The following is a 57,671-nucleotide window of genomic DNA, read 5'->3' as shown; positions in this document are numbered from 1 at the left end:
AGGGAATTGTTGAAGATTGTGTTAATGCTGTTGGGGTAGACTTAAATGTTGCAACTCCATCGCTTTTAAGCTATATAGCAGGTATAAATAGTACCATAGCTCAAAATATAGTTTTATATAGAGAAGAGAATGGAAAGTTTAAAAATAGAAAAGAGCTTTTAAAGGTAAAAAGGTTAGGTAACAAAGCATATGAGCAATGTGCAGGTTTTTTAAGAGTAATGGAAAGTACAGAACCATTAGATAATACATCTGTTCATCCAGAGTCTTATAAAGTTACAAAAGCTTTAATGAAAAAATTAGGATTCTCTGAAGAAGATTTAAAAAATAAAGCTATAAATGATATAGATAAAAAAATTGAAACTATAGGTATTTCTAATATAGCAAATGAATTGGAAATTGGAGAACTTACGTTAAAAGATATAATAAAAGAACTTAGTAAGCCTGGAAGAGATCCAAGAGAAGATTTGCCTAAACCTATATTTAAAAGCGGAGTTATAGATATAAGCCAATTAAAATCAGGCATGATATTAACTGGAACAGTAAGAAATGTATCAGACTTTGGTGCTTTTGTTGATATTGGTGTACATCAAGATGGATTAGTTCATAAAAGTCAGATGGCAGATAGATTTGTAAGACATCCTTTAGATATAGTAAAGGTTGGAGATATAGTTGAAGTAAGGATACTAGAGGTGGATGAAAAAAGAGGAAGAATATCTTTGAGTATGAAAAAGGAAGATAATAAATAAAAAATAATATTGTCATTTAGAGATTATAGTTATATAATAAAGTTAAAATAAAATTTAATTATCCTTCAGGGCAGGGTGAGAATCCCTACCGGCGGTAAAGCCCGCGAGCCTATTATGGGCATGAATCGGTGAAACTCCGATGCCGACAGTATAGTCTGGATGAAAGAAGGTAATGGTTTGGTTTGTTACGCCCTGATACTTATTTGTGTCAGGGCTTATTTGTTCTAAGCCACATACCCTGAAGAAAAATATCGAAGGGGGATATTTTCTTATGAGAAATCAATCAGTACAAACAAACAAAAGGTTAGGAACACTAATAAAAATTTCGTTTTTATCAGCTATGGCATTTTTACTTATGCTTATAGAGTTACCCTTACCAATATTTCCAGCATTCCTTAAAATTGATTTAAGCGATTTACCAGCATTAGTAGGTGCATTTGCATTAGGACCAGTAGCAGGAGTAGCTATAGAATTTTTGAAAAACATTTTAATAATTCTTATTAAAGGAAGTGCTACAGCTATGGTTGGAGAGGTTGCAAACTTCTTTATAGGTTCTATACTTGTGTTTGTATCAGGGTATATATACAAAAAGAGAAATACTAGAAAAAATGCTATTATTGGGTTGATTTTAGGTACAATATTTATGACTATAGCAGCATCAATAATAAATTATTTAGTGCTAATACCTGTTTATTCAAAAGCTTTTGGAATGCCATTAGATGCTATAATAGGAATGGGAACAGCAATAAATTCTAATATAACAGATTTATCAACATTAATAGTATGGGCTATAGTTCCATTTAATTTAATTAAAGGATTTATAGTATCTTTTGTAACAGTTGCAATATATAAAAAGATATCAGTGGTTCTTAAAACAAGTATTAATGAAACAACTAAGAAAAAAGTAGCAAGATAATATGATATGCTAAAATAACGAAAAGATCAGCTGAAAAAACAGCTGATCTTTTTAAATTCCATGTTTCCACATTATTATGGCATCTTCACCATTATCAGAGTAATATTTTTTTCTAACGCCTTCATTTTTAAATCCAAATTTAGAGTAAAGTGCCTGGGCAGCTATATTAGAGAATCTTACCTCTAATGTCATTGCTACTCCATTACATTCCTTACAAATATTAATAAGAGATGATAAAAGAGCACTTCCAATACCAAGACCTCTAAATTTAGAGTGAACCGCAATATTTGTAATATGTCCCTCATCTACAATAAACCACATACCACCAAATCCTATGATTTCATTATCAACTTTAGCAAGCACATATTTAGAAAATGGATTTTTAAGCTCTTTTTCTATAGATTCTCTACTCCATGGAATTTTAAAGCTTAGTTTGCTTATTTCAGTAACATCATCAATATATTTATCAGTAAACTCTATAATTTCAACATTAATCATCAATACTCATTCCAGTCTTTTTTTCATATTCTCTTTCAGCTTGAGATTTTCTTAAATATAGGGGAGAAGATGCATTTAAATCATCACTTAAGCCTTGCAATAAAAGGTTTATACCTATGTATCCAAGGGAAGAAGATCTAGTTAAATTAAGATGGCTTGGAGCAAATACACAGTTTGGAACAAGATTTTTTAGTTTTTCAGAATGTTTTTCAGTACCATCCCCAACAAAAAATACAGTTTCGTTATATGAATTTAGTATTTTTGAGAGTTCCTCCATGGATAAAATCATATATTCACTTAAAGGGGATAAAATATTGTCACTAAATTTATAAATTCCACAATAAACATTACCTCTTAAAGCATCCATAATTGGGCAAACTATACCGTTGGCACCAAATATATTATTAGCTAAACCATCTAGGGATGACACTGATATATATGGCTTCTTAGTTGCCATTGCCATAGATTTAATTGTAGCCATTCCAATTCTAAGGCCGGTAAAAGAACCAGGACCTTTAGACACAACAAATCCATCTATATCATCTATAGACATATTTAAATTTTCAAAAAGATTTTCAATCATTGTCATTAAAATAACCGAATGTTGTTTTTTATAGTTAAAATTCATTTCACCTATAAGCCCAGTATCACTTAAAATAGATACACTAGCTGCTTCAGATGATGAATCAACGCTTAATATTTTCATAAGTTTAAATCTCCTTTATATAATTATATCTTTTTCCAAAAGATTCTAAGATTATTTTTCTTACATTATCACCTAAATGAAGTTGCTTTTCAATTTTTATAAGTAAATATTCTTCAGGGATCAGTTCTTCTATATAATTAGCCCATTCTATTATAGATACGCCGTCACTAAATATATACTCGTCAAAACCTATAGCATAAATTTCATCAGGATCATTAACTCTATAAACATCAAAATGGTATAATTTTAATCTTCCACTATCATATTCATTAACGATGTTAAATGTGGGACTTGTAATATTGTCACTTACATTAAGACCTTTTGCAATTCCTTTTGTAATATGAGTCTTTCCAGTTCCAAGATCTCCAATTAAACAGAATATATCTCCTGAGTTAGCCTTTTCACCAATTTTTCGACCGATTTCTAAAGTTTCTTCAACATTGTTTACTATTAGTTCCATATTTCCTTTAGGCTTAGCCTAAAATTCACCTCTCAATACTGTATTTATAAAACATCAATCCTATATAATTATTACCTCATTACATAATTTTATATTAAAATATAACAATCTGTCTAATAATATTAATAAAACCATTAAGAAGTATTAAAAATATTACTATATAAGCTACAAAGATAGTTTTAATATGTCCACAGAATCTTTGCATATAAGATTTTGGTTAGCGGAGTCATATAAAATTTTAAAGGCTTTGTCGTCATTTAAACCTTTTTTGTATGGTCTATCCTCAGAAAGAGCTTGATATATATCACAAACAGCTAAAAGGCGGGCCTCTTTACTAAGTGAATTTTTAGATAACCTTTTAGGATATCCTGTACCATTTAATTTTTCATGGTGGTTAGAAGCCCAATCACATATATCTTCGATATCTTCTATTCGCTCTAAAATTAAATTAGTATAGTATGCATGAGATTTTATCAAATAAAATTCTTCAGGGGTCAATTGACCATTTTTATTTAATATACTTTTGGGAATAGCTAATTTTCCTATATCATGAAGAAGTCCTGATATCTTCATTTTAATACATTTTTCAAAATCATAATGAAGATGATTTGCTATTGAAAAAGAAAGATCTCCTATATCTCTAGAATGTTTTCCAGTAAAAGAACTGTGCATGTCAACAATTTCACTGAAAATATAAGAGATATCAAGAAATTCATTTAGTGTAATATCAAAATTAAACTCAGGAGTGAATTTTTTAAATATGAAATCATAATTAGATATATTGTCTAGGTTAAACCAGAAGACATCTTTTTTACTAAGTGATAAAAATGCTTCTATAATTTTAGAAGAAAAGATTTTTTGATTTTTAGATACCCAGTTTATTAAATTATCTTTTAATGCAGGAGATGTACTTTCATAATAGGTCGTATCAATAATGTCAGATAATCTTATTATTTGGCTTTCAATAGGTATTAAATCGCCTAGTAATTTAAATGGTCCTGTGCCATTAAAGTTTTCATGATGATACATAACTATATCTGATAAATCATTAAATTTAGGAAATGTGCTTAAAATTTTAGCACCACTTTTGCAATGGTCACTTATAAATGTTGAGCCATCAGTATAGTAATTATTTGCAGAATTTATACCAATATCATGAAGCATTGAGCCTATATAAACTCTATTTCTAATTTTAGAACTTATATTTAATTCGTTGCAAAGTTCCATGGCAATATATGTACATTGCATGGAATGATTAGAAAGTTTTTTATATTCATATTTAACTCTTGAAAAATCTTCTATAACCTTAATTTCAGAAGCTTTTTGGGCTAAATCTAGTGTCATAGCCAAGGCTGAAAGTAAATTATTTGCTCTAATTTTCATAACTATACCTCACATTTTTGATATAATAATTAAGAAAAAATATTATTTTAAATACTAATATTTCGTAGTATAAGGCACATTCAAAAAATAACAAGTCAGTATGTTAGTCTATTTTGTGCCATACTTTGTCAGCGATATTAGCCCATAGTCTATGCTATGAACTAATATCACTTCCTTGTCTGACACAAAATATACATGGCATCTTGGACTTGTTATTTTCTTTCATGTGCCTAAGTAAATTTTAGCATGTATAGAATCATTTAACTATATAAGAATTATGTTTTGATAATAAAGTTTAGGAGGATGCAATATGAAAAGGACTTATAAAATATTAATAGCATTTTTAATGACTAATATTATTGTTTTATCTTTAGTTATATCTAGCCATTATATATCAGAATACAGGGTTAATAAATTAGAAGGAGAAAAAACTAGAGAAACTTATCTATCTATAGTTACTACTAATAAGTTTGTTTATAACATGGTAAAAACTATAACAGGAGATATGCATGACGTAACATATATGTCTAAAGAAGAAAATGAATTATGGGATTTTAAATATACTGATGATAGTGTGAAAAATATAAGTAAAAAGGATTTGTTTATTTTTTCAGGCGCTAACTATGAACCATGGTCATTAAGTTTTGTAGAAGCATTGAAACGAGATAAAGTTACAGCTATAAATGCATCAAGAGGAATAAGAACACTTAATTATTCTGAGGGGATAAAATATAATGATAAAATTATAAAAGAAAATCCATATTATTGGATGAATCCAGAAGAATATAAAACAGCGTTGGTAAATATAAAAAATGCAATAGCAGAAAAAGATCCAAAGAATTTAAATTTTTATAATAGTAATTTTGATGAGGAAATAGAAAAGGTTAATGAGTTTATAGGAGAATGCAAAAAAATAAGTAGTTCTGTAAGTGACTACACTTTTTTATTAAAGGATGAGAGATTAGAATATTTATTGAAATTTATGGGTGTAAAATATATTAATATATCAAATAAAGAAAAAGAAACAAAGTTATATGTAAAAGAAAAAATAAATTTAAATCAAGACGAAAACAGTAGAGAAAATATTAAAGTAGCATATATTTATATATTAGATGATGATTTTAAGACAGATGAGAAGATTATAAATGAATATAATATGAAACCCATAAAACTAAAAAGTTATGATGGTGAAAACAAATATATAGATTTTATGTATGAGAATTTATATAAAATAAATGGATTAATGGGAAATAAATAAATTGATAGAAAATAAAAATAATTACAAATAATTTGAATTTAAAGTTAAATTAAAGTATAATATCAATATATAAATGGATATGTAGAGGGAAGGGGATGAGAAGTATGTTAGTAAAAAGTATAATGTTATTAGAAGAAAAACTTATAACTGTAACTCCTAAAACTTCAATAGGTAGAGCGCTAGAAATAATAAATGAAAATAATTTTTTATCAATACCTGTAGTTGAAGGTGACAAGTTTTATGGCACTATATCAAAAGAAAGAATATATGCTTTTTATTTTGAAAAATGCCAGGACAAACAATGTTTCTTATCAGACTTTAATGTTGAATCAGTAATGCTAACAAACATACCAACAATAGATTTAACCAGTGAAGTTGAAGAGGCTGTTCGTATACTGGAATTAAGAAATATAGCTTTTGTAGCAGTTGTTGATAGCAAAGGAGTATTTCAAGGAATTTTAACACATCATGCAGTATTTGAACAATTTACAAGAGTGTTTGGAGTTAACAAGGGTCATAGACTAGCTGTAATAGCTTATGATGTGCCTGGACAAATATCTAGATTATCAAAGATATTATCAGAAAACAATGCTGATATAATAAGCTTTGTTGTTGTTGATCCTAATAGTGTTTTAGAAGTAAAAGAAATTGTTATAAGAATGGATACTGATAATATAGAATTAATAAAACAGAAGGTATCATCGGCTGGATTTAAGATAATATAAATTTTTATTCTTTGGAAAATTATATATATTTTATGAATGTTTATTCATAAAATACTAGCAGAACACGTAGTTTGTATGTAGATTTTTAATTGCAACATATATATGTTAACAATCTTGAGACGTATATATGTTGCAAGTGACAAGTTGATAGTGACAAGTGAAAAGTTAAGAAAACCTGTGATTTTGAACCTCAACTTGTCATTTGCAACTGCAAACTTATCACTTAAAAATGGTATAGGTACTTTTAAAATAAGAATTTTATGATTGATTTTCAAAAAATATATTGCAAAAAATATACTTTAATTGTATAATATATATTGTTCATAGGGGTATAGCTCAATTGGTAGAGTAGCGGTCTCCAAAACCGTTGGTTCCGGGTTCAAGTCCTCGTGCCCCTGCCAAAAAAACAGTAGATATTTAATATCTACTGTTTTTTTATGCAAATAATTACATAGCGTACCCATGACTTCTTATTTGTTTATGGAATATTACAGTAGTTAAACAACTAAATAAACTGATTAATTGAGATTATGATTTTCATAAAAAATGCAGTGCATTATAAATAAAAGTAATTATAAGAATATTGTAATATTAATAAAATAACAAAGTAAAACCATTACTTTGTTATAGATGTGAATTAAAATACGAATTTTTGATAAATTAATAATAAAAAAACAATAAGGGATTGGCTAAAACTTTAAAAAAGGTATTGAATACTTTAAAAGTGGTATGTTATAATACATATATAAATTCAGATAATTAATGTTAAAGGAGAGTTAAATCGTATGATATTTATCTTAATTACATTTAGTATTATCTACATAATGAATAAAAAGAGAAAAAATAAAAGCTTTTGCGCAATTTCGTATATTTTAGGTGAAAAGCAACAAGTACAGTGTGCCTGCGGAAAATGTAGCCAATGTATGTAATTTTGCAACATAAGTATAATATAATCTAGAAATAACTTAGCTTCTCAAATTAATATTGAGAAGTTTTTTTTATAGTCTCATAGTGTTATATAATAGAACGGCAATGGTATATTAAATGTTTAAACTTAATTATTGTTTTAGTGGAGTTTTATAGTTTTATTAATATTAATTTGATTAACATATTAATAAAATTAAAAAAAGTTTTAAATACATAAAATTGTATTAAAAGACAAATAAGTGTGAAAAGCGGATTATAAGACATTTATTTAGATTAAAATAGAATAATATGACAAGAAGAATTTTAGAAATAGATATATAATTTATAATATAAGGAACTTGAGAAGTAAACTTAACATATAAATTAAGAGGAGAGATGAAAAATGGTAGAAACTCTAGAACAAAATGAGCTGATAAATTCATTTAATAATTTAATTCCATACTTTAAATATTATTTTGAAGAGGAGATAGCATTTACAATTTCTAATACAGAATATTTTTTAAGAGGTGTTGACAGTGAAAATATTAAATTAGGTGTAAAATATGGTGATAAAATACCAGTTGGATGTGCTGCTTATGAATGCTTAAAAGCACAGAAACCTATATCAATAACAGTACCTAAAGAAGTATTTGGAGTTTCAGTAAAAGCACAAGGGGTTCCAGTAAAAGAGAATGGAAGAGTAGTAGGAACTATAGTAATAGCTAAAAGTTTAAAAAGAAAAAAAGAAATGATTGGTCTGGCGGAAAATTTATCATCTTCTTTAGCAGAAATAACTAAAGCACTTCATAGTATAAATAAAGGGATTAGTGAAGTAGCATCACTAAATTCATCTATAAAAACTAATGTAGATATGACATATGTGGAAGCACAAAATACAAATGATGTTATAGGTTTTATACAAAATATATCAAAGCAAACTAATTTGTTAGGGTTAAATGCAGCAATAGAAGCATCTAGATCAGGAGAATTTGGAAAAGGATTTAGCGTAGTTGCTAATGAAATAAGAAAACTCTCTACATCAAGTAGTGAATCTATAAAACAAATAAGTGATGTATTGAATAGTATACAGGGATCTGTTGTTGAAATAGCAGGTAAAGTTAATAAATCAAATAATATTTTTGAAGATCAAGTTGCATCAATACAAGAACTTACAGGTGGAATAGAGAAACTAAATAAATCTGCATTAATTCTAAAGAATATAACAGATTCAATTTAATGTAAATGGACAATCTATTAAGAAAATAATATATATATGCTGTAATTAAAGATCTACATGCAATTCAAGTATGGTTCTAACAATTTTATGAATCAACATTATTACGACATATATACATATAATGATTTGTAAAAGTTGAATCATATATAATTATGATTAATATTACATTTACATAAATAAAAATGAGGAGATGCTGAAATGAAAATTACAACATTGATAGAAAATTCTTTATCACAGGATAAAAGTTTAAGATGTGAGCATGGACTAAGTTTTTATATAGAAACAAAACAGGGTATAATATTGTTTGATACTGGTAAAAGTGGAGACTTTATAGAAAATGCAAATAAATTACACATAGACTTAAATAAAATAGATTATATGGCATTAAGTCATGCACATTATGATCATTGTGGTGGTGTAAGAAAATTATTTGATAACTTTAAAATAAAACCTGATTTCTATGTAAGTGATAAATTTTTTGAAAATAGTAACAAATATTATCATTCAACAGATAATAAAAAATTAGATTTTTCTTGTGATGGAAAAGAATACAGATATATTGGAATAGACTTTGATAAAGAATATATAGAAGGCAAAGGAATAGACATAAGGTGTATAGAACATAGTACAACTGAAATTGCTGAAGGTATATATTTATTTAGTAAATTTAATAGAGAGAATCACCTTGAAAAGATCAATGAGAGTATGAAGATTAAAGTTGATGGTAATTATGTAACCGATAACTTTGATGATGAGATTGCACTTGGAATAGATACGGATAAAGGTTTAGTAATATTATTAGGTTGTGCTCATCCTGGAATATTGAATATGGTAGAAAATATAATGAAGAGTACAGGTAAAACTGTATATGGAGTTATAGGCGGAACACATTTAGTTGAAGCTGATGAAGAGAGAATTAGAAAAACTATAAAAAGACTAAATGAATTAAATATAAGATTAATAGGAGTGTCCCATTGTACAGGAGAAAGTGCATGTAATTTATTTCAAGAAAAATGTGACAATTTCTTTAAAAATTCTACAGGAACAAGTGTAGAATTATAAAAATATTACATAAAAGACTATAAATTTAAAAATATATACATTTTTTGTTGAACATTTTTTTTATGTGATATATAATCTAAGTAGAAATTAAATATTCGAGATTTAGGTACTTAATTATTAAGTTTAAAAGGGAAAGTAGTGAAAATCTACTGCAGCCCCCGCTACTGTTTACGGCGACAAATCTTTATTACCCCACTGGTTTTTAACTGGGAAGGGCAAGAGGAGGATGACCCGAGAGTCAGGAGACCTGCCTAATATCATATGCTAGACTTCGGAGGGAAGGTTAATAGTAATATTGTATAGTATAACTATGCTTTGAACTATGTATATTTAACCTTACCGTTTTTTGGTAAGGTTTTTTTATTTGCAAAATTTAAAACGTTTCCTAAGAATATAAGTAAAAGCTTATGTTATTGTTTGTACAATTATAAAAAATAACTTTTGTATATGATATATATTAAAGATAGGGAGATTGAAGAATATTATGAAATTATTAAAAGAAACTTTAGATAATATTAGAGGATTAAACGAGACACAATGTAAAAAAGCTAAGGACTTTATAGACAATTTATCCAAGCCTATAGGTAGCTTAGGAGTTTTAGAAGATATAGTTATAAGATTATATGGGATAAAGGAAAAAGAAGTAAAAAATATAAATAAAAAATCAATAATAATTATGTGTGGTGACAATGGAATAGTAGATGAGGGTGTATCAGCATGTCCTCAAGATGTAACTACAATAGTTATGGAAAATTTGACAAAAGGTATTACTGGAGTATGCGCTCTTTCTAAATATTATGGAAGTGATTTAACCATTGTTGATTTAGGTGCAAAAAAAGATTTGGATATAGATAAAATAATAAATAAGAAAATAGCTTATGGAACAAAAAACATGTCATTAGAGCCAGCAATGACGAGAGCAGAAGTAATTCAGGCTATTGAATCAGGGATTGAAACTGTAAAAGATTTGGTTGAGGATGGTTATGATTTATTAGGAACTGGAGAAATGGGAATAGGTAATACATCAACATCAGCGGCTATTTTAAGTGTTTTATCAGGAAAAGATCCAGAAACAGTTGTAGGAATGGGATCAGGTCTTACATTAAAGCAATATGAACATAAAAAATATATAATAAAAAAAGCTATAGATATTAATAAACCTAATAAAGAAGACGTTTTGGATGTTTTAAGTAAAGTTGGAGGGTTTGATATAGCAGGTCTTTGTGGAACATTTCTTGGAGCAGCAAGGTATCGGGTTCCTATAGTTATAGATGGATTTATAGCATCATGTTCAGCATTATGTGCATATAGACTAAATCCTAAAGTTAAAGATTATATATTTCCATCACATCTTTCAGAGGAGATTGGAGCAAAATATGTAATGGAAGAAATGGAATTAGAGCCATTGGTTAATTTGAAAATGAGATTAGGAGAAGGATCAGGATGTCCTTTTGCTTTTAATATAATAGAAAGTGCATTATATACAATGCATAATATGGCATCATTTCAGGATGCAGGAATTATAAAAGATGACTATATAGACATAAGAGAAGGTAAATAATATGAACTTTGCTAATATAGCATTAATTTCTAAAGATATAAAAGTTTTAATTATTGGTGGTGGAAAAGCATCTTTGATAAAAACAAAAGCTTTTATTAAAAGAGGATGCAAAGTATCAGTGTGTTCTTTAAACTTTTTAGATGAGCTTTATAAAATTAAAAATGAAAATTTGAAGTTAATACAAGGGTCATATGAAAAATCAATGATAGAAGACAAACATTTTGTTGTTATAGCTATAGATGATGATAAGGTAATTAATGAAATAATTACAGAGTGTAATAATAAAGCTAAGCTTTATTTGAATTGTAAGGATTTTAAAAATGGCAATTGTATAGTACCTTTTCAGGTGGAAAGCAGCACAGTTAATGTTGCGATTAATACAAAAGAAGGGAATCCTAAAGTGTCTAGAATGTTATCACCAATAATATTGAGTATATTAGAGGAAAAAAATGATTTGATAATACTGATAAACAAAGTTAGGCAAGAGCTAAAGGGTCATCCTAAAAAAGGTGAAATTTTAGATTATCTTGTTAGTAAGGAATTCCAAGAAGAATTTAGGGATGGCAATGGTAAAGAAAAACTCAAAGAGGTGTATGAGAAACTAGGATTAAAGATGGAGGAGCAATAATGACAATTAAAATAGGTACAAGAAAAAGTAAATTAGCAGTTGTTCAAACGGATAGAGTCATAGAGATTATAAAGAATAAACATGGTATTGAATGTGAAAAAGTAAAGATAGTTACAGAAGGAGATAAAAGACTAGATGTAACTTTAGATAAGATAGGTGGAAAGGGAGTTTTCATAAAAGAGATAGAGCATTCTCTATTAGATGGAAGAGTTCATGGAGCTGTGCACAGTATGAAAGATATGCCATTTGATATTCCTACTGGGTTTAAACTAGCAGCTACACCTGAAAGAGAAGATGTTAGAGATGCGTTTGTTTCTATAAATGGAATGCATTTTAAAGACCTTCCAAGTAAAGCTAGAATAGGTACCGGAAGTATAAGAAGAAATGCTCAACTTAGAGCTCTAAGACCAGATATAGAGATTATACCTATAAGAGGAAATGTACAAACTAGGTTAGAAAAGATAGAAAAAGAAAATTTACATGGAATAATACTTGCTGCAGCAGGACTTAAGAGACTTGGTATGGAGTGTATAATTAAAGATTATTTTGACCCATATGAGTTTGTGCCAGCTATAGGACAAGGAGCCTTAGGAATTGAGACTTTAGAGCAGGGAGAAAATAATTATATATTTGAAAGTCTTAATGATGAAAAAGTGCGTTTTTGTGTTGATGGAGAAAGAAGCTTTATGAGAACGCTAAATGGTGGATGTCATGTTGTCATAGGAGCATATGCAACTCTTCAGGGAAATAAGATGAATATTATTGGTACATTTCAAGTAGGTAATAAGCTAGTTAAAAAGGATATAGATGGAAATATTGAAGATAACATAAAACTTGGCAAAGCGTTAGCAGAAAAAATAATTAAACAGCTTTAATTAAGAAAGGAGAATTTAAAATGGCTAAGGTTTATATAATTGGTGCGGGACCAGGAGACACAGAACTTCTTACAGTTAAAGCACAAAGAGTTTTAGGTAAATGTACAGCAGTTTTATATGATAGGTTAGTTGGTGGAAACATACTAAAGTATTTAAATGATGATTGTGAAATTTACTACTGTGGAAAAGAGCCAGGATGTCATTATAAAACACAAGATGAAATAAATTCAATGATAGTTGAATTGGCGAAAAAAGGACACGTTGTTGGAAGAATAAAAGGTGGAGATCCTTACGTATTTGGACGTGGCGGAGAAGAAGTTTTATCTTTATTAGAAGAAAATATACAATTTGAGGTTATACCAGGAATAACTTCAGCTATATCTGTTTTATCATATGCAGGAATACCTGTAACCCATAGAGCTATATCTCAAAGTTTTCATATAATAACTGGTATGAGTAGTGTTTCTTCAAAGGTAAATTGGGAAGCTCTTGGAAAAATAGATGGAACATTAATATTTTTAATGGGTGTTGAGAACATAGGCACAATAAGCAGTAATTTAATTAAGTATGGAAAAGACGAAAATACACCTTGTGGAATAGTTAGAAGAGGAACTACAGCAAATCAAAGAAAACTTATAACAACTTTAAAAGATGCAGAAAGAATGATTAAAGAAGAAAATTTTAAATCACCTTGTATTATAGTTGTTGGAGATGTGGTTCAATTTAATGATAAATTTAACTGGTATGAGAAGAAAGAATTATTTGGAACTAATCTTTGTATAACAAGGCCAAAAGGTCTAGGAGACAGTCTATCTGAAAAAATTAAAGATTTAGGTGGAGAAGTTACAGAAATTCCTGCTATAGAAATCAAGAAAACGCCAGAGGTACTTGATGATATATTGGATAAATTAAATACATATGACTATATTGTTTTAACAAGTATAAATGCTGTTAATATATTTTTTAATTATTTAGTACAAAAAAATATTGATATAAGAACAATAAAAGCAGATTTTGCTGTTATAGGAAATGCAACAGAGGCTGTATTGAAAAAAAGAGGAATTATATCAAAGATAAAAGGAAAAGATTTTACAGGAGAAGGACTACTTAATGCATTATATCCTGAAATCAATAAAAATCATAGGATATTAATTCCATGTTCACTTTCAAGTAGAACTTTATTAAGAGATGAACTTGAAAAAAGAGCAATGGAGGTTAATTGTAAATATATATATGAGCCAATAATTCCTAAAAGGATAAATAATAGAGCTTTTGATGATGTTAATGTGGTTTTGTATACTAGCCCATCAATAGTTAATAATATGATTAAAATATTTGGTCTAGAGTCACTTAAGAAAAAACAATCAATAGCAATAGGACCAATAACACAAAAAGTTTTAGAAAACAATGGAATAGACTCAATTATATGTGATAGGCCTGAAGAACAGGCAATAATAAATACTTTAATAAACTTTGGGAGGAATACAAAATGTTAAAGAGACCTAGAAGATTAAGAGAAACTGAAAGTTTAAGATCAATGGTAAGAGAAACTCACTTAAGACCAGAGGATTTTATATATCCTATATTTGTCGTTGAAGGAGAGAATATTAAGGAAGAAATAAGTTCTTTACCAGGAGTTTATCATTATTCAGTTGATTTACTTGAGGAAGTAGTAAAAGAATTAGATGAATTTAAAGTAAGAGGAATAATGGTATTTGGATTACCAGATCATAAGGATGAGTGTGGATCAGAATCATTTAATGATAATGGAATAGTTCAAAAAGCTGTTAGAAAACTAAAGGAATTGTCTGAAAAATTAGTTGTAATAACAGATTTATGTATGTGCCAATATACAAGTCATGGACATTGTGGAATATTACATGGACATTCAATAGATAATGATGAGACATTAGAATATATAGCGAAAATAGCAGTATCTCATGCAAAAGCAGGAGCTGATATGATAGCACCTTCAGATATGATGGATGGAAGAGTATTAGCAATGAGAGAAGCTTTAGATAAAGAAGGATTTAAAAATGTATCAATAATGGCATATAGTGCTAAATATGCATCAGCATTCTATGGCCCATTCAGAGCTGCTGCTAATTCAGCACCTCAATTTGGTGATAGAAAAAGCTATCAAATGGACCCAGCCAATTCAAGAGAAGCTATGAGAGAAATTGAACTTGATATAGAAGAGGGCGCAGATATAGTTATGGTTAAACCAGCTATGGCTTATATGGATGTAATAAGAATGGCAAAAGATTCTTATCCAAATGTTCCACTTGCTGCGTACAATGTTAGTGGAGAGTACGCTATGGTTAAGGCAGCAGCTCAAATGGGATACATAGATGAAAAATCTATAGTATATGAGATGCTTTTAGGAATGAAAAGAGCAGGAGCTGATATGATAATAACTTATTATGCTATAGATATGGCAAAATGGCTTAAAGAAGAGGAATAAAATATGGAAATTTACTTAGTAAGACATGGTGAAACCATAGAAAATTCAAGAAAAACTTATTATGGATCATTAGACTGTATTTTAAATGAAAATGGGGTCAATCAGGGATTAATTCTTAAAGAAAAACTAAGTAATATAAAATTTGATGCCATGTATTCTAGTGAAAAATTGAGAGCTAGAAAAACTTTAGAATTAATAGGATATAACAAAAATATAATACTTGATTCAAGACTAAATGAAAGAGATTTTGGATGTTTTGAAGGAAAAACTTTTAAGGAAATAAATGAAGAATTTAAAGAAGAATATGATGAATGGATGAGTAACTGGAAGGGATTTACACCCCCTTCTGGTGAAAATTTCTATGACTTTTATGTAAGAGTTAAAAACTTTATGGAAGAACTTAAAGAAAAACAGTATGAAAGAATAATAATTACAACTCATGGAGGAGTTATTAGAGCTATATACTGTTACATATTAGATGGTAATTTAGATTATTATTGGAAGTTTGCATCAAAAAATGGTGATATAACAAAGATTAAATTTGAAAACAATTATTTTTACATAGATAGTATAGTGCCACTAGTTTAACATGTTATAAATATAGGCACATTAGAGTTTATTACAAAAGAATTAAGTTTAAACAAAGGTGAGGTGGATTCTATATGTCAAAGATTACGTTAGTAACTGGAGGAAGTAGAAGTGGAAAAAGTTCATTTAGTGAAAAACTTTTAAAGCATACAGATGATGTTTTATATATTGCTACTGCTATAGTTACAGATAAAGAAATGGAAGATAGGATAGAAAGACATAGAAAAGGAAGAAATCATAAATGGGAGACATTAGAAAGTTATGAAGATTTACACGAAAAAATCTCTAACTACACGGAAAAATATATTTTGTTAGATTGTGTAACTGTTATGACAACTAATATTATGTTTTCAAAGTATACTGATTACGAAAATTTATCACAAGAAAAAATAGATGAAGTTTGTGAATATATAAAGCTTCAATTTAGAAAACTAATAGATAAAGTAAAGGATGAAGATAAAGAAATTATCATGGTAACAAACGAAGTAGGTTGGGGATTAGTACCTGAATACAAATTATCTAGAATATTTAGGGATATAGCAGGGTTTGTAAACCAACATATAGCAGAATTAAGTGATGAAGTATATTTGGTAAGTTGTGGGCTCCCTTTAAAACTTAAAGGATAGGAGAATTTATAAATGGAAACAATAGTTATTCTACAAATTTGTTTATTAGCATTAATATTTGTACTAGGAGGAATAAGAAATAAGAAGTATCCGTTCAATAATTTTTTACTGATACTACAATTTATAACAAGATTACCATTGAAGATAAGCTTAAGTTGTGAAAAAGAAAATTTTAAAAGCGGTACATTATATTTTCCAGTAGTGGGAATAATAATAGGATTTATTCAATATTTAGTTTTTATAATATTAAAGCCAATTATTCCAATTGAAATAGTGGCAATATTTACAGTTTTAACAGGAGTACTAGTTACAGGAGGGCTTCATATAGATGGATTAGGTGATACATGTGATGGATTCTTTGCTTTTAAAGGTGAAGAAAGAATTATTGAAATAATGAAAGATAGTAGAGTTGGTACCTTTGGGGTATTAGCTGTAATATTTGACATGATTTTAAGAATAAGTGCTATATCAGTTATAGGGGAAAAAGGTTTAGAGGTTTCCATAATAGCTGTGCCATGTATAACAAGGGCATTTACTATTTTAGCATGTTATATTGGAAAGCCAGCAAAACCTAAGGGTACTGGAAATCTATATATAGCTAATACAAATTTAACATATTTAATTGGAGCAATATCTATAGGGTTCTTAGTAGGAAATTTATTATTAGGTATAAAGCCAGTAGCTATATTAATGGCAAGTGCTTTAATAATTACAATTGCATTTAATAAATTTTCTAAGGTTAGAATAGGTGGCCATACAGGAGACACAATAGGTGCAAATAATGAATTAGTAGAAATTATTTTATTTGTATTATGTGCTAGCTTTTTAATCTAAAATATGTAGATTATTTTAAAATTATTAAAATGTTTTAAAGGAGATAAAAAAATGAAGCAGGGGATATTAGTAGTAAGTTTTGGGACAAGTTACCCAGATGCACTAAAAAATTCAATAGAGAATATAGAAAATAAAATAAGAGATAATTTTAAAGAATATGAAATTGTAAGAGCATTTACATCACATATGATATTGAAAAAAGTAAAGAATAGAGATGGAGTTCATATATTCAATGTAGAAGAAGCTTTAGAATATATGAAAAATGAAAAGTTTGAAAAAGTTATAGTTCAACCGTTACATCTTATAGCTGGTGAAGAATATAATTATGTAACAAAAGTTGTTAATGCATTTAGAGATAAGTTTAAATATATTGAGCTAGGTAGACCGGTATTTTTTTATCAAGGCATAGAACATTTACCACAAGATTATTCTATTTTTATACAATCTATAAAAGATATATTACCAAGAGAACAGGGAACGGTTTTTTTAGGACATGGAACAACTCATCCAAGTAATGCTTCATATGGATGCCTTCAATATGTGCTTGAAAATCAGGGATATAACAATGTATTTATAGGTACAATAGAAGGGTATCCAGGATTTAAGGAAGTTTTAGAAAAAGTTAGAAGAAGAGGTTTAAAGGAAATAACATTAATACCATTATTGGTTGTCTGTGGAGATCATGCAAGAAATGATATGGCATCAGATGAGGAAGATTCATGGAAGTCCATGTTTGAAAAAGAAGGTATAAAAGCAAATATATTATTAAAAGGTCTTGGAGAAATAGATAAGTTTGCAGATATATATGTTGATCATATAAAAGATGTTATCCAAGGAGAGATACTTGGAGAAGGTGAAACTAAGAAGGGAGATATATAATATGGCAAAAATAATGGTACAAGGAACTGGATCAAATGTTGGAAAAAGTATTTTAGTAGCAGCCCTATGTAGAATATTTAAACAAGATGGTTTAAGTGTATGTCCATATAAATCTCAAAACATGGCATTGAATTCGTATATTACAATGGATGGCAAAGAAATGGGCAGAGCTCAAGTGCTTCAGGCATATGCAGCAGGAATCGAACCACAAGTATATATGAATCCAATACTTTTAAAACCATCTTCAGATCATAATTGTCAGGTAATAGTAAACGGCGAAGTATATTCAAATTCTTCTGCAAAAGAATATCATAATTTAAAACCTAAATTTTCAAATATGTTAAAAGAAGAATTTGAGAAAATTGAAAAACAATTTGATGTAATAGTAATGGAGGGTGCAGGTAGCCCAGCAGAAATAAATCTTAGAGATAGAGATATAGTGAATATGGGAATGGCAGAACTTGTAGATGCGCCAGTTGTAATAGTTGGAGACATTGACAAAGGTGGGGTTTTTGCATCATTAGTTGGAACAATGGTACTTTTTAGTGATGATGAGAGAAAAAGAGTAAAAGCAACAATTATTAATAAATTCAGAGGAGATATAGATATATTAACTCCAGGAATAGAAATGCTTGAGGAAAGAACAGAAGTACCTAATTTGGGAGTAGTTCCACATTTTAGGCTTCAATTGGAAGAAGAGGATGGTGCTGTTGAAGAGATAAATACAGAAATAAAAAATAAAATAGATGTAGCTGTAGTTATGTTACCTCATATATCTAATTTTACAGATGTTGATGCTATTAAAGCAGAGGAAGATATATCTGTAAGATTTATAACTAGCCTAAATGAATTTAAGAATCCTGACTTACTAGTTATACCAGGAAGTAAAAACACAATAGGAGACTTAAACTATTTAAGAGAAAGTGGGTTAGAGGATAAAATAAAGCATTATGAAAAACAAGGTGGTATGGTACTTGGAATTTGTGGAGGATATCAAATGCTTGGAAAAACATTAGATGATCCACATAATGTTGAAAGTATGAGTGAGACAACAGAGGGACTAGGAATATTAGATGCTCATACAGTTTTTGAAAAGAAGAAAATAACTACAAGAGTTAATGCAGAATTACTTCCATATGGTGCAGAAAAATTATCAATGGATACAATAAAAGATGATTTATATGGATATGAAATTCATATGGGAACTACAACATACGGAGAAAAGGGTAAGCCTCTATTTAACATAACAAGCAGAAATGGTGAAGCTGGAACATGGGAAGATGGAGCTATAAATGAAAAAGGAAATGTAATGGGGACATATATACATGGAATATTTGATGGAATATCCTTTAGGGAAGCATTAATGAACAAACTTAGAATCAATAAAGGATTAGACCTTAAGAAGTCTGGAAGGTATGAAGCTTTAAGAGAAGGAGAGCTTGATAAGCTTGCAGATATAGTAAGAAAAAGTTTAGATATGAATAAAATATATGACATTATAGGGATTAAACCTAAACAATAACAGTAGAAATTAACAAAGGAGGGGAAGAGTCTATGGGTTTTATTATAGATTTAATAATAGCAACAATATTAGATTTTATTATAGGAGATCCATATTGGTTTCCTCATCCTGTTATTTATATAGGAAAGTTAATAAGGTTTTTAGAGAATAAGGGAAGAGAAAAAATAAGTAATAAATATAATTTGAAAAAATATGGATTGTTTATAGTTATAACTGTATGTTTACTTACATTTTCAATACCATATGTATTACTGTTAATTTTAAAACCATTTCCTTATGTATATCATTTGGTGAATATATTGATTTTGTGGACAACTATAGCAGCTAAATGCCTGCATGTTGAAGGAAAAAAAATTTATTATTCACTAGAAAAAAATGATATAGAAGATGCAAGAGTGAAGCTTTCATATATAGTTGGCAGGGATACTACTCAGCTTAGTAAGAATGAAATAATTAGAGCAGATGTGGAAACAATTGCCGAAAATGCTTCAGATGGAATTATAGCTCCATTGTTTTATGCCATGATTGGTGGAGCACCTCTTGCAATGATGTATAAAGGTATAAATACAATGGATTCAATGTTAGGATATATGAATGAAAAATATAAGGATATAGGATTTTTCCCAGCAAAAATAGATGATGTGTTAAATTTTATACCAGCCAGACTCACAGGAGCATTAATGTGTTTTGTAAGTCCAATAGTAAGAGGAAATATAATTAATTCATTTAAAATAATGATAAGAGATAGAAAAAACCATAAGAGTCCTAATTGTGCTTATCCTGAAGGTGCTTGTGCAGGAGCATTAAGAGTACAGCTAGGAGGAACAAACGTGTATTTTGGAGAGGTAATGAAGAAGCCAACCATAGGAGATAAAATAGTAGAATTAGATAATATTCATATAGATGATTCTATAAAACTAATGTATGGAACAGAAATTTTATTTTTAATAGTATATACAATATCGTTATTATTAATAATTAATTTATAGAACGAATCTTCATTTGGGTGGTAGCTATGAGATAAATCAAAATAATTTTAGAAATTAGGTGATTTAATGAGTAATGAAGAGTTTATACATGGTGGGGATATATACACACACGGAATATTAAAGGGAAAAAAACTTATTGATTTTAGCTCAAACATAAATCCATTAGGAGTTCCAAGTGGATTTAAAGAAAATATAGAAGAAGCTTTTGAAATGGTTGAAAGATATCCAGATATAAAATATAGGGAATTAAAAGATAATATAATAAAATATTTATACAAATATTGGGGTACAACATTAGAACATAAAAATTTGATATTAGGTAATGGTGCATCAGAGATTATAGATTTATCTATAAGAAGATTAAAAAAGGTTGTAATACCTGCTCCTGCTTTTTCTGAATATTCTATTTCATGTGAAAAGTGGGGATGTGAAATTATAAATTCTGCATTATTAAGTAACATGGATTACGACTATGAAGATATAATTTTGAAATTGGAAAAAGCAGATGGAGTAATACTTGGAAATCCTAATAACCCTAATGGCGGAATTTTAAACAATGATAAATTTAAAGAAATTTTAGATTTATGTGAGGAAAAAAACAAGTTAGTTATAGTAGATGAAGCTTTTATAGAATTTGCAGAAGAAAATGCCACTGTAATAAATTATTTAAAAAAATATAGAAGTTTAATAATAATACGTGCGCTAACTAAATTTTTTGCAGTTCCAGGAATTAGATTTGGATATGGAATTACATTTAATGATGAAGTGATTAAATATATGAATGAGAATCAAAATCCTTGGAATATAAATTCTTTTGCAGAATTATGTGTGAAATATGCTCTTATAGATGAAGAATACATAAATAATTCTAAAGCATGGATAAGGGAAGAAAAAGAATATATGCTTAAGGAATTAAATAACATAAATATAATTAGGAAAGTTTACATAACACATAGTAATTATATATTATGTAAGCTGAAAACATGTGATTGTGAGGAACTTTATAGCTATTGCTTTAAAAATGGGATAGTAATAAGGCGAGCAAATAATTTCATAGGTTTAAACAATGAATATGTAAGGTTTGCTATTAAGAATAGGGAATTAAATGATAACTTAATAAATACGCTAAAGGCTTTTAAATAGTTTTAATATTAAGGAGGTTTTCTATATGAAATCTTTGGTTATAGCCTCTAATGGAAGTGGGGGAGGGAAAACCACATTTACATTAGGATTAATGATGGCTTTGAAAAAAAGGGGATATGATGTCCAAGGATATAAGGTTGGTCCGGATTATATAGACACAGCATTTCATAGTGAGATAACAGGAAAAACTTCTAGAAACTTAGATTTATTTTTAATGGGAGAAGAAGGTGTAAAATCCAGTTATTCAAGAGGAAAAGGTGATATTGGAGTAATTGAAGGTGTAATGGGATTATATGATGGGAAAGGGATAGATACTAGCTATTCAACATACCATTTGTCAAAAACATTAGATAATATGCCAATAGTACTAGTTATAACTCCTAAGGCTCAAAGTGTTACATTATGTGCTGAACTTAATGGATTAAAAAATTTTAGAAATGCCAATATAGTAGGTGTTGTTTTAAATGGAGTAAGTGAAAAGTATTATACATTATTAAAAGCTGCAATAGAAATGAATTGTGATATTAGAGTTTTAGGTTATTTGGAAAAAAATGAAGATCTTAAACTTGAAAGCAGGCATTTAGGACTAGTACAGAGTGTAGAAGTTGACGATTTGATTGGAAAAATAGAACTTTGTAGCAATCTTATTGAAAAAACAGTTGATTTGGATTCCATTATAGAAAGCTTAAAAGAGTTTAAATACTGTAGTGATAAATTCCATCTAAAAAGTATTGGACTTAAAACGGCTGTAGCTTATGATGAGGCATTTAGGTTTTATTATAAAGAAAACATAGAACTTTTAGAAGAACTTGGAGAGATTCAATATTTCAGTCCATTAAATGATGAAAAAATACCAGTGGATATAGATTTTCTTTACTTAGGTGGAGGTTATCCAGAAGTATTTAAGGAAAAACTGCAAAATAATATTTCAATGAGAAACAGCATAAAAAATGCATTGGAAAATGGTTTGAAGTGTTATGCAGAGTGTGGTGGACTTATGTATCTAACAGAAGAAATAGATGGCTTTAATATGGTTGGATTTCTAAAAGGAAGATCTTTTATGACAAAAAGATTAAATAGATTTGGATATGCTGCTGTAAATATGGAAAATTATAAACAAAGTGAAAAAGTTATCAACATAAATTGTCATGAATTCCACAAATCAATGGTTGAGTTGTGTGAAAACAAAGTATATTCAGTGGAAAAGCAAGGTTATAATGGTGATAAAATTAATTGGACATGTGGATATTATAAAAATAATACATTAGCTGGATATCCTCATATACATTTTTTCGGAAATATAGATTTTATAAAAGCACTAGTTGGTGTTAAGGGGGAGTAAATAATGAATTATGTAAAGGTACCAATGGATATAGAAAAAGGAAGTTTTGAAATTATAGGTAAGGAAATGGGGCCTCATAATTTTAATGATGAGGAACTGCAAATTATAAAGAGAGTTATACACACTACAGCAGATTTTGAGTATAAAGACTTAGTTAAAATAAATAATAATGCAATAGAAGTAGGTAAGAACTTATTAAAAAAAGGAGTAACAATATATACTGATACTAATATGGCATTATCAGGAATAAATAAAAGAGCATTAAAAAAATTAAATTGTAATGTAAAATGTTTTGTTGATTTAGATGATGTTCACAAAATAGCTAAAGAGAGAGGTATAACACGCTCAATGGCTGGAGTTGAGAAGGCTGTAGAAGATAAAGTAGAGATATTTGTATTTGGAAATGCACCAACAGCTTTATTTAGATTAATGGAGCTTATGGATGAAAATAAAGCAAATCCAGGTCTTATAGTAGGTGTACCAGTAGGATTTGTTGGAGCTGAAGAGAGTAAGAGAAAATTAGAAAAATTAGATATACCACATATAACTATTAGAGGAAGAAAAGGTGGAAGTACAGTAGCAGCTTCTATAATAAATGCTCTTATGTATATGGTTGTAGAAAGATAATAAAGGTAATAAAAATATGTTAGATCTATATGTAAATAGCAATGGAAAAAAGTTAAGATGTGGATACACAACAGGTTCATGTGCTACAGCAGCAGCAAAAGCAAGCACCTATATGTTATTTAATGACGAAGAACTAAAAGAAATAACTATAGATACACCTAAAGGGATAAAATTAACAATACCAATAAAAAATATCAAAAGAGCAGAAAATTATGTGGAGTGCTGCATTATAAAAGATGGAGGAGATGATATTGATGCAACCCATGGATTAGAAATATGGGCAAGAGCAGAAATATCATGTAATGGATATATACTCCAAGGTGGTAAGGGTGTTGGAACAGTTATGGGGGAAGGCCTATATATAAAAAAAGGAGAGCCGGCTATAAATCCAGTGCCACGACTTATGATAGAAGAGGAAGTTAAAAGGGTTACTCCTAGAGGAAAGGATGCTAAAATAACCATTTTTGTTCCTAGAGGAGAAGAAATTGCTAAGAAAACATTTAATCCAAGACTTAATATAGTTGGAGGAATATCAATACTGGGAACTTCAGGAATTGTTTATCCTATGTCTGAAGATGCAATCAAAGAATCTATAGCTATAGAAATAAAACAGAAAGCATTAAATTATAAAAACTTAATACTGGTTTTTGGAAATATGGGAGAGAATTTATGTAAAACACTAGGCTATAAGGAAGATAATATAGTTGTAATCTCAAATTATGTTGGGTTTGCTTTAGATACATGTATTGGAGAAGGGGTAAAGTCAATAAAAATAGTTGGGCATATAGGAAAGATGAGCAAAATAGCCTTTGGATGTTTTAATACCCATAGTAAAGTATGTGATGTAAGATTAGAAGTTTTAGCTTTAGAACTTACACTTTTAGGATATGATAGAGAGCTTATAGAAAAGGTACTGAAAGAAAAAACAACAGAAGGCGCTGTTAAGCTTTTAGGCCATGGGTATAAACAGTTATACGAAAATATAGGCACTAAAATCAAGGAGAGAATAGAACTTAGAGCTTACAAGGAGCTTAGTGCAAGTGTGATTATGTATTATGGATCAACAGACCCTAAGATATTATGTACATTAGTTTAAAAGTAAGTTACAAATTTTTTGAGTGACAAGTGGCAAGTTAATGATGAAATTTTCTTAGGAAGATTTTGAGGATAGGTGAATTGTTATGGTTAATATTGTTGGGATAGGACCAGGAAATAGAGATTATATATTACCTAAAGCTATAAGTGTTTTAAATAATAGCGATTATGTAATAGGATTTTCAAGAGCAGTTGAGTCTATAGAATTTTTAAACTGTAATAGTATAAAAGTTAAGTCACTAAAAGAAATACTATCAATAATAGAAGAAAAGAAAAATATTAATATCAGCATTATTGCATCTGGAGACCCTACCTTTTATGGAATAACAAATTATATAAAGAATAATTACCAAGGAAATATAGAAGTTATTCCAGGAATAAGTTCATTTCAGTATTTAACATGTAAAATGGCATGTAGTTGGAATGATGGTTTTTTAGGAAGTCTTCATGGAAGAGAAGCTAAATTCATAGAATGTGTAAAAAACAATAAAGTATCAATTTGGCTTACAGATAATGAAAATACACCAAATTTTCTTTGCGAGAAATTAGATAAAGAAAATATAAATTGTAAAGTAATTGTAGGGGAGAATTTATCTTATAGTGATGAAAAAATAACTGTAGGAAATCCAAGGGATATTAAAGAAAATAAGTATTCTTTCCTTAGTATTATGATAGTAGAGGTGGAAGATTGATGTTTATAAAAGATGAAGAATTTATAAGAGGAAAGTGTCCAATGACAAAAGAAGATATAAGAATTCTTTCTATTGCAAAACTTAATTTGCAAAGGGATTCTAAAGTTCTAGATATAGGATCTGGAACAGGAAGTATGACAGTACAAAGTTCTAAATTTTGCAATGAAGGAATTGTTTATTCAATAGAAAGAGATGAAGATGCTATAGATACTACATTAAGGAATTTAGATAAATTCAAATGTAATAATGTTGAATTTTTGCAAGGTGATGCCATAGGTTTTCTTAATGGTTTTATAAAAAGTGAAAAGTTCTTAGAGTGGTTTGATAGTATATTTATAGGCGGAAGTGGTGGAGATTTAGATGAAATAATTCACTGTTGTCATAGACTTTTAAAGGACAAAGGTACAATAGTTTTAAATTTTATCACATTAGATAATGCATATAAAGCTATTGAAGTATTAAATGGACTAAACTATAAGGTTGATATAACTTTGGCTAATATAAGTAAAAATAGAGAGCATACATATATGATGATTTCAAACAATCCAATATTTATATTACAAGGGATAAAAGAGGAGGAGCATTAATATGGGGAAATTAATAGGAATAGGTGTAGGACCAGGGGATAAAGAACTTATAACATTAAAAGCATTGAAAGCTATAGAAAATGCAGATGTAATAATAGCACCAACTGCTATGGAAAATGGTGTTAGTATTGCATTGGAAACAGTTAAAGAATATATAAAGCCTAATACAGAAGTAATGATTAAGCATTTTCCTATGGGAAAAGATGATAGAGAAGAAAAAGCATATGAAGCTTATAAAACTGTAGAGGAATTAGTTGAAACTAAAAAGACAGTTGTGTTCTTAACTATAGGAGATCCATATGTTTATAGCACATATATTCATATGTTAACTCATATGGAAAAGAAAGGATTTGATGTTGAAACAATACCAGGAATAACTTCATTCTGTGCAGCAGCTAGTATAATAGATAGACCTTTGGTTATAGGAAATGAGCCGTTGTTAATAATACCGGCAAATAGGGTTAAAGACATAAGAGATGAAAAATATGTTGTAATAATGAAACTTTATAAGGAAGAAGAAAATGTAATAAGCTTTTTAGAAGAAAAAGGTTTTGATTATGTTTATGTGAGTAGAGCAGGTAGAGAAGGACAAAGGGTACTTAAGAATAAAGATGAAATATTAAAATTAAGAGATTATATGTCATTAATAATAGCAAGTAGATAGGAGGACAAAAAATATGGTTTATTTTATAGGTGCAGGTCCAGGGGATGTAGATTTAATAACAGTAAAGGGAAGAGATATTTTATCAAAGGCAGATATAGTAATATATGCAGGGTCCTTAGTTAGCAAGGAGCATATGTCGTTTTGCAAAGGGAATTCAAAAATATATAATTCAGCTGAAATGACATTAGAAGATGTTATAGAAGTTATGAAAAATTCAAGTAATGAAGGTAAAGATATAGTTAGATTACATACAGGAGATCCTGCTATATATGGAGCAATAAAAGAACAAATGGATGAGCTTGATAAGTTAAATATAGATTATAAAGTTATACCAGGGGTTAGTTCATTTTCAGCAGCAGCTTCTAGTATAAAAAAGGAATTTACACTTCCTTCAGTTACACAAACTGTTATATTAACAAGGGTTGAGGGAAGAACTCCAGTACCAGAAACGGAAGATTTAGAAAGACTAGCATCTATAGAAGCATCTATGGCTATATTCCTTTCAATATCAATGATAGATAAGGTTGTTGAAAAGTTAAGAAGAGGATATAAAAGGAATGTAAATATAGCAGTAATAGAAAGAGCAACATGGGAAGATGAAAGAGTCATCATTGGAACATTAGATGATATAGCTGAAAAGGTTAAGGAAGCGGGAATTACAAAGTGTGCTCAGATTTTAGTTGGAGATTTTATAAATTGTGATTATGAAAAAAGTCTTTTATATGATAAAAAGTTTACTCATATGTTTAGACAAGGTGTTGAATAGGAAGTGTTTCAAAAATGATAGGCGTTATAAGTGTAACATCTAAGGGAGATAAAATAGCGGAAGATTTAAAGAGTCATATGAATATCATGTTATTTTCAAAAAAACAAATTACAGATTTTAACTTAATGAACATAACAGAAAATCTAATGAAGACTTGCAGTGGAATTATATTTATAAGCTCAACAGGTATTGCAGTAAGAGCCATAGCTCCATACCTAAAAGGAAAAGAAAAAGACCCAGGTATTGTGGTTGTGGATTGTAATTGTAATTATGCAATAAGCTTAGTGAGTGGTCACATAGGTGGTGCAAATGAGCTTGCAATAGAAACTGCAAAAATACTAAATATAAAACCAATAATAACAACAGCTACAGATGGATTAAATGTTATAGCGCCAGATGTTATAGCAACAAAGAATAACTTAGTAATAGAAGATTTGAAAAAGGCAAAGTATATAGCAGCAAGACTTGTGGATAACAATAAGATTTTTTTCAAAGATGACATGAATAAAATCCAAATTCCTAGTGGGTATGAAAGTACTGATATTATAAAAAACAATGCTGTTTGGATAACTAATAAAGCTAGGACTAAGGGTTTTATAAATGATGAAACTGTTTTAAGACTCATAAGAAAAGATATAGTTATAGGAATAGGTTGTAGAAAAAACATTGAATCAGAAAAACTCATAGCTTTTGTATACAAAGCTTTAGAAGAAAATAATATTGATAAAAGAGCTATTTTAAAAATTGGATCTGTTGAAATAAAGAAAGACGAGAGAGCAATAAATGATCTTAGCTGCATTTTAAAGTGCCCTTTTCAAACATTTGCTATAGAGGATATAAAGAAAATAGAAGATAAATATGAAGGTAGCGAATTTGTTTTAAAAACATTAGGAATTAAATCGGTATGTGAACCTTCAGTTGAACTTATGGGAGGCAAAATAATAGTTTCCAAAATAAAGTATGAAGGAATAACTTTAGCTATAGGACAAATTTAAGGAGGAAGTTTAAAATATGGGAAAACTTTATGTTATAGGGATTGGACCAGGTGGAATTGACCATATGTCATTAAAAGCACAGAAGGCAATAGAGGAAAGTAATATAATCGTAGGATATACAAAATATATAGAAATGGTTAAACCTCTTCTTCAAAATAAGGAAATTTTTTCTACAGGAATGAGGGGCGAAGAAAATAGATGTAAGGAAGCTTTAGACTTATCTAAGGACAATGTAGTTTCTCTTATAAGCACAGGAGACAGTGGAATATATGGTATGGCAGGACTTATTTTAGAAATGAGAAAAGATGAAGAGGTACATGTTATACCAGGAATTACAGCTTCTAGTGCAGCTGGGTCAGTTGTAGGGGCTCCATTAATGCATGATAATTGTAACATAAGCTTAAGTGATTTAATGACTCCTTACGAGGACATAAAGAAAAGAGTTAAATTAGCTGCAGAAGGTGATTTTGTAATATCTTTGTATAATCCCAAAAGTAAGGGAAGACCTCATTACTTAAAAGAATGTATAGAAATTATAAAAGAATATAGAAAAGAAGACATACCAGTTGCAGTGGTTAAAAATGCATTAAGAGAAGGGGAAGAAGCTACAATAGTAACACTAAAAGATTTTAATGATGAAATTGTAGATATGTTCTCTATTGTTATAGTTGGAAACTCAAAAAGTTATATAAAAGATGGGCGTTTTATAACACCTAGAGGATATAACATAAGAGGCGAGGAGTAATGATAGGATTTATCCTAGGTACTTCCGAAGGAAAAAAATTATTATCTTTAATAAATAAGTACACTAGTAATATTATAATTTCTACTGCAACTTCTTATGGTGGTGAGCTTTTAAAGGATTATAAATTTAAACACTTAAACACAAAACCTTTAAATGAAGAAGAAATGATGACATTGTTTAAGAAGTTCGATGTGAAAGTTTTAGTGGATGCATCACATCCATATGCAAAAGAAGTAAGCAAGATATGTAATAAGGTGTGTAATGCTTTAAATATAGAGTATATAAGATACGAACGTCCAAGCATATTGGATGGGATTATAAGTGAAAATTTAATTAGAATTACTGAATATAGTGATTTGGGAAAAATACTTAGCAAGATAAATGGGAATATATTAAACACCACAGGAAGTAGAAATATAGAAAAAATAATGAAATTAAATATTAAAAATAGAATAATACACAGAGTACTTCCATCAGTAAAGGTAATGGAAGAGTGCTTTAAATTAGGTGTTAAAGTTGAAGATTTAATTGCTATAAAGGGACCAGTAGGATATGAACTAAATAAGGGGTTTATAGATGAATATAATGCAAAAGCTTTAATATCAAAGGACAGTGGTAGTCAAGGTGGGACCTATGAAAAGTTTAAAGCAGCTAATGATAAGAATATAAAATTTATACTAATTGAAAGAGAAAAAGTGCATTATCAGAATGTATTTAATACTGAAGAAAAGGTTGTAGAGTATATATTGAATTCTACAAAAACATTAATTTAACTAAATAAAACATATTTTTATAAAGAATAAACCATATATTAAGGTGAATTTAAGGTAAAAAATGTTGAATTAGTAAATAAAATGTTATATTATGTAAAGAGTTGAATAATATACAATAAATGCTAATGGGTTAAATAAAATGAAGTTTTAAAGAGTAAATGAAGAACGAAGTTCTTTATAATAAAATAATTTTCAGGGGGAAGATCAATGAAAAAAATTTTTTATCCACTATTTGTTATGGCATTAGCCTTATCAATACCAACTAATGCATATGCCATGCATATAGCAGAAGGGTTCTTATCCGTAAATTGGTGCCTATTTTACTTTGTATTAGCAGCACCATTTATATTCTTTAGTTTAAGGGATATAAATAAGAAGACTAGTAAAAATAAAGAGCTTAAAATGTTATTGGCTTTAGTTGCAGCATATGTATTTATGCTATCTGCTATGAAAATACCATCTGTTACAGGAAGTTCATCACATCCAACAGGTACAGGTCTTGGAGCTATAATATTTGGACCTGTAGTAATGGGATCAGTGTCTTTAGTTGTTTTATTATTTCAAGCAGTATTACTTGCTCATGGCGGTTTAACTACCTTAGGTGCAAATGTTATTTCTATGGGAATAGTAGGACCATTTATAGCATATGGAATATATATGATATTTAGAAATAAAAACAAAAAGGTAGCTGTATTTCTAGGAGCAGCATTAGGAGATTTAGCTACATATATTGTAACATCTCTCCAACTAGCTTTAGCGTATCCAAGTGCTACGGGAGGTATCATGGCATCATTCGTAAAATTTGGAACAATATTTGCCATAACTCAAATACCGTTAGCTATAGTTGAAGGACTTGTATCAGTAATGGTTTATGAATTCATAACTAAACATTGTTCAGATGAACTTGTAGCTTTGGGGGAGGTATAGAAATGAAGAGGAAAAACTTAATTTTAATACTTGTTTGTGTATTACTTATAATAGCACCATTTATTGTGGCAAAAAATGGGGAATTCAATGGTGCTGATTCCATGGCAGAAGACTTAATAACAGAAATAAATTCAGACTATGAACCTTGGGCAGAAAGCTTATGGGTGCCACCATCAGGAGAAGTTGAAAGCTTTTTATTTGCATTTCAAGCTGCTGCAGGCGCTGGATTCATAGGATATTACGTAGGGAAGAAGAAGTATGATAAGGGAAATAAACCTGTATGCCAAAAATAGTAAAGGGAAAATAATACATCCATTAGAAAAACTTATATTAATTGCTATAGCTCTTGTATTTAATGGATATACAAAGAATATAAATTTTCTAATATTAAATATAATATTATTTAGTTTTTTAAGTTATAGATTAAGAAATCCAATTAAAATTGTATTTAAATTTATGTGTATAGCAATATTATTTTTTGTAATGTCATCAATAACACTTATATTTACTTACAGTATACATGAAATTAGTATCATCTTTTTAAGAGTACTAAGTGGATCTATAATAATAAGCTATTTATCACTGACAACACCACTAGATGATATAATATATGTCTTTTATAAAATACCAATATTTAAAGATTTAAGTGATATAGCAAAATCTATGGAAAGATTTTTAATATTGATAGAAGATGATTTTCAAATAACATATAAAGCTATAAAATCAAGAGGTGGTTTCAATGGTTTTAAAAGAGGAATAAGTGACTTTGGAACAATGTGTGGAGTTGTATTGAAAAATTTATTTCACAAATGGCGAGATATAGATCTAGGACTAAATAATAGATGCTATACTGGTAATATAAGTTATATAGGGATTGATTTTAATTTATCAAAAATTAGGATTGGATTAATAGCTATATATTTTATTTTAAGTATTATTGTTATCTCTATATAATATGGAATCATTATTAAAAACTATTGACAATGATGGACAATATATTGTATAATAACAAATGTACTTAGGGGTATAGCTCAATTGGTAGAGTAGCGGTCTCCAAAACCGTTGGTTCAGCGTTCGAGTCGCTGTACCCCTGCCACAAAGACAACGAATTTAATTCGTTGTCTTTTTTTATTTACAAGAAAGTATAAAAATTTTGATAAAACCTATGGTTAAAGGGCTTTTGAATTAAGAATTTGCAATTGACAATATTGAATGAAATCTTATTAAAAAAATCTGTGATTTTCAATAACAACTGTCAATTCTTATTATAGCGTGACGTAGATGCTTTATTCTGGAATATAATAGTGAAAACTTTTTCTAAAAATATTGAAATTAATTAAATAATATAATACAATAAGTTGTATTGTTAAAAAATAAATAAATAAGTATGTTTGTATAGTAATTTGTAAAATTATATATATTGTAAATGCAATTTGATTGCAAGTAAATGTTTACAAAAGTGTTGAATTATTAAAATTCATATAAAATAACATAAGAAAATGAGGAGATGAACAAATGAAAATATTTTTAGCAGAACTTTTAGGTACGATGATATTGATTTTATTAGGAAATGGTGTTGTAGCCAATACGGTTCTTAAAAAAAGTAAAGGAGAAAATTCAGGATGGTTAACAATATGTTTTGGATGGGCATTAGGTGTAGCGATACCGGCTGTAATGTTTGGATCAGTTAGTGGAGCACATTTTAATCCAGCATTAACAATTGGACTAGCTGTTATAGGAAAATTTGCATGGAGTAGTGTACCAACTTATTTGGCTGCACAATTTATAGGAGCATTTATAGGAGCGGTATTAGTATTTACTTATTTTTATCCTCATTATAAAGAAACGGAAGACAAAGGAGCTAAGCTTGCTACTTTTGCTACTGGACCAGCTATAAAAAATACAGTTTTCAATTTTATAAGTGAATTTATAGGAACAGCAATATTAATTTTTACAATATTAGGAGTTGGAACAGCAAATGTAGCTGAAGGAGTAGGACCAATAATAGTTGGAGGAATAATACTTGCTATGGGAGTATGTTTAGGAGGAACTACAGGATATGCCATAAACCCATTTAGAGATTTGGCACCAAGAATAGCTCATGCAATATTACCTATACCAGGAAAAGGTGATTCAGATTGGGGATATGCATGGATACCAGTTGTAGGACCATTATTAGGAGGAGTAGTTGGAGCTATTTTATTTAATTTAGTTTTTTAAAATAATATTAAAATATATAAATATAGTTAGAAAGAAAGCTATGAAATTTACTTTGAATTTCATAGCTTTTATCTTTTATAATAAAATATACTGATTTTACAAAATATGGTATTATAATTATAAGGGGTTGATGGATATGAATTATAATTGTAAAACTATAAAATTAAATAAAAATATTATATTTATAATTATATGCATTTTGGTGCTATATAGCTTTGGATTTTTATTAGGCTATTTATATATTGAATATAAATTTATTGATAAAAATTCACAAAATATAACTTCAAGTAAAAATGAACAATTAAGTGATGATAGTGTACTTGATTTAAAAGAAAATACAAATAAGGATAACAATAAAGTTTTGTGTGAAGATGCATACAAGAAAGATGGAGAAAAGGTTGCATACATAACTTTTGATGATGGTCCAAGTAAAAAAATTACACCTAAGATTTTAGATATCTTAAAAGAAAGAAAAATAAAAGCAACATTTTTTGTTTTAGGACAAAACATTGAAGAAAACAAAGAGATATTAAAAAGAGAATATGATGAGGGGCATTCAATAGGAAATCATTCGTATAGTCACGAATTTGGTACCATCTATAATAATTTAGATGCATTTAAGAAAGAAGTTGAGAAGACTAATATGATACTAGAAAAAACATTAGGAGATGACTTTAAAACTAGACTTTTTAGGTTTCCAGGTGGTTCATTTGAAAATTATAAAAATAAATTTAAGGATTATATAAAAGAAAATAATATGATCTATATTGATTGGAATGCATTAACAGGTGATGCAGAAGGACAAAATGTATCTAAGGAAAAACTTTTAGATCATCTAGTAAAGGATGTTGAGGGTAAAGAAAAAATCGTTATATTAATGCATGATGCAGCCACAAAAGAAACAACATTAGAAGCTCTACCAAGTGTTTTAGATTATTTGAAAAATAATGGGTATATTTTTAAAATCCTAAAATAAAATCATTCTTGTTTTTGTCATTTATTAATTTTAATTCATTATGGGAAAAATAGTTTTTTTAATTAATTTTACAAAAATAAATATATGCAATTAGAATATAATATATAATGTTTAATGAAATAAACAATAATAATGTAAAAATAAACCATAAAAGTCTGAAGAAGATTGAAAGTGGAGGGAAAAAATGGAACATATATTTAAAAAGATAGATTTGTATTTTATAGCTTTATTTGTAGATGTTTTTATAATAGTTAGTTATTCATTTTTTTTCTTAAATGAAAAAAATATAACTAATTTTATTATGTTAGGAATTTTATTTATAAGTATTATATATACTTATTTTTCGGGTATTATTAAAGGACTTTTAGCAAGCGGGATTATAGTTTTTATTTATGCAACCTATAAATTATATGAGAACTTTTTAAATCTAAAATACACAGAAAATTATGATTACATCTGGGTTGTTTTTATACCATTATCAGTTTTTATTGTAGGAAAACTAGTTGAAAATATTAATATTATCCAAAATAAAAGTTTAAAGTTAGAATCTGAGTATAAAGAATTGGTAACCATAGATAAAAATACAGGCTTAAGCAATTTAAGAGGTTTTTATTATGATTTAGATAGAGAAATAAGTAGAGTTAAAAGACATAAAATTTCTTTAACTTTGATGATAATAAAAATATCTTATTATGATGAGTTGAAATCGGTTCTTGGGGAAGAAAGTTTAAGAATAGTGGTTGAAAAAGTTGTAGCGGGCATAAAGGAATCCACAAGAAATGAGGATATACGATATAACTTAAAGGAAAGTACATTTGCAATACTTATGGCAGAAACAGATGTTAAGGGAGCAGAAATTGTAGAGGATAGAATAAGAGAAAAAATAAAAAACCTAAATCTATATATAAAAGAAAATAAAAAAAATATTGATTTAGAGGTTAAGATAGGAGCAGTTCAGTATTCAGAAAAAATTAGTGGTGCATTGGAGTTTAGAGAATTAGTTGAAAAGGAATTAGAATATGATGTTTAGAAAAAAAATTATATATTTAATCATGTTTACTTTGATTTGCTCTATATTTTTAAACTCAACTGAAGCTATTAGTAAAACTAAAAAACAAGATGTACTTATATTAGTTGATGAAGATAAGAAGTTAAGTGAGTTAGAGATAAATCCTATTAATATTATTAGAGATTCTTTATCAAGGCATAATTTATCAATAGAAGTTTTGAATTTTAAAGATTATACAAAGGACACAATAGATAAATATGATTTTGTTATTCCAATTGTGTTAGAAAAAATCGAGTATAGTAAAGATTTATTTGATGATTTAGATGAATATAAACATCCTATATTTTGGATAGGAAATGATTTGAATAAGTATGTAGAGAAAAATTTAAAGTATTCTTATACAGAGACAAATATATTATCGTCTATAAGAGAAGTAGATTATAAACAAAGTGAAAAGTTTATAATAAATAAATCTGGAAAATTTAATGTTTGTGATTTTAACAGAGAAAAAATAAAAGTTTATTCAACAATAAAATCTGGAGAAAAGGAAAAAATATATATAATGAATGAAAAAAATTTATGGTATGCATCTTTAATTCCAAATGAAAGATCTTTGATTTTCATATTATGTGATGTTATAAATGATTTTTTAGGAGTTGATGAAGTAGAAAAATCAAATGGATTTATAGATATTGGGGAAATAAATCCATATATAGATCAAAAAAAACTTAGAGAAATAGCAGATTATCTATATAGTGAAAATATACCATTTGTTGCAAGTATTTCACCTATACATTTTAACGATAGAAATAAAGTAGAGGCTACAATTTCTCAAACTGAGGGGTTTGTTGAAACAATAAACTATATGGAAGAAAAAGGCGCAACTATAGCATTGGATGGACTCAATATTAGTGGATATGAGAAAAAGGAGGATTCTAATTTATATATTGATGAATTTATAGGAAGTGAACTTAGAGAATGCGTAGAAAATAATATTTACCCAATAGCTATTAAATTATATGATAATAATCTAAATTTTAAAGAAGATGAAAAATTAGATGAATATTTTTCAACTTTTATATATGGGACTAAAGATGAAATTAGTCATAATAATAAAATTACATATCCATATATGACAAGAGAAGATAAAAACCTTAATATTAACTTGTGGGAAAACTTAGGAAATATAACATTGGAAGATAAAATGTGGTTTCAAAAATTAAAAGATAATTATAGATTAGTTAGTATTAATAGGCAGTTTGTAGTAGGAGTAGCATTTAACAGCTCAGAAGATATAGATAGTTTAAAGGAAACTATAGAATTTTTGGAAACAAAGGACATTAATTTTTTAAACTTAAAAGAGTATGATAACTGGGTAAAATATGAGGGAATCAATATTGATTCCGATAAAGGAGAGATATCAATAGATTGCAAATTAGATAAAAACAATTCTTCTAAGAGCAATGATTCATATATTTCGCAAATAAACAGATTTTTAATAGTTATATTAATTATATTTTGTTTAATATTTATAAGCATTTTTATTTATTATAAAAAAATAAACAAAAATAAACTTTTTAGGAGATAGTATGAAATTAAGCACGTTTGATTATTTATTTTTATTTTCTTTAATATCCATATGGATTTTGTTATTAATAAATATTGTTTTAGCATTAAATGGATATAAATATTATTTAAACATGGAGAATACTCATATCAAATTGATAGAAGATGGAAAGTGTCCTTACGTATCTATACTAGTTCCAGCTCATAATGAAGGCAAGGTAATATATAGAACTGTAAAATCCTTAATATTATTAAATTATCCTAAGGATAGGTATGAAATTATAGTTATAAACGATAATTCAAGTGATAATACAGGAGAAGAATTACATAGGGTAAAAAAGGAATTTAATTGTGGTAATCTAAAAGTTATTATTACAAACAAAATAACTGGTGGAAAAGGAAAATCAAATGCTTTAAATCTTGGATATAAAGCATCAAAGGGAGAATATATAGCAGTTTATGATGCAGATAATACAACAGAGAAAAATGCATTAAAATATTTAATTACAACAATAGTTAAGGATGAATCATTAGCGGCGGTAATAGGAAAATTTAGAACAAGAAATAAAGAAAAAAATTTGCTAACAAGGTTTATAAATATTGAAACTTTAAGCTTCCAATGGATGGCGCAGGCTGGAAGATGGCAACTTTTAAAGCTTTGTACTATACCAGGAACAAATTTTATAATAAGAAAAAGTATAATAGATACCATGGGTGGATGGGATACAAAGGCTATATCAGAGGATACAGAAATAAGTTTTAGGATTTATAGACTAGGATATAAAATAAAATTTATGCCTAAAGCTGTTACTTGGGAACAGGAACCCGAAACTCTAAAAGTATGGTTCAAACAGAGAACTAGGTGGGCAAAGGGAAATATTTATGTATTGTTAAAATATATAAAAACTATATTTACAGAAAAGCCCTCAAGAATAAATTTTGATATTATATATTTTTTTGGAGTATATTTTTTGTTTTTATCATCTGTTTTAATTTCAGATTCATTATTTCTTATAAGCCTATTTGTTGATATTCCATTACATGTAATGGGAAATTTTAATTTGTTGTGGATACTAGCTTATATATTATTCATATTGGAAGTAGCAGTAACTCTCACAATGGAAAGAGGAGAAAGTGGATTTAATAATTTGATTTTAATTCCTCTTATGTATTTTACATATTGCCAAATGTGGTTAATAGTTGCTGTAAATAGTATTATTCAGTATTTTAAAGATAAAATTTTGAAAAGAGAAATAAAGTGGTATAAAACTGAAAGATTTTAATTAATTAAATATGTAATGGGGTGTAATGTATGAAAAAATTTATATCAGTTTTATTAGGCATAGTTATATTATTTTCTACAAATGTTTATGGTGCTGTAGACTATGAGGAGTCTATAAATACTAAAGAGTTTAATTTCGTTGGTGATATGGAATCTATAGGGGTAAATTCATCAAAAACATTTTATGTTGATATAGATAAAGAGTGGGATGCTACTAATTGTTTTTTAAATTTAGTATTTACTCAGAGTGAATTGTTAGATGAAAAAGAGTCTACTTTAACTATAGATGTAAACGGGCTCTCCATATCTTCTGTAAAGCTAGCGGGAAGAAAGAACTATAAGGAAGAAGTGAAAATACCTATAAAAAAAGAATATTTACGTGATGGCAGTAATGAAATAAAAATAAAAACTTACAGAAGGATAACAGATAAAATATGTACAGATGATGTTAATACAGGAAACTGGATTGTATTACATAAAGAATCATATGTACATTTAGATTTTAAGAACATTAAGGATACAGACGCATTAGAAGAATATCCATATCCATATGTGAAATCAAGTGATGCAGAAGGTAAAGTAAATATAATAATTCCAGATAATTATACAGAAGGCGAATTAAGTTCAGCAATGGTGTTATCCTCAAATTTTGGAAGTAGATATAAAAATAAAAAAATAGGCATAGATATTAGAACCGTATCAACTATAAATGATATAGAAGATGAGAATTTAATATATATAGGTAAAAAAGATAATATTACAGAGGATATAACAAATCTTATTACAGATGAAGAAAAGAACTCAATAATAAATGGGGGGATAGTTAAAGAAGTCATATCTCCATTTAATAATTCAAAGAAAATGTTATTAATTTTAGGTAGTAATGATGATACTTTATTAAAAAATATTAAATTTTTAGCAAATAAAGATTTAATATCACAAGTTTCAAAAAATAGTATATATATAGACGATGAACTAGATGTGGATGATATAGAAAAAGAAGAAAAAGACAAGTTGTATTTTAAGGATTTAAATTATGGAGACATTAATTTAAAGGGTCCATTTAGTCAAGAGTATGACTTGAATTGTAATATACCTAAGGATAGAATAGTGCAGGGTGGATCAAAAATAGTGTTAAACACACGTTATTCTAAGAATATAGATTTTGATAATTCAGTAGCAACATTATATATAAATTCTATTCCTATAGGAAGCAAAAAACTTAGTGAAGAAAACTCAGATGAAGATATTATGGAGTTTTCTATTCCTGAAGGTATCTCAGAAAAAAACTATTATGATTTGAAAATAAGATTTGACTTAGAATTAAAGGATAGCTTTTGTGATGCTAGAGGGGCAGACACTCCATGGGCATTTATATCAAGAGATTCATATATATATACCAAGTATAAAAAAAGACAAGAAGCTGCTTTTAATACATATCCATTTCCTTTTGTACAAGATGGAGAACTTAAGGATAGTGCAATAGTTGTACCTGATAACCCAACAAATAAGGATTTAAGTAGGGCGGCAAGTATAATGGAGTTTATGGGAAATGATGTAAAAAACAATAATGTAGATATTAAAGTTGTAAAATCATCACAGATTGATAATGAACTTAAAAATTTAAACTTAATAGTTATTGGTACGCCTCAGAATAATTCATTAATAAAGGAGCTAAATAATAGTTCTAAAATAAAATTTGATGAGAGTTTCAATAGATTTGTCTCAAATGATAAAATAAAATTAACAGATAGTTACGGTGAAAATATATCTGTATTACAATTCATAAAATCACCATATAACAATAACAAACAAATATTAGAAATATCTTCTGCAAAAGAAGATGGACTAGAAAATATACAAAAGTATATGAATGATAATAGTTTCATGGAAAAAATCAATGGTGACGTAGCTATAATTGATGCTAGTGGAGAAATTAAAAATATAAATACTTCTAGTGAGTTAGCAAATGCTTCAGAGAATAAGAGTAAAAAAGATGTATTTAACGAGAAAACTATATTCTTTATAGTTATTACTTCTTTTATGATTATCTTAATAATAACTGGTACTATTTTAATGATAAAGAAGTATAAGGCACATTCAAAAAAATAACAAGTCAGTATGCTAGTATATTTTTGACTTATTATTTTCTTTCATGTGCCTAAAAAGAAAATATAATCATTGGAAAGTGTTGGCCATATTTCATTAACTTACATAGAGTATTTGGGATTATGCCGGACATAATAATATTACAGGAAGGAAGTAAGATAAACAGAAACCAACCTGTAAAATAAAAAACTTCTACTTATAAGGAGGAATTAATCATGGCAAAAACATTAGTTCCAGAATCAAAACAAGGTTTAATGACTTTCAAAAACGAAGTAGCCCAAGAAATGGGAGTACCATTCAAGGAATACAACGGAGATTTAACATCTAAACAATGTGGTTCCGTTGGTGGAGAAATGGTTAAAAGAATGGTAGAGGCATATGAACAAAACCTTAAATAAAAGGTAAGAGAAGTTAATAATTTATACTAAGGAAAGCGCCACTTAAGTGGTGCTTTTCTTATGATTATAATTAAATTTAAGGCACATTCAAAAAATAACAAGTCAGTATGCTAGTATATTTGACTTGTTATTTTTTTATGTACCTAATAAAAAAATAATATAACTCTTAAGTTTTAAGTATATGTAGTATAATATTAATTAAAATAGAACTTAAGTTTGGTGGTGACAATATGAAAGGTATAAAAATACTTCACTTTGCAGATGTACATTTTGATACACCTTTTAGTGAGGGGGGAAATGAGTTTAGTCAAAAAAGAAAAGAAGATATAAGGGAAACCTTTAGCAATATATTAGAAAAAGCAAAAAATGAAAATGTGAAAATAATACTTATACCTGGAGATTTTTTTGATAATACAACTTTGACAAAAACTACATTAGAATTTATAAAAAGAAAATTAGAAGAGGTAAAACCTGTAAGAGTATTCATAAGTCCAGGAAATCATGATCCATTTAATGAGAAATCCTTTTATTCTATTATTGAATGGCCAAGCAATGTACATATATTTAAAGAAGAATTTGAAAAAATACATATTGAAGAGTTAAATTGTAATGTATTTGGAAAAGCATTTACTCAAAATCATATAAAACAGTCTATGCTAAAAGAGTTTCTTAATAAATATAATTTAAAGGAATATAGTGAAATTAATATTATGGTTTTACATGGAGATATAAATGATAAAGCAGCAGAAAATGACTATAATCCAATAAGCTTAGAGGAAATAGGAAATAGCTATATAGATTATTTGGCCCTTGGACATAGACATAGTTTTTCAGGAATAAGAAGAGAAAGAGACACTTATTTTGCCTATAGTGGTAATCCAGAAGGAAGAGGATTTGATGAAACTGGAGAAAAGGGTGTAATTATAGGAGAAGTATTTAAAGGGTATGTTGATTTAAAGTTTAATCCTATTTGTAAAAGAAGATACTATACTATTAATTTAGATATAACTGATGCTAAAGATTATGAAGATATATGTAATAAAATTAATACTAGAATAAATTTTGAGGATAAAAAAAATAACCTTTATAAAATTATATTAATTGGAGAGATAAGCGATCACTTCATAATAAATATAGAAGTGTTAAAACAAAAAATTATAGGTAGTTTTTACTATGTAAAAATAGAGGATAATACAGAAATACGTATAAACTATGAGAATTTATCAAAAGAAGTATCAATAAAAGGAATATATACAAAAAATATGCTTAACGCCATAGAAAATGAGAAGGATAAATTAAAAAAGGAGAAGCTTTATAAAGCTTTGAAGGTTGGCATACAGAGTTTGACTGAAAGAGAGGTTAAAGTTGAGTGATAATTAAAAAGCTTAATATAAAAGCATTTGGAAAAATTAAGGATAAAGAAATTGAACTTAAAAAAGGATTTAATATAATTTATGGAGAAAATGAAAAAGGAAAAAGCACAATACAAGGATTTATGAGAGTAATGCTTTATGGCATGAGTTTAAACAAAAAAAGTTTAAGAGAAAATGATAGAAAAAGATTTACACCATGGAGTGGAGAAAAACCATGTGGAGAAATGATTATAAAAAATAAGAATGAAGATATTTTAATAAAAAGAGATTTTGGAGGAACAAAGAGAGACGATGAAGCTCTAGTTATAAATAATATAACAGGTGAAGAGATAAAGGTAGATAAAATAAGTCCAGGACGAGATTTACTAGGGTTATCAATAAATGGATTTTTAAAAACACTTTTCATTGGTCAATTATCATTAGGTATTGCTGGTGATAAGGATGATGAAATACTACACAAACTTTCAAACCTAGAAAATTTAAATCATGATGATGTATCTTATCAAAGTGCATTAAAAATATTAGAGGATTATAAAAAGATATGGACATCTCAAAGAAAAGGTGGAAAATTAAATGATTTAAGAGAGCAATTAGAGTTATTGAATAGTGAGTATAGAGAAGCACTAAGCTTAAATGAAGGCAATATAGAAGATAATATAACATTAAACAAATTAAAAGATCAAAGAGAATTAGTTGTAAAGGATATAAAAGCTTTAGAATTATATAAAAAGCACATAAAAAAGATAAAACTTAATAAAGAATATAATGACATATTACAATATTTAAGAAAGACAAAAGAACTAAAGTCCATGAAAGGGAAAGTTCAAGAAGGATTAGGAGAAAAACAAGATAATTTAAATGAAGAGTTTTTACAAAAGCTTTGGAATGATTATTATTCATACAATGAATTGAGATCATTATATGAAAAATTAAAGGGCAAATATAGTAAATTAAAAATAGAAGAAGAAGACTTTCAAATTAAGTTAGAAAAATATGAAGGGTTTTTAACACTAGAGGATGATGTTAATTCAAAAGTTAGAGCTTTAATAGAGGAAAGAGATTTATTAAAAAATAATCTTAAACAATATGAAGAAATAGAAAATGAAATAACTAATATAGAAAAAAAATTAAAGAGTATAGAAGTAAATAAAGAAAAACTTAATATAATAAGTGAGATAAAGGAAAAGTCTAAAGAAAAGTTCTCTGTATATGAGGAAAAATTAAAAGAATTAAAATATTTTTTAAACAGCAATGATATTGACTATGATACTTTAAGTAAAGAAAAATCAATAAATAAAAACATAAATGTATATAGAGGAGTGACAATTATAGGGTTTGGATTGCTTACAATAGCTATTATAATTATGATTATAATATCAAGTGTAAAACCTCTTATATTAGGAGCAATAGGCATTATAATTTCCTTATATTCAACCACAAATGGTAATAAGCTATCTGTAAGTAAAAACATTATCAATATAGAGAAAAATAAAAAAGAAAAACTGGATAAAATAAACATGGAACTCGAAAGTATCGAAGAAGAATTAAAAGATTTGGCATATAGAGCAGAGACTAAAGATTTTAAAACATTATTTTTGAAAATTAAAGAATATGAGGATATTGAAAATAATGAGGAATATTTAAAAATAAAACTAGAGAGTAAGATGCTATCTATCAATAATGAAGATTTGAAAAGTAATTTAATAAAAAATGAGAAATTTATTGATTTCATATTATCACATACTAAATGTAGAGATGAAAATGAATTTTTTGAAAAGTATAATGACTATAAAAATGTATTACATGATTACAGTCTTATTAAAAGAGAATTGATTGAAAAAAAAGAATTAATAGATTCTCAAGATAAGTTAGTTAATGAAAAGTTTAAGTCAATAAAAACTAAATTAGAAAGTTTAAATAAAAACCATATAACTTTTGATAGAATAGAAGATGAGATAAAAGATTTATGGGAAAAATTAAAAATTAAGAACTCAATAGAAAAAGAGCTATATCAAGTTGAGAATAGCTATAAATTACTTTTAAAGGATAGAGATTTAGAGGATATAAAAAATGAAATTGGAGAAATTGCAGAGGGATCCTTTAAAGAAGATTTTAATAATGAGGAAGAAATAGAAGAGAGCTACAAGAAAAAAAATAATGAACTCGTACAAATTGAAAAAAAATTAAGGGATGTAGATAACTCAATAAATAATAGATTTTCAGGAAAAAGAGATGCATGGCAGATAATGCAACAAATAGTTAGTGTAAAAGAAGAAATCTTAAATGGAGAAGAAGAGGTGGAAATCCTTGATTTAGCACTTGAAAATTTAAGATTATCGTTTAAAGAGGTTCAGAAAAGTTTTGGACCGAAATTAAATAAACGAGTTAAAGAGATATTTAGAGAAGTGACAGATAATGCATATGATGAAGTAAAAGTTGGTGAAGACTATGGTATGCTAGTAAGAGATAATTTATCTAGTGAATTGGTGGATATTCAAAGTCTAAGTAACGGGTGTGAGGATCAATTATATTTTTCTCTAAGAATTGCCCTCTTAGATATGCTTTTTGCAAAAGAAGAGACTGTTCCAATTATATTAGATGAGAGTTTTGTACAGTATGATGATAATAGACTTAAAAATACCTTGGATTTTTTATATGAATATTCTAAGCATAAACAAGTAATACTATGTACTTGTCAAAATAGAGAAATTAAGATTATGAATAAATTCAATGATGTAAATATAGTATATTTATAGAACGAATATTCATTCAGATGGGGTTACAGGTGCTAGTTATCAGATAAATAATAGGAGGTAAATATGGAATATCAAAAATATGATAAGAGAATAAATGCTTATGAAAAGTTAATAGGAAAGCTAGATAAAACAGTAAGTATTTTTAGTAGAATAAGGCTAATAATATTTCTAATGTTAATACTTGGAGGGATACTTTGTTTTATAAAGAAGCAACCTACTTTGTTTGTTATAAATTTACTTATATTTACTGTTTTATTTTGTGTAGCCGTATACTTTCACAACAAATATTTAAATAAGAGACAAGAGGTTTTAGCTCTTAAAGAAATAAATGAAATTAATAAAAAAAGAATTCAAGGTGATTTTAAAGAATTTAAGGATTTAGGAACGGAATTTATGAAAGAAGGTCATCCATATGAAAGTGATCTTGACATATTTGGAAAGGGATCTTTATATCAATTTTTAGTTATGCCAATGACCCCTAAGGGAAGAGAAAGACTTTCTAGAGCATTAAAGGATGAAGAAGAATTCGATGTTAAGTACATTCTAAAAAAACAAGAGGCAGTAAAAGAATTATCGAAAACAACAGTATTTAGGGAAAGACTACACGGTAAATCCTTAGTCTATAATGATAAATTAATAGGTTATAAAAAGCTTATTGATATAATAACTAGTCCATGCGAAAATCTGGTTTCCTTTGGAAAAGTATTAATATCAGTTATAAGTGGTGCAACGGTAGTAAGTATTATATTAGCAGCATTTAAGGTAATACCATACTTTATACCAGAAATTCTAATTATACTAAACGTAATAATTCTACAGTTAAATAAAAAAGAGAGATTAGAGGCGTTTCACTTAGTTGGAGAACAAAATAAGAGCTTGTATGCATATAAAGAGATATTAAGATTAATAGAAAGAAGAAATTATAGTAGTGAACTCTTAAAAGAAACAAAAGAGTCTTTAACAAAAAACAATAAATCTTCCTATAAATCAATGAATGAACTGTATAATATTGCGGAAAAATTAAAAAATAGACAAAATGGATTTTATATAATACTTAATATGATTTTTTTATTAGACTATCATTATTATATAAAGTTAAATGATTGGAAAAAATCTTATAGTGAAAATATAGAAGTGATTATAGAATCTATAGCATTATTTGAAGAATTAAGTTGCTATAGCATGTTATTAAAAGATATGAAAGGATACACAATACCTCAATTCAGTAATAATAGAGAAATAGATGCACAAAATATAGCCCATCCTTTATTGGTCAATAAAGGAATAAGTAATTATATTACACTAAATAATAATGAGAGAATGTGGATGATAACAGGGTCAAATATGTCAGGGAAAAGTACTTATTTAAGAACCATAGGAATAAATCTTGTTTTAGCTTATGCTGGAGCACCAGTTAGAAGTAGCAAATTTATATGTAATAAAATGAACATATATACTTGTATGAGAACTGGAGATGACTTAGAAAAGAGTATATCATCTTTTTACGCAGAAATATTAAAGGTAAAAAGAATAGTTTCTGCAACAAACAACAAAGAAAGAGTGTTCTTTCTTTTAGATGAAATATTCAAAGGTACAAATTCAAAGGATAGACATAAAGGAGCAGAAATTTTAATTAACCAATTAATAAATAAAGATACATTAGGACTTGTATCAACTCATGATTTAGAGCTTGGTGATATGGAAAATGAGAATTCTTTTATTAGAAATTATAACTTCAGAGAGTACTTTGAAAATAATGAAATAAATTTTGATTACAAGCTTAGAAAAGGAGTATCAGAAACTCAAAATGCTCTGTATTTAATGAAATTAGCTGGAATAGAAATATAAGTTATAAGTGACAAGTTAAGGAGGTTTTTATTCGCGTTATTCATAAAGAAATTAATAATTTAATATTTAAATTTAAGATATATATGATTCAATAAAGTTTATTTATTTAGAACAAGTGCTGCTAATATATTACGACAATATAAATGTAGTTTTATTAATGAAACATATATACTGATAAAATCTACGGATAAACAGATTTTAAATTGAGAATGAAGGATGAAATCTTCTTAGGAAGATTTCTGAAATGAAAAAATATATTTTTAAGAAAACCAGTGGTTTTCAACAATAACTTTCAACTTTCCATTCTCAATTTTCAACATTAACTTGTCACTACAAACTTGTCACTTAAAAAATGGTGTAGCCATTTTCTATGACTTTGTGAAATTCCTTATATATGGTATAGACATTAAGGAAATTGAAATTAGTGTTGCAACTAATACCTTTATTAAATCACCTATTATGAAAGGTATAAAGGTTAGATTAAGAACTTTATAAAATGGTATAGAATTTGATAAAATATATTTAAATATTATAAAGAAGTAAGGAATTCCTATTATATATGATGAGAAACATCCTATAAAGGAAGCTAAAAAAATTTTTAATTTCAAGTTTTTAATAGAACTTTCTATAATTTTACCACTTATATATGCAATTAAAATAAAACTTATTACAAATCCAAAGGTAGGGGATACTACTGCCGAAAAACCACCTTTACCTCCAGAAAAAACAGGTAATCCAATAAGACCAATTAACATATATATTAGTTGACTCAACATTCCAAGTTTACTTCCAAGTATAATACCACTAAGAACCACCATAAGTGTTTGTAAGGTAAATGGAACAGGTCCAATAGGTATTTGTATATAAGAGCCTATTATTACTAAAGCAGAAAACAGTGGGACAATTATCATATGTTTAACTTTCATAAAGTCACCTCTTTATTATTGTAAACTATAATTTATTTAAAGTTTACAATAATTATAAACCAATTTGAAATAACTTTCAATGCCTAAGGCACATTCAAAAAAATAACAAATTAGTGTGCTAGTCTATTTTGTGTCATACTTCGTCATAGATATTAGCACATAGTCTATGCTATGAACTAATATCACTTCCTTGTCTGACACAAAATATACATTGCATCTTTGACTTGTTATTTCCTTTCATGTGCCTAATATATTTTTATACAAAACTATATAAAAATATATAGGACTAAATAATTTTTAAAAATGCAGTAAATATGATAAAATAGATAACATTGTAGCGTAATGCGTAAACGAAAGGAAGAATTTCATGGGAAGTGAAAAAGTAAAAGCAAAAGAATATTACATAAAAGATTTTTTAAGCAATAAATTTTTATTTGAAATACCTAATTATCAAAGACAATATTGTTGGAATAAAGAAAATATAAATCAGCTTATAGATGATATTATAGATGCAATAGAGAATAATAGAGATGATTATGGGGACAACTTTGATCTTTATGAGCCATATTTTATAGGAAGTATAATACTTTGTACAAAGAATAGCAGAGATGATGGATCAGGGTTGTACGATGTTATAGATGGACAACAGAGATTAACATCAATAACTATGTTAGTAGCAGTTATAAGAGATTTAATAGAGAATGAGGAGTATAAGAACGTACTATCATCTTTAATATATCAAAAATCAAATGCATTAATGGGAATAAAGGAAAGTATAAGACTTTCAGTTAGAGATAAAGAACAGGAATTCTTTAAAAAATACATATTAGAAAATGGTGGAACAAGTTTAATAAATGAGGTAGATGAAGAGACTTTAAATGAAGCAAAAGAAAGTATGATAAAAGCTATAAGTATATTTAAAGATAAGTTTCATGATGAGGATGGTATCTTAGATAAAGAGCTTTTAAACACATTTATAATGTACTTGCTTCAGAGAGTTGTATTAATTGCTATAACTACGGATTCCTTTGCATCAGCATTTAGATTATTTAATGTTATAAATGCAAGGGGATTACCTCTTACGAATTCAGATTTATTAAAAAGTGAAAATTTAAGAGCAATAGGCGAAGAAAAACAAGATGAATATACAAAAACATGGGAAGATATGGAAGACGAAATAGGAAGAGAAACTTTAGAGATGCTTATAGGCTTCATGAGAACATTGAAACTTAGAAAAAAAGCAACTTCTACTATATTTGAGGAGTATGTTAAGAAAGTTTTTGTAGATGAACCTAATTTTAGAGGGGAAAATTTTATAGATACTATAGAAGATATAAAAAATATATATCAAAAATACATAGTAGATGCTACCATAGATGTAAATAATGAAGCTAAAACAAATTACTATAATAATCTAATGAATTTAATGAGAGATGGGATCTCATTTAATGAATGGATGTGTACTGTAGTAAAATTTGTTCAGAAATTTAGAGATGATAATGCTTTGTATGAGTTTATAATTACATTAGAAAGAAAAATAACTGTGGATTGGGTAAATGGACTAAACTTTAGCGAGAGAACTTCAAGATTGCACAGAATAATAAGTATAATAGAGGAAAGCAATTCTTTAGAAGAAGTATTAAATAGTGATATATTTACTAAAGAATTAAATCATAGTAGAGCATTATTCTATAACAGCTTAAATGATTCAGATTTCTACACTAAAGGAAGAATGATGATACCTAAGTATGTGCTAATGAGGATGGAAATGGAAAAGACATCTCCATGTAAGAAAAAATTAGAGTTTAATTTATCAAAAACAAGTCTAGAGCATATACTACCAAGAAGGCCATCTAATGCTTATTGGAAAGATGCATTTACAACCAATGAGAGAAAAGTATGGGCGGATAGAATAGGAAACCTTATATTTATAAATGGTGCAAAAAATCCTCTACATTCAGGAAAGGCATTTGATGAGAAGTTAAAAATATATGTACTTAAAAAAGGTGAATTTCAAATTAATAAAGATATATTTAAACAACAACATTGGAATGTAGAAAATGTTAGAAAGAGACAAGAAAATCTTATAGATGAAGCTCTAAAGATTTGGATGAAATAATATTAATGACAAAAGAAAGCCACTATTAATTTATGGCTTTCTTTTTTGATTTTAAATTGAGAACTTTAATGAGTGGCAATTGACAAGTGACAAGTTACAAGTTGCGGATAAATCTTCCTAGGAAGAGTTTTCAACATAAATTTGTAACTTGTCACTAAAAAAGGGCGTAGCCTTTTGTTCTAATTTAGATATCAATTAATTTAAGGAGGCAACAATCCATAGAGTTAATAGATTTTAAATTTATTGTATTATTAGATATTTGGAATGTATTGCCTGTGAATAAATCTTTCATAATTGATCCAGTTAAATATTCTTTAATATTTTGAGATAAATCCCAATAAAATGAGGCTTTTTTCTTTGAAAAATTAAATATAGCTATATAATAGTGGGTTTCCTCTTTTACTAAAAAAGAGAAAATATTTTCTTTGTATATATATGGAATTATTTTATCGGATTTATCTAAGCTAGAAGCAAGTTCTTTACAAGGGTTTTCAAAAATGTATTCTGGCTTTAGAGAATTTGTAAGTATTTCTAAAAGTTCCTTAACCTTTGTGTTCTTTATAGAATACTTATTTTCATATATATATATTAAGTTAAATAATAGAGATTTTATTAGAAAATTCATATCAAATCTATAAATTAATTTATTAAATATTTTAGAGGTTTGGGGTTTTACTGTATTGATATAAACAATTTTATTTCCAAAGGTTAATCCAAGTGGACAATCATTAATAATAAGTAATGTATTAGGATGTTTATACTTAATTTCTTCAAATAATAAATTTAAAGCTTTATAAACATTGAAAGATTTAGATTTTCTACATAAATGTATATAATCAACAATATTATTAATCTCTATATAGTTTTTATTCTCTAATTGCTTATTTATATATATAAGTATATGTCCTTTTCCAACAGAAGAGTTTAAATCTATAGGATACATAGTGACGCCGTTTATTTTTATACTTAAAGGATTATAATCCTTTTTTAAAGTATAGGTATTTAAAGTAGAGGTAAAAAGAAATTGAGGCATTTTACGCTTAGAAATTTGATAGATTTTATCATCATAATTCTCAATTAAATTATTATTTTTTTTCAAAGTATCACAATAAGAAGTAATTAAATTTATATAATTTACATCGCTAGAAAAATATATACTATCTAGAACAAATTCTTCATTAGGATTTATAATTTCCTCAATGAAATTATAACAAGCTATTACAGAAAGAGTTTCTTTATTCGAGGCAATATCTATATAATTATAACTTTTTTTTGTGCTTAAAAAGCCTACTAATAAATTAAGATAATCCTCACTAAAAAACATAGAAAACATATATGATGAACTTTTGTTTGATATAGGCAAAATAGATATATTATTAGATAAATTTTCATCAAAAATAAGATGCCAATCAAAATCATTTTTGTCTACTGTAAATGTATTAAGATAAAGGTTATTTAAAATAACAGGATTATTACTAGTATTTATAATAGATAAATTTATAATGTTATTTTCAGGAGTTATCTTTAAGTAAAGTCCTTCATATATATTTACGCTGTTTACATGAGAAGGAATAGGTAACTCGAAAGTTTCGTTGTTTATTGTTAAAACCAAATTTGAAATATTGTAATACAAAATCATCACCTCATGCACTAATAATAAGCATTATTATAACATTATGGATAAATTTGGAAAAGAAAAACCAATAGCTATATATCAACATATTACATGTGCAATTTGATGAACTTTTATATTTTTTAAGAAGTTAAATGGAAAAAAATCACAAAATACTAAAGGTGTCATAAACTGCAAAGATATATACAGGGTATTTGTCATAATATATAATATAAATATACGTAAATCATTAGTGTTTTAATGATGAAAAGAGAGCAAAAAATATATTTTGCAAGTGACAAGCTTAATAAGTTACAAGATTTAAGTGAGAAGTAACAAGTTTTGGAAGTGGAGGATTGGAAATAAAGCATGTTTTTTATGGTGTTTAAAAACCAACCATAATTTTCAATTTTTCATTCTTAGTTTATACTATTAGAGAGAGGAATGAGACAAAAATAAGGGATGGAGGTGGAGAAAATGAGTGAAATTACACAAATGGAAAGTAAATTTATAGAGAGCAAACCAAAGAAGTTAATAACATTTGTAAAAGGCAATAATATACAAGAAAAAGAGGATGTTATATTAAATAGAATCAGTTTTTTGGAGAATAATTACTGTCTGTATAAAAATGATAAAATACTGTTTATAGTTAGAGAAAGCGAGATAGAAGATCTTAAACTTAAGTATAATAATATAAACAAGATTAATTTCTATGAGAGTTTACTAATGTTAAATAACAATTGTGTTGAAATAAAAACCCTCCTAGATATAACTAAAAATAGTTATATTAAAGATAAGCAATTAATTAAAAGTCACATTCAGCAAAAAATAATAGAAGAAATTCTACCATATGTGAAAAGTAAATTTAAAAGAGTAAAAATATTGGATAGAAATATAGAGTTTTTTATAGAAGAAATAAGATTCATAAAATCCACGGATATGAATCTAAAAAACTATATAGCAATACCTAGACTAGGAAGAAATCTTAGGAAAAATTCATCAGGAAGAGACTCTGTGTATTTATTATTTGAAGAATATAACAAAATTTTAAAAGAAAAAAATTATTATGATTACGAGGATTATTTAAACAATTTAAAAGAAAAATTTAGCAATACATATAGTCATGTAATTATAAATCATGGAGAAGATTTTAGTTTACAAGAAATTAGAACAATAAACAATATGGTTAATATTAACATACCCTATTGTTCTTGTATAATATCTGTAGCTGAAGATGTTAATTTAAAATTAAAGAGTGTATTCAAAAATAGATATAAGACGATTAATTTTAAAAAAGATAAAAAAAAGATAAAAGTGAATTCTATAGAAATAAAAAATAATAAGGTGAGGACTATGGAAAAGTTCAAATATATAGATTTCAGGCATAAAAGAGAATATGATTTTGAAAGAGACTATCTAAATAGTAAAGAATTATTTTTAAATACTAATGGAAAAATTGAAGTAATAAATAATAGCGAATTAAAAGAAATTATTATATATAATGATATAGCTGCAGGTGAGCCTATTCTCATGGTTGATGAAAATGAAGGGGTATTTAACTTGCCGAATTATTTACTTAAGGGTATTAAAAATTGTTTTATGCTAAGGGTAAAGGGCGATAGTATGATTGGTGCTAATATTAATGATGGTGACTATGTAATTATAAGACAACAGTTTTCAGCCAATTCTGGTGAAATTGTTGCAGCAGAATTAGATGGGAGTGCTACATTAAAAAGATTTGTTATAAATAAAAAAAGACCATTTTTAATGGCCGAGAATCCAAAATATGAACCAATAAATCTTATAGAAAAACAAGGTGCTATTATTGGAATTGCTATTGGAGTTGTAAAAAATATATAAATTATCTAATGAAGACTTAGATTAATTGAAAATTGAGAATGAAGGATGTTTTCTTTTAAATTGTGCATTATTTGTAATAAAAAATTATCTGAATGAAAATAGAATGATGTTTATCATTCTATTTTCATGTCTAGATGACTTTACCTTATTTAGATTCAACTAAAGATAAAAGAGCCTGAAGATTATCAAAGGAATAAAATTGTTCTGTAGGTTCCATTCCAAAACCACCTTCTAACTCTCCATTCTTTATTTGGTAATTAAGAAGTTTAGTTCTTAACTTAGTTGATAATTCCCCATCACCATATTTATCAGATAGCCTTAAAGCTATAGCATATATAGATGTAGATTCAACCTTTTCAGTAACTATACCATTAAAGGAATATTTAGTACAAAGATATCCATTAGAGGATATTTCATTTTTTATGAATTCTATAATAGGAGAAATATCTTCCCCATCATCACTTAAACTTTCCCAAACCATTAAAGAATATAAGAGTTCAACCTCATTTTCAGTTGAATAAGTCTTGGTAGATATATCATAAGATTTTTTGAAAAAAATAGAATTTGGAATTTTACCATTTTCTAAAATAGATTTTGTATTTTCCTTTACTTTCATCCAATCTTTATCATAGTATGATAACATGTTCATCCCTTGTAAATCTCCGTAACAAAGAGTGAAGGTTTTAGAAGTTCCAAAATTATCTCTAAAATCACTAGGAACATAATCAATTAAGCTATTTTCTAATAGAGACTTTGATAATTTTTGACTTTCATATCTATACGAAAACTTGTTGAATTTTTCATATCCTAAACACAAAGCTTTAGCTATTCTTATATCATCAATAAATGCAGATGATGGATTTTTATCATTGTTTTCAGTTCGCCAACTAATAAGATTATTATTTAAGATCATATTTTTCTTAACATAATTAAAAGATCTATCAAAAATATCTTGATTATTAATATTTACACCATGAATCATCATAAGACCCTGAGATTCTGATAATACAGAATGACCTTTAGTATCAACATCCTGAGAAGATGAATCTTCATAATTTGTAAAAATTCCACTTTCATCATTAGATAAGTTATTATATATAAAATTTTCAGTTTTAAAACCTTCAGATAGCAGTGTTGAATTTGTTACCATATTTTCAAATGATACAGGTTTAATATAAGGATAAAATATAAATGCTACTATAACTAATAATAAAATTAAAAATAATATTATTAGTTTATAAAATAATGACTTTTTTTTATTCTTCATACAAGCCTCCTAGTTAATAAAGATAGAAACATTATAATTAAATAATAGAATGAATTTTCTTCAGGGTATGTTCTTTCCATCATCCAAATGTCTAAGGGTTTAGCATATAGTATAACACACATTGTAAGAGGATTCAGGGGTTACACATGGGTAGTTATAAGATAAAAAATCAAGTGTAATGTTCAAAATAAAGTTATAGTAATTTCTATTAATTATTAAAATTATAAGGTATAATTAGTATATAGTTTCAATTTTTAAACAATAAGAAAATATTCGGATAAATTCCGTTTCAAGTATATATTTTAACATTAAAGTTGTAAGGTGACTAGTTAGGAGGAAATAGATGGGATACATTATTTTAGATTTAGAATTTAATAATCTATCAGAAATAACAAAATATGATGAAGAATTTTATTGTAAATATCCTCAATTTGTTAATATGGAATGTCCTAATGAGATAATAGAAATAGGAGCAGTTAGACTGGATAAATATTTAAGAGAGTTAGATAGCTTTAAGATATATGTTAAGCCTGAAATTTTTCCTATTCTCAATCCTAAAATAATAGAAATAACAGGAATAAAAGAGGAAGATTTAAATAGGGGAGTTCCATTTATAGAGGCCTTAGAAAACCTTGGAGGTTTCGTTAAAGATGATGACATAATATGCTCATGGGCAAAGGATGATATAGCTGAAATAATAAGAAATTCCCATTATTACAATATAAATCATGTATCTTGGATCAAAAAGTACATAGATATACAAGAATATTGCACTAATGTAATGGGGGAAAAGAAATCCCTAAGTTTAAAAAGAGCATTACAAAAACTATCTATAAGAAAAGATGAAGGAAGACTTCATGATGCATTAAATGATGCTATGTACACTGCAGATGTGTTTAGACGAATATATAACTATAGAATAGTTAAAAATTATATAGTAGAAGATATATTAAATATGCCAGCTTTAACATTAAATAGTTTTGATGATGTATGTATAGATGAAAATAATATAGAATTAAAATGTCCTAAATGTAGTAGTGTATTAGAAATTCAATGCCCACCTAAATTCTTTAATTGGAGATTTGTAGCCCTTTCTAATTGCACAAAATGTAATTGTAAGGTATTACATGAGGTTGTAATAAAACAAACATTAGGTGGAGATAAAGTTTATAAAAACAACGGAATGGTTATAACTGAAGAAGAGTATATGAACTATTCTTATAAATTAGAGAAAATAAGTTAAAGAGGTGAAAGATATGAAAAAGAAATCAAAAATTGCTTTAACAATAGCTGCAGTAGCGGCTTTAGTATCTGTTCTTGTAAATGATAGTAAAGATAAGAAGAATACTATCAATGAATAAGGCACATGAAAGAAAATAACAAGTCCAAGATGCCATGTATATTTTGTGTCAGACAAGGAAGTGATATTAGTTCATAGCATAGACTATGAGCTAATATTGCTGACGAAGTATTGCACAAAATATACTAACATACGACTTGTTATTTTTTTGAATGTGCCTAAAGTAATTCTAATGAAGATAGAATGATAAGCATTAGTAAACTAATTTAATTAGTTACAAGTTAGTGATGTTTTTCTTCATGCTCATTAAAAAAACTTAAAATTCAATATATCATAATAAAAAATTATCTAAAAAAAGTGAGGTATAAGCATTAGTAAACTATCTGATGACAACTAGTATTATTGGTATAAAAAAACTTTATAGGGCTTTAAGAATTCCAATTGTTTGAACCTAGTAAGCTTTTGGAATTTAGCCATATGAAGTTTTTTTATGTCTTAAAATACTTTGTGTATTTAGGTAGTTTGTGTTGCTTAGATCTCACTTTTAGGTTTAGATAAATTTACTTATTTTTTAAGAATATATTTGATATTATTGATACAATATCTTTAAAAGTAGAAAGATAGGTATCTATATTTTCCTTTGCCACTATAGCAGAAGCAGTAGTTTCAACTGCAACATCAGAAATATCTTTTACATTATCAGAAATATCTTTTATATTTTCACTAGTTTGAGGCAAATTATTTAATGTAGAATTTATATTAGATTCATTTTTTTCAATTAGTTTATTTATATTAGAAATAAGGCGTATTAGCTTGTATGATACTATAGATATGAAAACTAAAGCTATAGAAGCTAGTAAACCTAAAAACAAATATCCTAATGTAGATATAGCTATCATTTAATCACACCTTAAAATTATTGGTTTTCTTTGCACTCATTTTCTTCAGTACATTCTTCACACTCTGGACAACTGTTAGTGTCAGAAACAATTTTATTAGTAGTTTCTTCTGAACACTTTCTCTTTTCATTTAGGTATTCAGAGATTTTGAATTTTGCTTCTTTAGATTTTGTAGCTAAAGTTTCTTTTGTTTCAACAGCTTTAGCTTTCACATTTCCATTTAAATCTTTAGCAGAGTTAACAATAGTTTCTCTAGTGTCTTTACCGGATTTTGGAGCCATTAGTATTCCAGCAACAGCTCCAGCTAAAATACCTATACCAGCTCCAGTTGCCAATTTTTTAGTTGCTAATTTTTTGTTTTTTAGTTCTGCTTCTTTTCTTTTTTGAGCGATAATATTTTTTAACATGTAAATCATTCCTTCCATTATATAGTATAAAATATTAAATTAAGAATTTTAAATGAATTTATACTAATGAGTATATCAGAATATGGGGAATTTTGCTATAAATATCTGGTGATTTATTTTTAAATTAACAGTAAATTAAACTTTTTAATAAGTTAACAAAAACTACATAAAAATTAAAAGTTTGTTTAGTGTTTTGATATGGAAAAGTAGTGTGTATATATGATAAAATGTAGGTGATTGAAATATACTAATATTTCAATAATATAAGTAAAGAGTAAATATTGAACTTAATATTAGAGTAAAATAATGTTATTTAAAAATTAAGATATACTATATATTTATAGTAGTATTACTCTAATAAAATTCTATATTTTTTGGAAAGGATGGGCCATGAATATAGCATTTTTTTTAACACCAAAAAGTGAGGTTATTTATGAGGATATAGAATCTACCATGAGACAAGTTATGGAGAGAATGGAGTATCACGGTTATACGGCTATACCATTAATAAATAATGCAGGAAAG

At 27.3% G+C, this 57,671-nt stretch carries 54 protein-coding genes, 2 tRNA genes and 2 riboswitches (2 of these 58 cut by a window edge); of the genes, 47 read left to right on the top strand and 9 right to left on the bottom strand.

The window, feature by feature from the left end; translation table 11 throughout:
• Both BM119_RS08425 and BM119_RS08420 read left to right on the top strand, forming a co-directional pair.
• On the top strand, nucleotides 1-746 hold the final stretch of the coding sequence (locus tag BM119_RS08425) for a Tex family protein (protein WP_090040540.1). 1,423 nt of this gene lie to the left of the window's left edge; only the last 746 of its 2,169 coding nucleotides appear in the window; the start codon falls outside the window, past its left edge; the stop codon is at nucleotides 744-746.
• Between the two features lie 57 nt (nucleotides 747-803).
• A riboswitch (FMN riboswitch) is annotated at nucleotides 804-921 on the top strand.
• 96 nt (nucleotides 922-1,017) lie between these two features.
• Complete coding sequence (locus tag BM119_RS08420) at nucleotides 1,018-1,662, top strand: ECF transporter S component (protein ID WP_090040539.1); 645 nt, start codon at nucleotides 1,018-1,020, stop codon at nucleotides 1,660-1,662.
• 51 nt (nucleotides 1,663-1,713) lie between these two features.
• Here BM119_RS08420 and rimI read toward each other — a convergent pair whose 3' ends face one another.
• The 4 genes from rimI to BM119_RS08400 all read right to left on the bottom strand — a co-directional run bounded on the left by rimI (nucleotide 1,714) and on the right by BM119_RS08400 (nucleotide 4,709).
• Entirely contained in the window at nucleotides 1,714-2,160 is a 447-nt protein-coding gene (gene rimI, locus BM119_RS08415) for a ribosomal protein S18-alanine N-acetyltransferase (protein WP_090040537.1), read from the bottom strand.
• Nucleotides 2,153-2,866 carry a tRNA (adenosine(37)-N6)-threonylcarbamoyltransferase complex dimerization subunit type 1 TsaB gene (gene tsaB / locus BM119_RS08410; protein ID WP_090040535.1) on the bottom strand — a complete coding sequence of 238 codons (714 nt, stop codon included), beginning with the start codon at nucleotides 2,864-2,866 and terminating at the stop codon, nucleotides 2,153-2,155. The genes rimI and tsaB overlap by 8 nt, the downstream gene beginning before the upstream one ends.
• Nucleotides 2,867-2,870: 4 nt before the next feature.
• A complete protein-coding gene (gene tsaE / locus BM119_RS08405) occupies nucleotides 2,871-3,326 on the bottom strand; it encodes a tRNA (adenosine(37)-N6)-threonylcarbamoyltransferase complex ATPase subunit type 1 TsaE (protein WP_090040532.1) in 456 nt (151 codons plus the stop codon).
• A 165-nt stretch (nucleotides 3,327-3,491) separates the two neighbouring features.
• A complete protein-coding gene (locus tag BM119_RS08400; protein WP_090040530.1) occupies nucleotides 3,492-4,709 on the bottom strand; it encodes an HD-GYP domain-containing protein in 1,218 nt (405 codons plus the stop codon).
• A gap of 310 nt (nucleotides 4,710-5,019) precedes the next feature.
• Between BM119_RS08400 and BM119_RS08395 the strand changes: the two genes are divergently transcribed.
• The 41 genes from BM119_RS08395 to BM119_RS08195 all read left to right on the top strand — a co-directional run bounded on the left by BM119_RS08395 (nucleotide 5,020) and on the right by BM119_RS08195 (nucleotide 46,756).
• Entirely contained in the window at nucleotides 5,020-5,967 is a 948-nt protein-coding gene (locus BM119_RS08395) for a metal ABC transporter substrate-binding protein (protein WP_090040528.1), read from the top strand.
• Nucleotides 5,968-6,071: 104 nt separating this feature from the next.
• A complete protein-coding gene (locus tag BM119_RS08390) occupies nucleotides 6,072-6,692 on the top strand; it encodes a CBS domain-containing protein (protein WP_090040526.1) in 621 nt (206 codons plus the stop codon).
• A gap of 325 nt (nucleotides 6,693-7,017) precedes the next feature.
• Nucleotides 7,018-7,093, top strand: a tRNA-Trp gene (locus tag BM119_RS08385).
• A 908-nt stretch (nucleotides 7,094-8,001) separates the two neighbouring features.
• The gene (locus BM119_RS08380; RefSeq protein WP_090040525.1) at nucleotides 8,002-8,835 is read left to right on the top strand and encodes a methyl-accepting chemotaxis protein; all 834 of its coding nucleotides are present in this window, start codon (nucleotides 8,002-8,004) and stop codon (nucleotides 8,833-8,835) included.
• 198 nt (nucleotides 8,836-9,033) lie between these two features.
• Nucleotides 9,034-9,897: an MBL fold metallo-hydrolase gene (locus tag BM119_RS08375; protein WP_090040523.1), complete on the top strand. Its 864-nt coding sequence runs from the start codon at nucleotides 9,034-9,036 to the stop codon at nucleotides 9,895-9,897.
• An 87-nt stretch (nucleotides 9,898-9,984) separates the two neighbouring features.
• Nucleotides 9,985-10,166, top strand: a riboswitch (cobalamin riboswitch).
• Nucleotides 10,167-10,381: 215 nt separating this feature from the next.
• Nucleotides 10,382-11,458: a nicotinate-nucleotide--dimethylbenzimidazole phosphoribosyltransferase gene (gene cobT, locus BM119_RS08370; RefSeq protein WP_090040522.1), complete on the top strand. Its 1,077-nt coding sequence runs from the start codon at nucleotides 10,382-10,384 to the stop codon at nucleotides 11,456-11,458.
• Nucleotide 11,459: 1 nt separating this feature from the next.
• A complete protein-coding gene (locus BM119_RS08365) occupies nucleotides 11,460-12,086 on the top strand; it encodes an NAD(P)-dependent oxidoreductase (RefSeq protein ID WP_090040520.1) in 627 nt (208 codons plus the stop codon).
• Nucleotides 12,086-12,961, top strand: a complete 876-nt coding sequence (hemC, locus tag BM119_RS08360; RefSeq protein ID WP_090040519.1) for a hydroxymethylbilane synthase — start codon at nucleotides 12,086-12,088, stop codon at nucleotides 12,959-12,961. The genes BM119_RS08365 and hemC overlap by 1 nt, the downstream gene beginning before the upstream one ends.
• A 20-nt stretch (nucleotides 12,962-12,981) precedes the next feature.
• Nucleotides 12,982-14,457: a uroporphyrinogen-III C-methyltransferase gene (cobA, locus tag BM119_RS08355; RefSeq protein ID WP_090040517.1), complete on the top strand. Its 1,476-nt coding sequence runs from the start codon at nucleotides 12,982-12,984 to the stop codon at nucleotides 14,455-14,457.
• Nucleotides 14,451-15,425, top strand: a complete 975-nt coding sequence (hemB, locus tag BM119_RS08350) for a porphobilinogen synthase (protein ID WP_090040515.1) — start codon at nucleotides 14,451-14,453, stop codon at nucleotides 15,423-15,425. Before cobA ends, hemB begins: the two co-directional genes overlap by 7 nt.
• Before the next feature lie 3 nt (nucleotides 15,426-15,428).
• A complete protein-coding gene (gene cobC / locus BM119_RS08345) occupies nucleotides 15,429-16,013 on the top strand; it encodes an alpha-ribazole phosphatase (RefSeq protein WP_090040514.1) in 585 nt (194 codons plus the stop codon).
• A gap of 74 nt (nucleotides 16,014-16,087) precedes the next feature.
• Nucleotides 16,088-16,639, top strand: coding sequence for a bifunctional adenosylcobinamide kinase/adenosylcobinamide-phosphate guanylyltransferase (gene cobU, locus BM119_RS08340; protein ID WP_090040513.1), 552 nt, complete (start codon nucleotides 16,088-16,090; stop codon nucleotides 16,637-16,639).
• Nucleotides 16,640-16,651: 12 nt separating this feature from the next.
• Entirely contained in the window at nucleotides 16,652-17,473 is an 822-nt protein-coding gene (cobS, locus tag BM119_RS08335; RefSeq protein ID WP_090040511.1) for an adenosylcobinamide-GDP ribazoletransferase, read from the top strand.
• Nucleotides 17,474-17,524: 51 nt separating this feature from the next.
• On the top strand, nucleotides 17,525-18,352 hold the full coding sequence (locus tag BM119_RS08330; protein ID WP_090040509.1) for a sirohydrochlorin cobaltochelatase: 828 nt from the start codon (nucleotides 17,525-17,527) through the stop codon (nucleotides 18,350-18,352).
• 1 nt (nucleotide 18,353) lies between these two features.
• Nucleotides 18,354-19,874 (top strand): cobyric acid synthase, encoded by a 1,521-nt coding sequence (locus BM119_RS08325; RefSeq protein WP_090040507.1) that lies wholly within the window; start codon nucleotides 18,354-18,356, stop codon nucleotides 19,872-19,874.
• Between the two features lie 41 nt (nucleotides 19,875-19,915).
• On the top strand, nucleotides 19,916-20,863 hold the full coding sequence (gene cbiB, locus BM119_RS08320; RefSeq protein ID WP_177199361.1) for an adenosylcobinamide-phosphate synthase CbiB: 948 nt from the start codon (nucleotides 19,916-19,918) through the stop codon (nucleotides 20,861-20,863).
• A 66-nt stretch (nucleotides 20,864-20,929) separates the two neighbouring features.
• Nucleotides 20,930-22,006, top strand: a complete 1,077-nt coding sequence (locus BM119_RS08315; protein ID WP_090040504.1) for a pyridoxal phosphate-dependent aminotransferase — start codon at nucleotides 20,930-20,932, stop codon at nucleotides 22,004-22,006.
• Nucleotides 22,007-22,031: 25 nt separating this feature from the next.
• A complete protein-coding gene (locus BM119_RS08310) occupies nucleotides 22,032-23,348 on the top strand; it encodes a cobyrinic acid a,c-diamide synthase CobB (protein ID WP_090040503.1) in 1,317 nt (438 codons plus the stop codon).
• A 3-nt stretch (nucleotides 23,349-23,351) separates the two neighbouring features.
• Entirely contained in the window at nucleotides 23,352-23,975 is a 624-nt protein-coding gene (locus tag BM119_RS08305; protein WP_090040501.1) for a precorrin-8X methylmutase, read from the top strand.
• 16 nt (nucleotides 23,976-23,991) lie between these two features.
• Nucleotides 23,992-25,071: a cobalt-precorrin-5B (C(1))-methyltransferase CbiD gene (gene cbiD / locus BM119_RS08300; protein WP_090040499.1), complete on the top strand. Its 1,080-nt coding sequence runs from the start codon at nucleotides 23,992-23,994 to the stop codon at nucleotides 25,069-25,071.
• 85 nt (nucleotides 25,072-25,156) lie between these two features.
• Entirely contained in the window at nucleotides 25,157-25,762 is a 606-nt protein-coding gene (gene cbiE, locus BM119_RS08295) for a precorrin-6y C5,15-methyltransferase (decarboxylating) subunit CbiE (protein ID WP_090040498.1), read from the top strand.
• Nucleotides 25,759-26,349 carry a precorrin-6Y C5,15-methyltransferase (decarboxylating) subunit CbiT gene (gene cbiT / locus BM119_RS08290; RefSeq protein WP_090040496.1) on the top strand — a complete coding sequence of 197 codons (591 nt, stop codon included), beginning with the start codon at nucleotides 25,759-25,761 and terminating at the stop codon, nucleotides 26,347-26,349. Before cbiE ends, cbiT begins: the two co-directional genes overlap by 4 nt.
• Nucleotide 26,350: 1 nt before the next feature.
• Complete coding sequence (locus BM119_RS08285; RefSeq protein ID WP_090040495.1) at nucleotides 26,351-27,013, top strand: cobalt-factor II C(20)-methyltransferase; 663 nt, start codon at nucleotides 26,351-26,353, stop codon at nucleotides 27,011-27,013.
• Between the two features lie 13 nt (nucleotides 27,014-27,026).
• Complete coding sequence (cobM, locus tag BM119_RS08280; protein ID WP_090040493.1) at nucleotides 27,027-27,779, top strand: precorrin-4 C(11)-methyltransferase; 753 nt, start codon at nucleotides 27,027-27,029, stop codon at nucleotides 27,777-27,779.
• A gap of 14 nt (nucleotides 27,780-27,793) precedes the next feature.
• A complete protein-coding gene (gene cbiG / locus BM119_RS08275) occupies nucleotides 27,794-28,774 on the top strand; it encodes a cobalt-precorrin 5A hydrolase (RefSeq protein ID WP_090040492.1) in 981 nt (326 codons plus the stop codon).
• A 16-nt stretch (nucleotides 28,775-28,790) separates the two neighbouring features.
• Entirely contained in the window at nucleotides 28,791-29,519 is a 729-nt protein-coding gene (gene cobJ / locus BM119_RS08270) for a precorrin-3B C(17)-methyltransferase (RefSeq protein ID WP_090040490.1), read from the top strand.
• The gene (locus BM119_RS08265) at nucleotides 29,519-30,292 is read left to right on the top strand and encodes a cobalt-precorrin-6A reductase (RefSeq protein ID WP_090040488.1); all 774 of its coding nucleotides are present in this window, start codon (nucleotides 29,519-29,521) and stop codon (nucleotides 30,290-30,292) included. Before cobJ ends, BM119_RS08265 begins: the two co-directional genes overlap by 1 nt.
• Nucleotides 30,293-30,499: 207 nt before the next feature.
• The gene (locus tag BM119_RS08260) at nucleotides 30,500-31,219 is read left to right on the top strand and encodes an energy-coupling factor ABC transporter permease (protein ID WP_090040487.1); all 720 of its coding nucleotides are present in this window, start codon (nucleotides 30,500-30,502) and stop codon (nucleotides 31,217-31,219) included.
• Between the two features lie 2 nt (nucleotides 31,220-31,221).
• Nucleotides 31,222-31,512, top strand: coding sequence for an energy-coupling factor ABC transporter substrate-binding protein (locus BM119_RS08255; protein ID WP_090040486.1), 291 nt, complete (start codon nucleotides 31,222-31,224; stop codon nucleotides 31,510-31,512).
• Nucleotides 31,478-32,173 (top strand): CbiQ family ECF transporter T component, encoded by a 696-nt coding sequence (locus tag BM119_RS08250; RefSeq protein WP_090040485.1) that lies wholly within the window; start codon nucleotides 31,478-31,480, stop codon nucleotides 32,171-32,173. Before BM119_RS08255 ends, BM119_RS08250 begins: the two co-directional genes overlap by 35 nt.
• Before the next feature lie 66 nt (nucleotides 32,174-32,239).
• A tRNA-Trp gene (locus BM119_RS08245) sits at nucleotides 32,240-32,315 on the top strand.
• Nucleotides 32,316-32,734: 419 nt separating this feature from the next.
• On the top strand, nucleotides 32,735-33,439 hold the full coding sequence (locus BM119_RS08240) for an MIP/aquaporin family protein (RefSeq protein ID WP_090040484.1): 705 nt from the start codon (nucleotides 32,735-32,737) through the stop codon (nucleotides 33,437-33,439).
• A gap of 136 nt (nucleotides 33,440-33,575) precedes the next feature.
• Nucleotides 33,576-34,415: a polysaccharide deacetylase family protein gene (locus tag BM119_RS08235; protein WP_177199358.1), complete on the top strand. Its 840-nt coding sequence runs from the start codon at nucleotides 33,576-33,578 to the stop codon at nucleotides 34,413-34,415.
• Between the two features lie 184 nt (nucleotides 34,416-34,599).
• The gene (locus BM119_RS08230; RefSeq protein ID WP_242948375.1) at nucleotides 34,600-35,445 is read left to right on the top strand and encodes a GGDEF domain-containing protein; all 846 of its coding nucleotides are present in this window, start codon (nucleotides 34,600-34,602) and stop codon (nucleotides 35,443-35,445) included.
• Complete coding sequence (locus tag BM119_RS08225; RefSeq protein WP_090040481.1) at nucleotides 35,435-37,012, top strand: DUF2334 domain-containing protein; 1,578 nt, start codon at nucleotides 35,435-35,437, stop codon at nucleotides 37,010-37,012. The genes BM119_RS08230 and BM119_RS08225 overlap by 11 nt, the downstream gene beginning before the upstream one ends.
• 1 nt (nucleotide 37,013) lies before the next feature.
• Nucleotides 37,014-38,273, top strand: a complete 1,260-nt coding sequence (locus BM119_RS08220; protein WP_090040479.1) for a glycosyltransferase family 2 protein — start codon at nucleotides 37,014-37,016, stop codon at nucleotides 38,271-38,273.
• A gap of 29 nt (nucleotides 38,274-38,302) precedes the next feature.
• Nucleotides 38,303-40,384: a cellulose biosynthesis cyclic di-GMP-binding regulatory protein BcsB gene (locus tag BM119_RS08215; RefSeq protein WP_090040478.1), complete on the top strand. Its 2,082-nt coding sequence runs from the start codon at nucleotides 38,303-38,305 to the stop codon at nucleotides 40,382-40,384.
• Nucleotides 40,385-40,596: 212 nt separating this feature from the next.
• Nucleotides 40,597-40,779 carry an alpha/beta-type small acid-soluble spore protein gene (locus BM119_RS08210; protein WP_090040476.1) on the top strand — a complete coding sequence of 61 codons (183 nt, stop codon included), beginning with the start codon at nucleotides 40,597-40,599 and terminating at the stop codon, nucleotides 40,777-40,779.
• 230 nt (nucleotides 40,780-41,009) lie between these two features.
• Nucleotides 41,010-42,152 (top strand): metallophosphoesterase family protein, encoded by a 1,143-nt coding sequence (locus BM119_RS08205; RefSeq protein WP_090040474.1) that lies wholly within the window; start codon nucleotides 41,010-41,012, stop codon nucleotides 42,150-42,152.
• On the top strand, nucleotides 42,149-44,908 hold the full coding sequence (locus BM119_RS08200) for an ATP-binding protein (protein ID WP_090040473.1): 2,760 nt from the start codon (nucleotides 42,149-42,151) through the stop codon (nucleotides 44,906-44,908). Before BM119_RS08205 ends, BM119_RS08200 begins: the two co-directional genes overlap by 4 nt.
• A gap of 63 nt (nucleotides 44,909-44,971) precedes the next feature.
• Complete coding sequence (locus BM119_RS08195) at nucleotides 44,972-46,756, top strand: MutS family DNA mismatch repair protein (RefSeq protein WP_090040471.1); 1,785 nt, start codon at nucleotides 44,972-44,974, stop codon at nucleotides 46,754-46,756.
• A gap of 368 nt (nucleotides 46,757-47,124) precedes the next feature.
• Here the strand turns inward: BM119_RS08195 and BM119_RS08190 are convergent, their stop codons facing one another.
• Nucleotides 47,125-47,682 (bottom strand): biotin transporter BioY, encoded by a 558-nt coding sequence (locus tag BM119_RS08190; protein ID WP_090040469.1) that lies wholly within the window; start codon nucleotides 47,680-47,682, stop codon nucleotides 47,125-47,127.
• 367 nt (nucleotides 47,683-48,049) lie between these two features.
• Between BM119_RS08190 and BM119_RS08185 the strand changes: the two genes are divergently transcribed.
• Nucleotides 48,050-49,801 (top strand): DUF262 domain-containing protein, encoded by a 1,752-nt coding sequence (locus tag BM119_RS08185; RefSeq protein ID WP_090040467.1) that lies wholly within the window; start codon nucleotides 48,050-48,052, stop codon nucleotides 49,799-49,801.
• A 184-nt stretch (nucleotides 49,802-49,985) separates the two neighbouring features.
• On the opposite strand, the gene BM119_RS08180 is transcribed toward BM119_RS08185, so the two are convergent.
• On the bottom strand, nucleotides 49,986-51,434 hold the full coding sequence (locus BM119_RS08180; protein ID WP_090040465.1) for a hypothetical protein: 1,449 nt from the start codon (nucleotides 51,432-51,434) through the stop codon (nucleotides 49,986-49,988).
• 456 nt (nucleotides 51,435-51,890) lie between these two features.
• On the opposite strand from BM119_RS08180, the gene BM119_RS08175 reads away from it, so the two are divergent.
• Nucleotides 51,891-53,273, top strand: a complete 1,383-nt coding sequence (locus BM119_RS08175) for a LexA family protein (RefSeq protein ID WP_177199357.1) — start codon at nucleotides 51,891-51,893, stop codon at nucleotides 53,271-53,273.
• Nucleotides 53,274-53,418: 145 nt separating this feature from the next.
• On the opposite strand, the gene BM119_RS08170 is transcribed toward BM119_RS08175, so the two are convergent.
• Nucleotides 53,419-54,540 (bottom strand): glycosyl hydrolase family 8, encoded by a 1,122-nt coding sequence (locus BM119_RS08170; protein ID WP_090040461.1) that lies wholly within the window; start codon nucleotides 54,538-54,540, stop codon nucleotides 53,419-53,421.
• A 343-nt stretch (nucleotides 54,541-54,883) separates the two neighbouring features.
• On the opposite strand from BM119_RS08170, the gene BM119_RS08165 reads away from it, so the two are divergent.
• Nucleotides 54,884-55,783, top strand: coding sequence for a 3'-5' exonuclease (locus tag BM119_RS08165; protein WP_090040460.1), 900 nt, complete (start codon nucleotides 54,884-54,886; stop codon nucleotides 55,781-55,783).
• Nucleotides 55,784-56,400: 617 nt separating this feature from the next.
• Here the strand turns inward: BM119_RS08165 and BM119_RS08160 are convergent.
• Both BM119_RS08160 and BM119_RS08155 read right to left on the bottom strand, forming a co-directional pair.
• A complete protein-coding gene (locus tag BM119_RS08160; protein ID WP_090040458.1) occupies nucleotides 56,401-56,739 on the bottom strand; it encodes a hypothetical protein in 339 nt (112 codons plus the stop codon).
• A 17-nt stretch (nucleotides 56,740-56,756) separates the two neighbouring features.
• Nucleotides 56,757-57,146: a YtxH domain-containing protein gene (locus BM119_RS08155; RefSeq protein WP_090040456.1), complete on the bottom strand. Its 390-nt coding sequence runs from the start codon at nucleotides 57,144-57,146 to the stop codon at nucleotides 56,757-56,759.
• A gap of 390 nt (nucleotides 57,147-57,536) precedes the next feature.
• Between BM119_RS08155 and BM119_RS08150 the strand changes: the two genes are divergently transcribed.
• Nucleotides 57,537-57,671, top strand: partial view of a CBS domain-containing protein gene (locus BM119_RS08150; protein WP_090040455.1) — the beginning only. It continues 291 nt past the right edge of the window; the window shows 135 of its 426 coding nt (coding positions 1-135); the start codon lies at nucleotides 57,537-57,539; the stop codon falls past the right edge of the window.

This window comes from Clostridium frigidicarnis (assembly GCF_900111985.1).
In the GTDB taxonomy this organism is placed as follows: domain Bacteria; phylum Bacillota; class Clostridia; order Clostridiales; family Clostridiaceae; genus Clostridium_Z; species Clostridium_Z frigidicarnis.
This window is presented reverse-complemented; position numbering and strand designations above follow the sequence as displayed.

Coding starts and splice junctions, on each gene's coding strand:
- cobC (WP_090040514.1), top strand. CDS start 15,429: ATGGAAATTTACTTAGTAAGACATGGTGAAACCATAGAAAATTCAAGA.
- BM119_RS08220 (WP_090040479.1), top strand. CDS start 37,014: ATGAAATTAAGCACGTTTGATTATTTATTTTTATTTTCTTTAATATCC.
- BM119_RS08170 (WP_090040461.1), bottom strand. CDS start 54,540: ATGAAGAATAAAAAAAAGTCATTATTTTATAAACTAATAATATTATTT.
- BM119_RS08175 (WP_177199357.1), top strand. CDS start 51,891: ATGAGTGAAATTACACAAATGGAAAGTAAATTTATAGAGAGCAAACCA.
- BM119_RS08210 (WP_090040476.1), top strand. CDS start 40,597: ATGGCAAAAACATTAGTTCCAGAATCAAAACAAGGTTTAATGACTTTC.
- BM119_RS08285 (WP_090040495.1), top strand. CDS start 26,351: ATGGGGAAATTAATAGGAATAGGTGTAGGACCAGGGGATAAAGAACTT.
- hemC (WP_090040519.1), top strand. CDS start 12,086: ATGACAATTAAAATAGGTACAAGAAAAAGTAAATTAGCAGTTGTTCAA.
- BM119_RS08310 (WP_090040503.1), top strand. CDS start 22,032: ATGAAATCTTTGGTTATAGCCTCTAATGGAAGTGGGGGAGGGAAAACC.
- rimI (WP_090040537.1), bottom strand. CDS start 2,160: ATGATTAATGTTGAAATTATAGAGTTTACTGATAAATATATTGATGAT.
- BM119_RS08155 (WP_090040456.1), bottom strand. CDS start 57,146: ATGTTAAAAAATATTATCGCTCAAAAAAGAAAAGAAGCAGAACTAAAA.
- BM119_RS08420 (WP_090040539.1), top strand. CDS start 1,018: ATGAGAAATCAATCAGTACAAACAAACAAAAGGTTAGGAACACTAATA.
- BM119_RS08215 (WP_090040478.1), top strand. CDS start 38,303: ATGAAAAAATTTATATCAGTTTTATTAGGCATAGTTATATTATTTTCT.
- cobJ (WP_090040490.1), top strand. CDS start 28,791: ATGGGAAAACTTTATGTTATAGGGATTGGACCAGGTGGAATTGACCAT.
- cobT (WP_090040522.1), top strand. CDS start 10,382: ATGAAATTATTAAAAGAAACTTTAGATAATATTAGAGGATTAAACGAG.
- BM119_RS08240 (WP_090040484.1), top strand. CDS start 32,735: ATGAAAATATTTTTAGCAGAACTTTTAGGTACGATGATATTGATTTTA.
- cbiE (WP_090040498.1), top strand. CDS start 25,157: ATGGTTAATATTGTTGGGATAGGACCAGGAAATAGAGATTATATATTA.
- cobA (WP_090040517.1), top strand. CDS start 12,982: ATGGCTAAGGTTTATATAATTGGTGCGGGACCAGGAGACACAGAACTT.
- tsaB (WP_090040535.1), bottom strand. CDS start 2,866: ATGAAAATATTAAGCGTTGATTCATCATCTGAAGCAGCTAGTGTATCT.
- tsaE (WP_090040532.1), bottom strand. CDS start 3,326: ATGGAACTAATAGTAAACAATGTTGAAGAAACTTTAGAAATCGGTCGA.
- cobM (WP_090040493.1), top strand. CDS start 27,027: ATGGTTTATTTTATAGGTGCAGGTCCAGGGGATGTAGATTTAATAACA.
- BM119_RS08225 (WP_090040481.1), top strand. CDS start 35,435: ATGATGTTTAGAAAAAAAATTATATATTTAATCATGTTTACTTTGATT.
- BM119_RS08365 (WP_090040520.1), top strand. CDS start 11,460: ATGAACTTTGCTAATATAGCATTAATTTCTAAAGATATAAAAGTTTTA.
- BM119_RS08390 (WP_090040526.1), top strand. CDS start 6,072: ATGTTAGTAAAAAGTATAATGTTATTAGAAGAAAAACTTATAACTGTA.
- BM119_RS08205 (WP_090040474.1), top strand. CDS start 41,010: ATGAAAGGTATAAAAATACTTCACTTTGCAGATGTACATTTTGATACA.
- cbiG (WP_090040492.1), top strand. CDS start 27,794: ATGATAGGCGTTATAAGTGTAACATCTAAGGGAGATAAAATAGCGGAA.
- BM119_RS08255 (WP_090040486.1), top strand. CDS start 31,222: ATGAAGAGGAAAAACTTAATTTTAATACTTGTTTGTGTATTACTTATA.
- BM119_RS08315 (WP_090040504.1), top strand. CDS start 20,930: ATGAGTAATGAAGAGTTTATACATGGTGGGGATATATACACACACGGA.
- cobS (WP_090040511.1), top strand. CDS start 16,652: ATGGAAACAATAGTTATTCTACAAATTTGTTTATTAGCATTAATATTT.
- hemB (WP_090040515.1), top strand. CDS start 14,451: ATGTTAAAGAGACCTAGAAGATTAAGAGAAACTGAAAGTTTAAGATCA.
- BM119_RS08195 (WP_090040471.1), top strand. CDS start 44,972: ATGGAATATCAAAAATATGATAAGAGAATAAATGCTTATGAAAAGTTA.
- BM119_RS08380 (WP_090040525.1), top strand. CDS start 8,002: ATGGTAGAAACTCTAGAACAAAATGAGCTGATAAATTCATTTAATAAT.
- BM119_RS08160 (WP_090040458.1), bottom strand. CDS start 56,739: ATGATAGCTATATCTACATTAGGATATTTGTTTTTAGGTTTACTAGCT.
- cbiD (WP_090040499.1), top strand. CDS start 23,992: ATGTTAGATCTATATGTAAATAGCAATGGAAAAAAGTTAAGATGTGGA.
- BM119_RS08325 (WP_090040507.1), top strand. CDS start 18,354: ATGGCAAAAATAATGGTACAAGGAACTGGATCAAATGTTGGAAAAAGT.
- BM119_RS08230 (WP_242948375.1), top strand. CDS start 34,600: ATGGAACATATATTTAAAAAGATAGATTTGTATTTTATAGCTTTATTT.
- BM119_RS08260 (WP_090040487.1), top strand. CDS start 30,500: ATGAAAAAAATTTTTTATCCACTATTTGTTATGGCATTAGCCTTATCA.
- BM119_RS08395 (WP_090040528.1), top strand. CDS start 5,020: ATGAAAAGGACTTATAAAATATTAATAGCATTTTTAATGACTAATATT.
- BM119_RS08165 (WP_090040460.1), top strand. CDS start 54,884: ATGGGATACATTATTTTAGATTTAGAATTTAATAATCTATCAGAAATA.
- BM119_RS08305 (WP_090040501.1), top strand. CDS start 23,352: ATGAATTATGTAAAGGTACCAATGGATATAGAAAAAGGAAGTTTTGAA.
- BM119_RS08250 (WP_090040485.1), top strand. CDS start 31,478: ATGATAAGGGAAATAAACCTGTATGCCAAAAATAGTAAAGGGAAAATA.
- BM119_RS08235 (WP_177199358.1), top strand. CDS start 33,576: ATGAATTATAATTGTAAAACTATAAAATTAAATAAAAATATTATATTT.
- BM119_RS08330 (WP_090040509.1), top strand. CDS start 17,525: ATGAAGCAGGGGATATTAGTAGTAAGTTTTGGGACAAGTTACCCAGAT.
- cobU (WP_090040513.1), top strand. CDS start 16,088: ATGTCAAAGATTACGTTAGTAACTGGAGGAAGTAGAAGTGGAAAAAGT.
- BM119_RS08265 (WP_090040488.1), top strand. CDS start 29,519: ATGATAGGATTTATCCTAGGTACTTCCGAAGGAAAAAAATTATTATCT.
- BM119_RS08190 (WP_090040469.1), bottom strand. CDS start 47,682: ATGAAAGTTAAACATATGATAATTGTCCCACTGTTTTCTGCTTTAGTA.
- BM119_RS08375 (WP_090040523.1), top strand. CDS start 9,034: ATGAAAATTACAACATTGATAGAAAATTCTTTATCACAGGATAAAAGT.
- BM119_RS08400 (WP_090040530.1), bottom strand. CDS start 4,709: ATGAAAATTAGAGCAAATAATTTACTTTCAGCCTTGGCTATGACACTA.
- BM119_RS08185 (WP_090040467.1), top strand. CDS start 48,050: ATGGGAAGTGAAAAAGTAAAAGCAAAAGAATATTACATAAAAGATTTT.